This is a genomic window from Paenibacillus tepidiphilus (assembly GCF_008635795.1).
In the GTDB taxonomy this organism is placed as follows: domain Bacteria; phylum Bacillota; class Bacilli; order Paenibacillales; family Paenibacillaceae; genus Paenibacillus_AQ; species Paenibacillus_AQ tepidiphilus.
This window is the reverse complement of record NZ_VWRQ01000008.1, coordinates 115,343-173,013: the sequence shown is the minus strand read 5'-3', so window position 1 is coordinate 173,013 and position 57,671 is coordinate 115,343. Positions and strand designations below refer to the sequence as shown.

The window sequence follows — 57,671 nt, the reverse complement described above, 5'->3', positions numbered from 1 at the left end:
CCCTTCCGGATGCATCAATCGTTAGTTCTTGCTATAATCAAGAGCAATTATTGAAGACCTGAGGTCAGGGAAGTGGGATTGGACAATGATCAGAGCGGAGCAATTATCCTTATCCCACCGGGATGGCCAGCGCAGACTGCCGGTGTATGAGGATATATCCATACATATGAAACAGGGAGAATGGATGGCGCTTACGGGTCCTAACGGCTGCGGCAAAACGTCTTTGGTCCGCACCTTCAACGGTCTGAACCTGCCGGACAGCGGCAGCCTTAGCGTCGCGGGACTGGATATGCGTTCTCCGGATAACCGCAATAGGGTCAAGCGCCGCATCCAGCTGGTGTTCCAGAATCCCGAGGCGCAGACGGTTGGCGCAACGCCTTACGAAGACGTCGCCTTCGGGCTGGAGAACCGTGGAGTAGAACACGGGGAGATGAAGCAGCGGATTGAAGCGGTGCTGGGGCAGGTGGGACTGGCCCATAAATCCGGTGCCGCCGTAGCCTCTCTCTCCGGCGGAGAGCGCCAGCGGCTGGCCATAGCCTGCTGTCTGGCGCTGGAGCCGGAAATGATCATCTTCGACGAGGCGACTTCGATGCTGGACCCGGCGGGACGGAATGATATTCTGCGGCTCGCACGCCAGTTGTGGCTTGGCGGGATGGGTGTACTGTGGGTGACGCAGCGGATGGAGGAGCTGGCGGAGAGCCCGCGGATCGGCGTGATGCAGAGCGGCAGGCTGCTCTATGACGGCGATCCGCGGACCCTCTTCTACAGCTCGAGTCTGCCGGAGCAGCTGGGCTGGGAGCCTCCGACCGCCGTGCGGATCGGCAGATTGCTGCAGGCGCAGGGCTGGCCTGTACACCTGCTGCCGCTCAGCGAGCGGGATCTGGAGGAGATTCTATGAGTCTGCGGACCGATCATCTAGACTTCGGGTACGAGGCAGGCTATCCCGTTCTGCGCGATATCCAGCTGGAGATTAAGGACGGCACATTGACCGTTCTCTGCGGCGTGACCGGCAGCGGCAAATCGACCCTGCTCCGGCTGCTGGCCGGGCTGTATCCACCCGCCGGCGGTACCGTTGAACGTGGAACAGCTGCACCAGACATCCCCTCCCTTGTATTTCAGCAGCCGGAGACACAGCTCTTCACCGGCAGCGTGCACAAGGAGATCGAGTACGGCCTTGGCCGGCACGGTGTGCCCAAGGAACAGCGTAAGGACCTGATCTCCCGGGCCCTGGAGAGAGTGGGCCTGCCTTACGGTACGTTCGCCGAACGCTCCCCATTCCTGCTCAGCGGGGGCGAGCAGCGCCGGCTGTGCATCGCCTGCGCGCTGGCCGTCTCGCCGGGTCTCCTGCTGCTGGACGAACCGACGGCAGGCCTCGACCCGCAGGCGGCCCAGGCGCTGCTCCAGCTGGTGCAGGAACTGCGGAGCAGCGGAGTTACGATTGTTGTCTCCACTCATGACCTGGACAGCTTCCTGCATCTGGCGGATCAGGTCATCGTCATGAAGCAGGGAGCTGTCCACTACGACGGCCCGGCGGCACCGCTGCTGGCGGATGCCCGCATATTAAGCGCGGCCGGCCTGGAGCCGCCGGCCTGGGCGCGCATCGCGCAGCGGCTCGTACAGCGCGGACGGCTGGAGCGGATGCCGGCGGCTGTGGAAGAGCTGCTGGCCGACCTGGCCGGGCAGGCCCTCCCGGCACCTGTAGCTGAGGAGCTGCAGGTACCGGGTGCTGCGGGCGTAAAGGCCAGGGCGGCAGACCCTGGGGCTGCTGCGCTGAGCCCTAGTTCAGATACGGTACCGGAGCCCGCACACGCACCCGTACCTACCGGCTGGCGGAGCCTGGACCCGCGCGTCAAGTGGCTGGGAATGGCTCTCGGCTCCCTGACCCTGCTGGGAATGCGGACACTGCTGCCGCTGCTGCTGACAGCGGCGCTGATCGCCCTGCTTCTCCGCTCGGCAGGCATCCCGCGCAGGCGGGTGCTCCGCTTCTTCCGCCCGTTCGTGTTCATGTTTCTGTTCATCTGGATTGTATCCGGTATGGACTGGAGCACGCCGGATTATGCATGGGGCCCGCTCGGATTCAGTCTTGAGGCGCTGCAGCGCGGCGGCTTAAGCGTGCTGCGGTTCCTGCTGCTGCTCGCGCTGGGGTTCCTGTTCACCGAGACCACCACCGGAGCACCGCTGCGGGAAGGGCTGGAGTGGGCCATTGCTCCGCTGCGGAGGCTGGGCGTGCGTACCCGCAATTGGTCGCTAGCCGTAACCGTCACCCTGCAATTCGTCCCCTGGATTCTGGACAGACTGGGCCGGCTGCAGCTTGCGCTAAGCTCGCGCGGCCCGCGCACGGACGGCCGGGGTCACTGGAATCCGCGGCAAATAACCATGCTGATGGTCCCCATGCTCATCATGGCTATCGCTATGGGCGATGAGCTGTCCACGGCTGTTGAATCGCGCGGCTATGACCCGGACAAGCCGCGCAGTACGGCTGTCCAGTTGAATTGGCGCAGCCGGGATACGGCTGCACTGCTTATTGTTGTGCTGACAGCCGCCGGGCTATGGTGGTGCTCTCTGGCCAGCAGGGGATGGCTGGGTTGAGCAGGGATAGCTGCGATGTGCGGGGATGGCTGCAATGAGCAAAGAGGGCGCCCTCACGGCTGAGGCGCCCTCTTCGTTCGTCATGCCTTCACTACTGATAACGATTAAATCCGAATGTCGAACCTGCCAACGCTGTCCGTAGTCGCGGTTGCTATTTGTTGCGCACCAGCTACTGCGAGCGCCTGGCCGCCGGCTGGCTTATCCGGAGGCGCACCAGCGCTGCCGGCACCAGAAGGTCCAGAAGCACCCGAAGCGCCGCTCTGTTGTTTCTGGGCGATTTGCGCTTCAATCTGCTTGATCTGCTGCTGCAGCTGCTTGGTTTTGGTCTCTTTCGTCTTCTCGTCGTCCTTGCTGCTCTGGGCCTTTTCAAGCTCGGCCTGCAGCTTCGCCTTCTGTTTCTCAAGCGCAGCTGTGTCCGAGAGGCCGGAGGAGGATGTGTACGAAGCGGAAGATGCCGACGTTGCGGATGAAATATTCATGCAAGTCCCTCCTTTCCCTTCCCACTATAAGCCTTTCACCCTAAGCGAACGTTAAAACGCGCTGAAAGTTTGCTGAAAGAAAGCAGCAGGAGGCACACACACGAGTAATGTTTTAGTGGTACTTCAACGGTCATGGAGGATGGCAGTGGGTGCATGCAGAGAACGAAGCGAGAGAGTGCTGCAAGGTACAGAGAGTATTGGTGAACGTACACGAAGGGGACCCCGAGGTACTCGGGGGTTGCCCCAAGATACCCACCACAACAAAAAAGGCCCTCTCCCGCCGGGCATACCCGGCCGGGAAAGGGTCCTTGCCATTACGTCTTAAGCCCGGACAGCTGTCCGGCGGAGCCAGTCGCGGGCGGCTTCCGCCTCGGCCGCGCTCAGCCGGTGCCCCTGGTTGCCCCAGTGTGCTGTTACCCCTGCACCGGCGCTTTCCAGGAGCTCTTGCAGCTCCTGCGTCTCCTCCGTCTGGATCAGCGGATCGTTGGTGCCCGCTCCGATGAAGACGGAGACCTCATCGAGCCGCGGAAGGGACAGGCCGCGCAGCGGCACCATCGGATGCAGCAGCACCGCATAGCGGAAGATGCCGCCGTAGTGGAAGAGCAGGCTTCCTGCGATATTGGCTCCGTTCGAGTAGCCAACGGCGGCGAGATTGGCAGGGTCGAAGCCGTACTGCGCCGCCGCCTCATCCAGGAACTGCTTCAGCTCATGCGTACGGAAGATCAGATCCTCCTCGTCGAAGATGCCTTCGGCCAGCCGCCGGAAATAACGCGGCATGCCGTTCTCCCTCACATTCCCGCGGATGCCCAGCACCGATGAACCCGGGGACAGCAGCTCGGCCAGCGGCAGCAGATCATGCTCATTGCCTCCAGTACCATGAAACAGAACCAGCGTAGGCAGACTCAGGTCAGTACCCTGACGATATACGTGGATCATCCCTGCTTCACCCCGATCTCACGGATCTCAAACGGCTGCAGATTGGCTTCAATCGCTGCACGGTGCGGTTCATACCAGGCTGGCAGCATCAATTCTTCGCCCAGCGCATCCGGTGCTTCATCACGTGCGAAGCCTGGAGGATCGGTAGCAATCTCGAACAGAATGCCGCCCGTTTCCCGGAAGTAGATGGCGTTGAAGTATTGACGGTCCTGAACCGGAGTCGGCTGATAGCCATGGCTCTGGACCAGCCGGCCCCAATCGAGCTGCTCGGCATCGTCCTTGGCACGCCAGGCGATATGATGGACAGTACCCTTGCCGCCATTTCCTTCAGGAACCGGATCGGCCTTGAGGTCAATAATGTTGCCGAGATCGGCCGTGGAACGGTAGCGGATATAGCCGTCACCTTCAGCGATCTGCACCAGCCCGAGTGTACGGCTAAGCGTATCTGCGGTATGCGCCGGGTTGGTGCTGTACAGCACCGCGCCGCCGAAGCCTTTGATGGCATTCTCTGCAGTCACTCCGCCGAAGGACCAGGCGCTCTGAGGACCCTCAGCGCGTTCCACCAGCTCAATCCGCAAGCCGTCATAGTCGGCAAAGGACAGATAGTCTTCCCCGATCCGGGTAACCTTGGTCACGGGAATGTCATAGGCAGCCAGACGCTGCTCCCAGAAGCCAAAGGAGCCGACAGGCACCACGTATGTGGTGATTCCGACCTGGCCTCCGCCGATCCGGCCCTTGCGTCCCATCGAGAATGGAAAGAATGTAATGATCGTACCCGGCGCACCGGCTTCATTGCCGAAATAAAGATGGTAGACTTCGGGTGCGTCGAAGTTGATCGTCTTTTTTACGAGCCGCAGCCCCAGAATTCCGGCATAAAAATCAGCATTGCGCTGCACGTCTCCCACAAAAGCGGTAATATGGTGAATTCCTGCGGTTTGCATTGTCATTGTAATAACCTCCCGATAATTTGTATGGATTAGCGGAGACCATTCTCCGGCGTGAATTGCACGAACTTGTTCAAGAATCAAACCTGCATAACTCAGGACAGCCTTGCTTGTAACATCAGTTAAACAACACAGCATCCAGTGAAATTGCGCCGGGGCCGGTCAATGCCACACCTACAGCGACAACGAGCAGCGTTAGCGGAAACTCAATACCGTTGGCGGTAGACCAGAATCCGTTCGGCGCATGTACTTTGACAATGGCCCCAACCATTGCCCCCGCAATCAGCAGCGCGGCAATTGGTGTAAGCAGCCCCAGAGTGAACAGCGCCCCGCCGACTAGCTCCAGTAAGCCCGCAGCCACCGCCATTGCTACGCCGGGTTTAATGCCGATGGATTCCATCCAGCCGCCCGTTCCCTTCGGGCCATAGCCTCCGAACCACCCGAACAGCTTTTGCGCCCCATGACCGATAAAAGCAAGGCCGATGACGAGCCTCATCAATAATAATCCTACACTAACCATTTCCTGCACACTCCATTCCCTTTGATTTAATTATCTTAACCTTAAGATATATGGCGTAAAAATTTACGTTCCTCTTCTAACCTCATACCGGCAGGTGCACCGGGTTCTGTCCTTCTTCAGAACTCACCCGGCGCTATACTCCTTTGCCAAGCTTCTTTAACAGTTCGGTTACCTGCTGCTTCTCCTCACCGTTCAATCCGCCCATCATGCTGTGAATGGTAGCGACATGTTTGGGAAAAATATCATCGAACAGCTCGCGCCCGGCATCCGTAATCTCCGCATAGGTTACACGCCGGTCGTCATCGCATGGCACACGCTTGAGCAGCCCTCTCTTCTCCAGCTTGTCGATGTTATAAGTAATGCTTCCGCTGGTAACCAGAATCTTCTCACCGATCTGCTGCAGCGGAATCCGGGTGCGGTGGTAGAGCACCTCAAGCACCATAAATTCGGCTGAGCCCAGTCCATGGCTCTTCATATCCTTTACCGCCTGATCCATCAGGCTCTTGTAGGCTTTGGACAAAACCACGAACAGCTTAAGCGATGCCGCCTGCTCATCTGCTGCTCCGCCGGTCTGGCTGAGCAGCTCACTGTAGTTACTACTCACGACAACCCCTCCATCCTCTAAACTTATCTTTAAGTTAAATATCTTTAAGTTAAGATAAATATAACCTGCTCTCTTTCTTTTGTCAACCGTTTGTTCAAAATTTAAACTCCCAAGTTTGACCTAAGCCGCAAAAGGGCGTATTCTTTTGGATACAACTGCACAACCAGACCTCTGTAACAGCGGTTTCCTTACCGCCCTCCTCAGCTCTTCATGCTATCGGAGGACAGACTTCTGCCCGTTATACCGATTTATGTGAGCGTTTTCGGGATGCAAGCTGATTTACATAGGTTTATCTGCTATTTGCCGGAAGCTAGCCGGGCTGCATGCATATGAATAGTCTGGCGGCATCCTCCCGAAGCGTTGTCCTGTATGAAGGAGGCTCCATATTAATGAACTCATTCTCTCATCCGGGCTTGGCCACCGGCCATGCCCCTCCGCCTGAAGCATCCGCCAGGCCGCGGGTGCTGATTGTGACCGCCGTCCAGGCAGAGCAGGACGCTGTACGGCGCGGCCTGGGCGAAGACGGCCGCTTCGAGGTGATTGCGGCGGGCGCCGGCACCGCCGCAGCTGCGGCGGCCACTGCCGCCGCGCTCGCAGCCGGAGCCTACGGCTGCGTCGTCAGCGCCGGGATCGGCGGCGGATTCGCCGGCCGGGCGCCCGTGGGCTCGCTGGCCGTCGCCAGCGAGCTGATTGCCGCCGATCTCGGGGCCGAGACGGCGGAGGGCTTCCGCAGCGCTGCCGAGCTGGGCTTCGGCAGCGTGTCCGAGCCCGCCGGGCCTGCGGCGGGCACCCTTACGGCCGCGCTGGCAGCGGCCGGCCTGAATGTCAGCACGGGGCCCGTGCTGACGGTAGCGACGGCGACCGGCACCGCCGGGACGGCCGCCGCACTTGCCGCCAGGCACCCCGGTGCCGTGGCGGAGGCGATGGAAGGCCACGGGGTTGCCGTGGCCGCCCGCCATTTCGGGATCGCGGCGCTGGAGCTGCGCGCGATTTCGAACCCGGTCGGCCCGCGCGACCGGGACGCGTGGAAGATCAATGAAGCGCTGGACGCCCTCACGGCTGCAGCTGCTATATTACAGGAGGTGCTCTGAATGACTGCCGAGCTGAACATTGCTTTCTCCCCATGTCCTAATGATACATTTATCTTTCATGCCTGGGTGCACGGCCTGGTGCCGGGCGCACCGAAGCTGAATGTAACCTATGCCGATATCGACATCACCAACGGCCTCGCCGCAAGCGGTACGGGACCGGAGGTGCTCAAGATTTCCTATGCCGCACTCCCGTGGGTGCTGGAAGAGTACAAGCTGCTGCCCTGCGGCGGCGCCCTGGGGCGCGGCTGCGGTCCGCTGGTGTTGACGCGCAAAGGCGAGGGCGCAATCAAACGCCCCGCCGGACTATCCGGCAAGCGGATTGCCGTGCCCAGCGAGCGCTCCACCGCCTATCTGCTCTTCCGGCTGTGGGCCGCCCAGCAGGTGCCTGAAGGCCCGGCGGAGATTGTGGTCATGCCGTTCGACGAGATTATGCCCGCCGTCCGCGACGGGCTGATCGATGCCGGGCTGGTCATCCACGAAGCCCGCTTCACCTACGCCAATTACAGCCTGCAGATGCTGGCCGACCTTGGCAGCTGGTGGGAGAGCGACACCGGGCTGCCGATCCCGCTGGGAGCCATCGTCGCCCGCCGCGATCTGGATCACGAGAAACTGTCCGGCTGGATCCGCAGCTCCCTGGAGCATGCCTGGGCGCATCCGAATGACTGCCGCGATTATGTACTGAGTCATGCCCAGGAGCTGGAGCCGGAGGTGGCCAAGTCGCATATCGACCTGTATGTGAACGAGTTCTCGCGGGATCTGGGTGAGGACGGCTACGCTGCCATCACTGCCCTGCTGAAGCGGGCTGCCGCCGAAGGCCTCGTGCCTCCGGTAGACCCCGCACTGCTGCGGTAGGCCGGAGTCGTCCACTACCAGGGCTATGGTTTAACTTTACATGCAGCGTGGCTGCATGCCGGTATTTAATGAACAGCTCTGCCGTTACCTCCTTCCGTGACGGCGGGGCTGTTTTCGGTTTACAATGAATCCTAGCAACCCTGTGCAAGGCCGCCACGTTCCAAATGGCTGCCGCCAATTCATTAGAGGAGGAGATCAAGTGATTCCTGCAGGCAACAGTAAAGCCAATATCGACCGTTTTCTCGGATACGCAGACGACTACGACCGCTTCCGCCCGGAAGCCCCCTTGCTCGTCACCGAGCTGCTGGGCAATTATTTGGGCCGTCGCCCTTCTTTCGTAGCCGATGTAGGCTGTGGAACAGGCTTGTCCACGCTGCTCTGGAAGGATGCTGCCGATACGGTAGTCGGCGTTGAGCCGAATCCGGATATGCGCAGCACAGCCCAAGCGAAGTTACAGCGGCTTACGCCTGCAGCCGGCAACGTGTCATTTGCGGAAGGCTTCTCCAATGAACTCCCCTTCCCTTCCTCCAGTGTAGATATCATCACCTGCTCGCAGTCCTTCCACTGGATGGAGCCGGTAAGCACCCTCCGCGAATTCGCACGTTGCCTGCGCTCCGGTGGCATCTTCGCCGCCTATGACTGTGATTGGCCGCTGGTGCTGGTTCCACATCTGGAAGCCGGCTACAACCGGCTGATTGAAGACGCCAACCGTATAATTGCCGAGCTGCAGCCCGAAACGGACCATGCCTTCAAATGGAATAAGGAGGGGCATTTGGCACGCATCCAAGAAAGCGGGGAGTTCGCTTTTGTCCGGGAAATTGTGTTTCACAATACGGAAATCTGCGATGCGGAGCGCTTCATTGGCCTGATGCTCAGCCAAGGCGGTATCCAGACTGTATTGAAGCTGGACCCGGCCAGACTTTCCCCGGTAATCGAGGCTTTCTCGGCCGAGGTGGAAGCCTATTTTGCCGGAAGGACGCTGCCGCTCATGGCCAGCTACCGTATGCGTGTCGGGGTGAAGGGGTAAGGAGCTAAGGAGCCCTCTCAGTTACAAGGAATAACGGCCCGGTGCTGGTTATCCTAATGGCTTTAGTCTATACTTAATGTATCGCGTGACGAAGAACGTCCCGGTTCCCCTTAAGGGGAGCCGGGGCGTTTTTTCATTTTTCGGGAGGGGATTACACTGGTATTTGAAGCTGCACATGAACAATTTATTTTGCGGCATATTGCCGCAAGAGCCGCCGGCGAGCGGAGGGACAGATTAATGCGGGGACAGCGGCATGCGGAGACACTGTTTCTGCGCAATGTCTGGTGGCCGCTCAGGGGACATTTTGATGAGCTTCACCCTGAATATGAGGTGGCCGATTGGCGGGGGCGATCCTATTTTGCCGACTTCGCCTGGCTCCCCGGCTACATCAGGCTGCTGATTGAGATAAAAGGATATGCCACACATGTACGCGATATGGACAGAAGGAAGTACAGCAATGAGCTGAACCGTGAAACCTTCCTGTACGCTATGGGGTATCATGTCGTTTCATTTGCCTACGATGATGTGGAACAGCAGCCGGACCAATGTATTCATCTGCTGCGCATGGTGATTAGCCGCTATGAGCCTTCGCGCGCACCGGTTTCGCAGGCTGTTCTGATGGAACAAGAGACGATCCGTCTGGCTATCCGGTTGGCACGGCCAATCCGCCCGATAGACGTTAAGCAGCATTTTTCCATGGACTATAAACCGGCGGTCCGCACCCTTCGCGACTTATGCGCAAAAGGCTGGCTCCGGCCTGCCCAGCGTGGCAGCGGCGAGCGTATTGTCAGTTACGAGCTGGTCCATGGGGTACTGCAGTATTTCAGCTAATATCTCTCTTTGCGTACGACTTCGTTGCAATTGCTAAGTGGATAATCTGCTGGGACTTGGCGGTTGGTTTCCTCGCGTGAGCTAAGTGGATGGGACTTGCCGGTTGGTATCTCCGCGTGTGCTAAGTGGATGGAACTTGGCGGTTGATATCTCCGCGTGTGCTAAGTGGATGGAACTTGGCGGTTGATATCTCCGCGTGTGCTAAGTGGATGGAACTTGGCGGTTGATGTCTCCGCGTGTGCTAAGTGGATAATCGCAAACTAATTTCAGCTTTATTGCGGATTTTCTGAGTCTAAGTGGAAATGAGCAAACTAATTTCGGGGTTTTGACCCCACAGTCTCAAAAAAGGCCGGATTAGTGTGCTGTTATCCACTTAGATTCTGTTTTGCCGTGTTTTTGTTGTATTTAGTTTGCGAAAATCCAATTAGGTCGGGCAACTTACGGTAGGAGGAGGGGATAAGAGGGAGCGAGTTGATGGGACGCTTGGATGGGGGATTTATTGTCGTTTGGTGGAACGTTATGGACGAGTAGATAGAGGTGATTTGACGGGTGGATTGGCACGGCGGTAGGATGAGGGATTTGGTGAGGTGAGGTGAGGTGAGGTGATGGAACGGTTCAATAGAAGTGATTTAATGATTAGTTAGTTATTTGAGTGGTTGGTGTGGGTGGGTGGGTGGGTGGGTCGGTTGGTGATTCGGTCGGTGGGTCGGTGGGTCGGTGGGTCGGTGGGTCGGTTGGTGGGTGGGTCGGTCGGTGGGTCGGTCCGTGGGTTGGTTGGGTTGGTGGGTTGTTAGTTGGGGTGGTCGGTGGGGCGGTTGGGTGGTTGGTGGGTTGTTAGTTGGGGTGGTCGGTGGGGCGGTTGGTGGGTTGTTAGTTGGGGTGGTCGGTGGGGCGGTTGGGTGGTTGGTTGAATGATTTAATGCTGGTGATTGGCTGGTTGGTTCGTAGTTGGCTGGTTGGCTAGTTCGTGGTTTGGTGGTTTGGTGGTTTGGTGGTTTGGTGGTTTGGTGGTTTGGTGGTTTGGTGGTTTGGTGGCTGGTTAGTTAATTGGGTGATTTGGTGGCTGGTTAGTTAATTGGGTGATTTGGTGGCTGGTTAGTTACTGGGGTGGTTTACCGGGGATGAATATTGACGGCTGGACGTGGCGCCTTGCGGGTGGGTTGAAGCGGGCTGACTAACGGGCGGTTGGATCACGGGACACGAGCCGTAAACAAGAGCAATAAGGTAGTAAGCCCACCCGTGCCCCATAACCCCGCGCCACAAAAAGGCGCCCATCCCCGACAGGGACAAGCGCCTCGCTCTCATACTATTTATTCATCTTAAACTTCAGGAATAGCTCGTTATAATGGGCGAGCATCCGCTTGCCGAGGTTGTCATAGACCTCCAGCCGGTCGGTGATCTCGGCGGGCGGGTAGAACCGCTCATCGCCGGAGATGTCCTCCGGCAGCAGCGCCAGTGCCGGAACGTTCGGCGTAGAGTAGCCGACGTATTCGGCGTTCTTGGCAGCGACGTCAGGGCGGAGCATGAAGTCGATGAATTTATGTGCGCCTTCCACATTGGCCGCCGTGCGCGGGATGACCATGTTGTCGAACCATTTGTTCGAGCCTTCCTCCGGCACGATATAATCCAGTTTGTCGTTCTCGTCCATAATCTCCGATGCGTCGCCGGACCAGACGATGCCGACGGCGGCCTCTTCATTGGCCAGCAGCATCTTGATCTCGTCCCCGACGATTGCCTTGATGTTCGGAGAGAGGCGGTTCAGCTTGGCCAGCGCTTCCTGCAGGTGGGCTTCGTCCGTATCGTTCACCGAATAGTGCAGGCTGTTCAGCGCCATGCCCATCACTTCGCGGGCACCGTCGACCAGCATGATATTGTTCTTCAGCCGGCTGTCCCACAGGGAATCCCAGCTGCTGAAATCCAGGTCTTCAGTCATCTCGGGGTTGAAGATAATGCCGACCGTCCCCCAGAAATACGGCACCGAATACTGGTTCCCGGGATCGAACGACAGGTCCATGAACCGGGAGTCGATATTGGCCAGATTCGGAATCTTGCTGTGGTCGAGCGGCAGAAGCAGATCCTCCTCCCGCATCTTGGCAATAGCATAATCGGAAGGCACTACGACATCAAAGGTTGTGCCGCCCTGCTCCACCTTCGTCAGCATGGCCTCATTGGAATCGAAGGTCTGGTAAATGACTGTAATGCCGGTCTCTTCCTCAAACTGCTCCAGCAGCTCAGGCTCGATATAATCGCCCCAGTTGTAGATGGTCAGCGTGTTACCGCCGGTATAGCCCTCGGCGGAATTCAGCCTGGAGCCCAGATACATCAGTCCGAAGGCGACGATTACAATCGCCGCAAATGCGTTGATCAGCTGCTTCATCTAGGCACCCCCATTTCGGCGGCGGGCTCGGCGGTCTCCGCAGCGCGGGACGGACGGCCCTTGCGCTGATTGATGAAATAGTACCCGACGACCAGCAGTATGGTGAAGAGGAAGATCAGTGTCGACAGCGCATTGATCGACAGCGACACCCCTTGCCGGGCCCGCGAGTAAATCTCAACCGACAGCGTGGAATACCCGTTGCCAGTGACGAAGAAGGTCACCGCGAAATCATCCAGCGAGTAAGTCAGCGCCATGAAGAAGCCGCTGAAGATGCCGGGCTTGATTATCGGCAGGATGACCTTGGTCAGCACATCGCGGCGGGTCGCGCCGAGATCGCGGGCGGCATCGGTCAATGTCGGGCTCATCTCCTGCAGATGCGGGAGAATCATCAGCACGGCAATCGGTACGCTGAACGCGACATGCGAGAGCAGCACCGAGACGAAGCCCAGCTTGATCCCGGCAATCGTGAACAGGATCAGGAAGGAGGCCCCGATTATGACATCCGGGCTGACGATCAGCACGTTGTTCAAGGAGAGCATCGTGTTCTTGGCCCGGCGGCTGCGGACCCGCTGGATGGCGAGCGCGCCGATGACGGCAATCACCGTGGCGATGGCCGACGACAGGAGCGCAATGACCAGCGTGTTAATGAAGATAATGATCAGACGCGTATCCTGCAGCACCTCACGGTAATAATCGAGCGTAAAGCCCTCGAATTCGTGCATCGTCCCGCCGCTGTTGAACGAGTAGTACATCAGGTAGAAGATCGGCGCGTACAGCACGGCAAAGACGATAACGAGATAGATGTTCGCGAATTTGTTCTTGCCTTTCACTTAACGCACCCCTTTCCGTGCGCCGCCGAAGAGCAGCATGAACAGTGCCATGATAGCGATCAGGAAGACCGCCACGGTCGAGCCCATACCCCAGTCCTGCGTGACGAGGAAATGCTGTTCGATCGCGGTTCCGAGCGTGATCACCCGGTTGCCTGCGATCAGGCGCGTAATCATAAACAGTGACAGCGCCGGAATGAATACCGCCATACAGCCGGAACGCACCCCCGAGATCGTCAGCGGAAAGATGACGCGGCGGAAGGTCGTCCACCCGGAGGCGCCCAAATCGCGCGCCGCATCCACCAGCGAGAGGTTCAAATCCTCCAGAGCGCTGAAGATCGGCAGAATCATAAACGGAATGAAGATATACACCGACACGAACACAAAGCTGAAGCCGGTGAACAGGATTTGCTGCTCCCCGATGCCCAGCAGGTCAAAGAAATTGTTGACCGGTCCGAAGGTGCCGAAGATGCCGATAAAGGCATAGGCCTTTAACAGCAGGTTAATCCAGGTCGGCAGAATGATCAGCAGCAGCCATAGCTGCTTGTGCTTGGTCCGGGTCAGCAGATAAGCGGCCGGATAAGCAACGAGCAGCGAGAACAGCGTAATCAGGAACGCGTACCAGAAGGAGCTGAGCGTCATCTGCAGATAGACCGGCGTAAAGAAGTTGATGTAGTTGTCCAGGGATAGATTCCCGTCGAGATCAAACAGCGAGTAGTAGATGACCAGCAGCACCGGCGCGATGACGAACAGCGCAATCCACAGGTAATAAGGGAGCATATAAAACGAACGGCCCTTATTCTGCATGGCTGTCCACCTCGGCATAAGCCTCCAGACGACGGTCGAATTCTTCCTCCGTTTCGCCGAAACGCATAACGTGAATCGCTTCCGGGTCAAAATAAAGCCCGATCTCTCCGCCTACCTCAGCCTTGCGCGTGGAGTGAACCAGCCACTCATGGCCCGATTCGTCATAGCAGCTGATCTCGTAATGCACGCCGCGGAACAGCTGGGAATCCACCCGTACACGCAGCTTGCCCTGCTCCAAGGGAACAATCTCCAGGTCCTCCGGACGGATGACGATCTCCACCGATTCATTCGGCCGCAGGCCCGCATCGGCGCATTCAAAGCGCTTGCCGTTGAACTCTACCAGATAATCCTCAATCATAACCGCAGGCACAATATTCGATTCCCCGATGAAATCGGCCACATAGCTGTTGATCGGCTCATCATAAATGTCGTTCGGCGTACCGCTCTGCTCGATTCTTCCTTTATTCATAACGAAGATCCAGTCCGACATGGCCAGCGCTTCCTCCTGGTCATGGGTGACGAAGATAAAGGTGATGCCCAGCCGCTGCTGCATTTCACGCAAAATATACTGCATTTCCGTGCGCAGCTTCAGGTCCAGAGCGGAGAGCGGCTCGTCCAGCAGCAGCACCTGGGGCTCATTGACGATGGCGCGGGCGATCGCCACGCGCTGGCGCTGTCCGCCGGACATCTCATGGATGTCCCGCTGCTCATATCCGGCCAGGTTAACGAAGCCGAGCGCCTCTTGCACCTTTTGCCGGATGACGTCCTTCTTCAACTTTTTGACGCGCAGGCCAAAAGCCACATTCTCGAACACGTTCAGATGCGGGAACAGGGCATAATCCTGAAATACCGTGTTGACCTGACGCTCGTTGGCGGGAATATGGTTGATAACTTTGCCGTTAAGCGATATCGTACCCGCGCTCGGCTCAATGAAGCCGGCAATCAGGCGCAGAATAGTGGTCTTGCCGCAGCCGGAGGGGCCCAGCAGTGTATAGAACTTGCCGCGTTCCAGGTCGAAGCTGACCTCTTTGAGCACGGGTTCTTCATCGTCATATTGTTTGCTTACCTTTTCAAATGAAATAAAAGTACCTTCCGGAGTAGCTATAGCTAACAACCTCCCTTACCGTATGTAGTACAATCCTATTTTACCCGCTTCCTGCGGGAGACAATCGAAATGGGCATGCTTAGCGCTGGTGAAGCGACACTTCCTCCCTTCCTTCGACACACATTCAACATTATATAGCATATATGAAGTTTTCCTGATATGCGATAGATAACAATGTAAAATTACCGCCCTTGCGAAACTTAACAAGTTCGTAAAAACTGCAGCCAGCATGCCCATTTCCAGGTGTTATAATGAAACTTGCTGAAAATAACCATGAATTTCACAAACAGACGAAAGAAGATGACCAACATGAACGAGGGATGGCAGGACCGGCTCGAAAAGTTCGGAATATCCCTTTATATGATTCGCGTAACTATTGCAGCAACGCTCTCCTGGCTGGCGGTATACAGCCTGTACGGAGACCGGTATTTATACTTTGCGCCGCTTGCGGCGATCCTCATCACCCAGGGCAGCGTCAAGGCTTCACTTGAAAAAGGGGCTTACCGCCTGATCGGCATTGTGCTTGGCGGAATCGTCAGCCTGATCGTCGGACAGTTCCTTGATGTAGGGGTATGGTCCATCCTCCTCATCCTGCTCCTGGGCATCGGCGCCGCCACCGCTTGCCGGATTAATATTCAGGCCATCTCGCAGGTCGGAGTAACGTCTGTGCTCACACTGACGTTTTTTCACGACCATTATATTGAATGGCGGGTAGCCGAGACCTTCATCGGCGTGCTTATCGCTCTCTTGATCAATATGATTATCGTTCCGCCCAAGGGGTTCGTCAAGGTAAAAGACATGACACTTGCGGGCGGTCTGCTGCTGGGAGATGCGCTTGGAGGCCTGCACGCGCAGGGGCGTAATTCTGCTGCAGCGTTGGCAGCGCTGGGAGAGTCGTCAGAGCTGCTAAAGAAAAGCGAGGGCAGACAGAAGGAGCTTCTGTATACCCTCGCTCATTGCTCCTGCCGCCGGGAGCTGAGGCAGCTAAACCGCACAAACGGGCGGCTGAAGACGATTCATGCCTATGTCAAAGAAATCGGCGAGGAGCTCTCGCTGCTGCCCGGGCACTACGCCGCCAAAGACGAAATGCGCGAAGTGCTGACAGCGACTGCGGACTGCATTGAACTGTACGTAACGGGAAGTCTCTCGGCCCCGGCCTGCAGGGCCTTGCTGCCGGATGCCCTGCGGGGTGCCCGTGAACTTCAGCTCGCCTCATTCTCCGCTATGCAGTCCGAAGGCCCGATAGCGGCGATCCGCGATCTGGGCGCCGTCTTCTCTCACCTGAACCGGGTGCTGGACGAGATCGAGCGTGCCGAACACGCCGCCTTCGTGCCCGCTGCGCAGCGGGCGCCTTCCGGTATGGCACGCCCTGCGCGCACGGCCGGGAAGGCGCCGGCAGGCCTGCAATAACCGGCAGGCCCACGGACGGCCGGTTACAGCTTAAACCGGGCCAGCGACTTCTGCAATTCCTCCGAGGTGGCCGCCAGCTCCTGCGAGGCGGCGAACACCTGGCTCAGCGTTTCGGTCTGGACGCCGGCTTCTCCGGCCACCGCTCCGGCGCGGGTGCTGGTGCCTTGGGCAATGACCGAAACCTCATGCATCGCAGCCGTAATTTCCTCGGCCCCGGCGGACATTTGCTCCGCCGACGCCGCCATGTCCGCGACCCGCTCGGCCACCTCCGCACCCGCCCTTACAATTTCCGCAAACTGTTCATTTGTAGTACCGCTCAGCTCAATGCCCGAAGCCACTTCTGCAGAGATTTCCTGCATGGCCTGTCCGGAGATAAGCAAATCGTTCCGGATTTGCCCGATCAGGCCGCTAATCTGCGCCGAGGCCTGGGAGGAATGCTCCGCAAGCTTGCGGATTTCCGAGGCCACAACGGCGAAACCGCGTCCCGCCTCGCCCGCCCGCGCCGCCTCGATGGAGGCATTCAGCGCCAGGAGATGAGTTTGGCCGGAGACGCCTTCAATCAGCTCCAGAATGCCCGTTATCTCCTGCATTCTCCGCTCCAGATGCAGCATTTGCTCCTGGGTCTGCTCCACCGCCTGCCCGATGCCGGCCATCCAGCCGCTGAGCCGCTGCATATGGCTTGCCCCTTCCTCCGCACGCACTCTGGAATCCGCAGTAAGCTCATTGATGCCGGAGGCTGTTTCGGCCACGCGTGTAATGGCGATTGCCTCTTCCTCCATCGCCAGCAGGCTCTCCTTCAGGCTGACCTGCTGGATGCCCGCTTCGGCGGCGACTTCCTCCGACACCTGCGCCATACGCCCAGCCTGTTCCGTTGTCTGTCTGGCAACAGCCAGGAGCTCCTCGGTGGAGGCTGTGATTTTGTCCGAAGCCCTGATGCCTTCCTCCATCAATGCTTTCAGGTTGACTCTCATTTCGGCATAACCGGCCGCCAGCCGGCCCACTTCATCCCCGGAGGTATCGTGTACCTCTGCCGTGAAATCTCCCCGTCCCGCAGCTACAAGCGCTGTAGTGATACGCGACAGTCTTTTCTTGATGCGTCCGATATAATAGAGCAGGATCAGAATGCCGGCCACAGCGGCCAATCCGCTCAGCAAAATGAACCTCCGCATAAATTCGCCCGTCAGCGTCTGGATCAGATCCTGCGGGGCCCCGACATACAGAATGCCGACGATCTCGCCATCCGCTCCGCGCAGCGGTTCGTACGCGGTCTGATAGGTCCGGCCGACAACCACAGCTTCGCCAAAGTAGCTCTCTCCCTTGCCGATTACAGTCTCCTCCACGGCTGCGGACACTTCAGTTCCGACAGCGCGCGTCCCCTGCTCGTTCAGCACATTGGTGGCTACACGGGTGTTATGGAGGAAGAGTGTTACCGTTCCGCCCGTAGCTCCGCCGATCTCGTCAACAAGTGCATCGTTGCCGTTCATCAGCGTCTCCCCTTTATATAAGGACTCGCCTTCCGCACGCCAATCTCCCGGAAGACTATCCTCAAGCAGCAGCCTGCTCATGTTCAAATCACTTTTTGCTTTTTCTGTACCGAACCGTTCGATCGCCTGCTCCATGGAGCCAACCGCCACAACCGCGGACAACGCGGCGAAGATGACCAGAATTCCCATAACTACACTGCTGATTTTGGTGGCCATGCTTGCATTTTTCATCTTATTACCTCTCCCGTTGCCCATAATATTCAAGCCGGTGGAACCTGGCCAAAGCCGGTCGATTTGTCGGCCATGCTATATTTATCGAACCCTGGGCAGGCGATGATTAGCGATTTTTTGAACGGACGGCGGTTAGATGGGAAAATGAAGCCCGGAGAAAGACAAGAAAATAATTTGCGAAAGCAAAATTACCATTATATTATATTAATATATTTATATGTAATTATATGCAGATGTTTTTATTGATAATTTATTCCTGAAAGACTAGAATTAAGGTGTTTGCAGATGTAGGCTTACAATCATCCTGTTATGACTTCATTTTGTCGATTTTAGTCGATTGAGTTGCTTCCATGCTGAGTGTATATCATTGTTCTACTTTCTAAAGGCAAACTGCCCGAAAGGACAGGACGCAAAGCAATGGGCCTAAGAATGCGAAATTTCCACGCATTTACGGTTGCCAGGCTGCCAATTTAGACGCAAGCGTTCACAGCGGTACTTATAACTCCCGACCTGATCTTCCGCCCGCCTGCTCTTCTCTGTCATGAATGTCATTGATTATACGAAAAAGCGAGGTTACAGCAATGCCGCAGCGCACAGTAGAGCGTTCCAGCTATGAAACCGGCCGAACCGCGCCGTTTGGGACAAGTGAGCTCCCTCTTCCGGTCACGGAAGCTTTTCCTTCCGGCGGCAATACGGACAAGGACAAGAATGGCGTCATTATTGTACATAATAACCAGATCTGTATCACTCCGCCGCTGCCTGCGGGCAGGCCGGCCGTAATCTCGGCAATTCACCCTGTAATCCTGAAGCTGAAGGGCCAAACGGTAACCGCTCCCACTGAGATTACCTCTGCCGATGACCTTACCTGGGAAATTGTCGAGAAGCCGCTTTATCAGATTACAGTATCCGATGATAGAACGAGAGCTTATTTTACACTCTACCGTGTAGAGCAGTACGCCTGGAGGCTGACGGATTGCGGTGCGGCCAACGAAGTTACTGTACGCGCGGAGCCGGACCGCAGTGCGCTGCTGTCAACCTTGACGGTCAATCAGGTGGTTGCCGCACTGAAGGATAGCCCACTTCTGAGCCATTTGAACATTCCCGCTCTGTATTCGGAGCTGAATCAACCAACATATAAGCCGATCTGCATCGCTGAAGGTAAGCCGCCTCTTCAGGGCCGGAACGGGCGGCTGGAGCAGCTGTTTAGCGAAGAGATTATCCGGGCATTCCGGTGCAGCAGGGCAGAAGGCGGGTTTCCGCACAGCCCGCCAGTGGCCCGCTTGGGAGAGATCATTGCCCGCAAGCTGCCGCCGGCAGATGGGGTTCCCGGCTTTGACGTATACGGCCGGCTTCTGCCCGCGCCGCCCTCCCATGACTTCAAGCTCAGGTACAAGGATCAGGCGGCGCTGCTTCCCGGCGGCGAGCTGCTGGCCCTCCGGCAGGGGCGGCCGCGGTTTCTGGGCGGCGGCGATGAGATTGCCGTCGATTTCCCAAGGAGCTATGTCATCCCTGAAGACATGGGAGAGGGCGCAATAATGATGTTTGCCGGAGATGTGGTCTTCACCGGGGATACCCCGGAGCATACCACCATCGACGCTTTCGGGAATGTGTACATCTACGGCGATGTCCGCAGCTCCGCTATCGCCGCTACCGGCAGTATTTTTGTCCTGGGCAAGGTTACGGACAGCCAGCTTCATTCCGGCTGTTACGGAGTCACTTATAACCGACTATCCTTCTGCTCTGCGCTGCTGATTCAGGAAATCAGCCGCCTGAGAGAGGCGTGCGCTGAACTCGCCCGCAATGTCGAGTCCCGCCAGCAGACGGTTCAATACGGGTTCGTGGTCATGCTGCAGCTGGAAAGCAAATATGCCCATCTCCCCCGCCGGCTCCACGAGCTGCTGGGGATACTGGCCGGTATGGATGCCACTTTCCCCCGCAACACAGCTCCGCTGAAGAGCATGCTGGAGATTTTTCTGCACCCGGGCCAGTTCTCCAGACATATCACCGACGACCTGCTGCTCTCTTTTCTGAAGCAGCTCCAGGATGTCTATGACTCGGTCGCGAAGCTGGAGGAGAACCAGGTGATTATCGATATTGCCGAGGCCCGGGGAAGTACTCTTCTCTCGGGAGGCGATCTCGTCATTCACGGGGCAGGCGTCTGCAGCAGCAAGCTGGCGGCTTGCGGACATATCCGTTTCCGCCAGAATGAGGCTGTCTGCACAGGTTCGATTGCGGAAGCAGGCGGACAAATCGAGGCCCAAACGGTCGGCGGCAAGGACGCCAGAGGTTCTGTCCTTGTTGCGGGTGAGCGCATCAGCGTCCGCCGCATTCACCGCAGCGGCGTGGCCGTCGGTGAATACGGCGCCGCAATCGATCATCTGGATGAAGCCACCCTGTTTACAGTACACAATATGAAGGATTACATGTGATCGCCTTCTCAAACAAATAACAGCCTGTGAATACCGCCGGAGCGGATTCACAGGCTGTTCAGGTTTGTAGATACTTGAAGAAACTGAAGAAATGAGCCTGATTAGGCTATTCTTCATACAACGGCCGTTCCAGATCGAAGATCTCCCCGATCAGGGCATAGGACGAACCGGCAAGCCGGCTGACCGGCTTCAGCTTCTTCACATCGATCCGCCCGCCGTGAATCAGCTCGTCGGCGATGTGAAAGCCGACGACTTCGCCGATCAGCAGATCGGAGCTGCCCAGTTCAATGGATTGTACCAGACGGCATTCCATGGCCACCTTGCATTCCTGTACCCGCGGGACCTTGATCTGCTCGCTTGGCACCGCCGTAAGACCAGCCAGCTCCAGCTCGCTGATGCCGTCCGGAGCATTAATGGAGGTATGGTTGATGGCTGCAATATTGTCCTCATCCACTACATGCACTACGAACTCCCCGCTGCGGATGATATTGCGGGCAGTGTGCTTCGGCTCTCCATTGCCCTTGCGGATACAGGAGAACATCACCATCGGCGGTTCATCGCCGACGATATTAAAGAAACTGAACGGCGCAGCGTTGACGACGCCTTCTTCGTTCACCGTTGTGACAAAAGCAATCGGCCGGGGCAGGATACTGCCGATCAGCAGCTTGTAATTGTCGTGGGCCGTTTGTGCATCCGCACGGATATGCATCTTCTCCCTCTCCCTATTCGCTTATTGGGGCGCCTGCCGCCCTGACGCGGCCTTCTTGCGGCCGAAGTTCACATTCACCAGAATAATGCTGCAAACAATAAGCAGCATACCGATCACCAGATTCAACGTGATCTCTTCACCTAATAATACAACGCTTGCCGCGATGGATACCAGCGGGATCAGGAAGGTGAACGCCCCGACCTTTCCGGCTTCCCCTTCATTAATCAGCTTGAAGTATACGAGCCAGCCCAGTGCAATGACGAACAGGGAGATGAACAGCGTATTCGCGATAAATGCAGGACTCCAGGTGATGTCTGTCCAGCTCTCCGCCGCCGAGCCGGCCCCCAGCAGCAGGACACCGCCGATCAGCACCTGCATCGCCGTCAGCCACAGCATATCCACCCGCCGGGCGTTCCGCTTCGTGTAGACGGTGCCGAGCGCCCAACTGAGAGCGCTGGCCAGCCCAAGCAGCACGCCGGCCGGAGAGAGGCTGCCGGTAAGACCGCCGATGCTGAGAGCAGCCACGCCGGCGAAGCCCAGCAGCAGGCCGAACAGCTTCAGGCTGTGCATGCTCTCTCCGAGCCAGGCCCAGGCGAAGATGCCCAGCAGCACGGGCTGCAGGAAGACTATCGCGGAGAACAGCCCGGAGGGCAAGTAACGCAGGCCGACAGTCTGAAACCCGTAGTACAGCACAATGCTGAGAACCGCCGAGCTCAAATACAAGGGCCACAGCTTGGCGAACTGCAGCTTGCCGCGTCTGGGCAGCGCTATAGCCACCAGCAGTAGACCGCCGATCACTGTGCGGATACCGGCGAACAGAAGCGGCGGAGCATAGGATAAAGCTATCTTGGAGAGCGGCCAGTTTATTCCCCAGACCGCGATCAGGAATATGAGCAGCCATACCGTTTTGTTGCTTTGTTTCATGAAAGCACCTCTATTCTATTTTCATCTTTCACATGATACAATAAGCACAGTCATAATTGAAATGAATAATAATCATGAGGTGCATACCATAATTGACATGAACAACAATCAAATTCGCTTGTTCGTACACATTGCTGAGACCGGCAGCTTCACCAAAGCCGGTCTCGCCCTGAATATGACCCAGCCCGCCGTAAGCCGGGCCATTGCCGCTCTGGAGGAGGAATTGGGTGTGAAGCTGCTGCTGCGCGACCGGCGCAGCGGACTGATGCTGACAGATATCGGCAGAAGGGTGCTGGTCATTTTCCGGGAGATCCTCGGCGGCTTCGATAAGGTTGAGCAGGAAATCGCCGCCGAGAAGGGTTTGGAGAAGGGCCTGATCCGGATTGGCGCTTTTCCGGTCGCCGCCGCCCACTTCTTGCCGAAGATTATGTCGGCCATTGCCGCCAGGTATCCGGAGATTGAAATCCGCCTCTTTGAAGGCTCGGTTACCGAGATCAAGGAATGGCTGGAGGCGCGGGTCATCGATGTCGGTCTGGTCATTGCCCCGCTTCAGGACTTCATGACCGTGCCGCTGTTCCGGGAGAAAATGTATGCGGTGCTTCCCGAAGAACATCCGCTGGCCTGCCGGAAGATCATCGGGGTCTCCGATCTGGAGGATGAGCCCATGCTGATCTGCAGATCGGGCTATGAACCGCCGGTAGTCGACTGGTTCGCGCGGGGCGGCAGCCGTCTGAACGTTAAATATGAGGTGAGCGGCTATTTGACCGCCCTGAACTTGATCCGGGAGGGGCTGGGCATCGGGGTATTGTCCGAGCTGACGGTGCTGGCGGCCCCGCCAGGCGTGGTCATCCGGGATCTCACACCCGAAGCCCACCGTGATATCTATATCGCGCTCCCTTCCCTGGAGGAGGCTTCTATCGCCGTGAGACTGTTCCTGGATACCGCCAGTTCCCTGATTGGCCATCAAGCCGCCGTTCCCGCTCCACCAGCTAAGGGAAAGAAATCATGAATCCGAGGAGTGACTGTTCAATGCATTATAACCGTTTGGGAAACAGCGGACTGCAGGTGTCAGCTTTGGGACTGGGTACGAACGCCTTCGGCAAACGCGCCGATGAGGCCGTCTCCATTGCCATCGTGCATGCCGCGCTGGATGAAGGGATCAACTTCATAGACACGGCCAATATCTATGCCGGCACCGAGTCGGAGCGGATCATCGGACTGGCACTTGAAGGCCGCCGCAGCGAAGCTGTGCTGGCGACCAAGGCCGGGCTGCCCCGGCATCCGGGTCCGGGCGGCTGCGGTTCTTCGCGTCACCATTTGATGCTGGAGCTGGAGGGAAGCCTGCGCCGCCTGAAGACGGATTATGTCGATCTGTACCAGATCCATACCTTCGATCCATCTACACCGCTGGAGGAAACACTGCGCACTCTGGATGATATGGTCTCCTCCGGCAAGGTCCGCTATATCGGCGCCTCCAACTACGCCGCCTGGGAGCTGATGAAGGCGCTCGGCATCAGCGAAGCCCGCGGCTTCATGAAATACAGCTCGATCCAGTGCAGCTACTCACTGGCTGACCGGACGCCGGAGAACGAGCTGCTGCCGCTTTGTCTGGATCAGGGTCTTGGCATCATCCCTTATTTCCCGCTGGCCGGAGGCATCCTCACGGGCAAATATGCGGCCGCCGGGGAGGCGCCCGCCGGCTCCAGAGCCATGACGGACCCGAACTTCCAGCGCTTCCTGACACCAGAGCGGCTGGAGCTGGGCAAGACGGTCAGCGCCATCGCCGCTGACTGCGGCACCTCGCCCACTGCATTGTCGCTGGCCTGGCTGATGCAGCGTCCTGCCGTTTCCACGGTCATTGTCGGGGCAACACGGGTCGAGCAGCTGCAGCAGAACCTGCAGAGCGCCGCCCTGAGGCTGGACGCCGGCACACTGGAGCGGCTGGAGCAGGCCAGCCTCCCCTTCCGCCACGGCGAGCCGTTTGCCGTATACCGGCTCAGCTGACCGTTGGCAGACCTGCCGCCACAGGCGGACAGCAGCGCACAAAAAGGCGATCCTGCCCGGTGCAGTACCGGGCAGGATCGCCTTTTTACTGATGCTTTTGGTTTGTCGTTCCTTTTGGGCTTTTGGTTTGTAGCTTCTGCGGTGGACTGGACGCCTTTAGAGGCTTTCCATACCTTTATTAACGATGTACGGACCTGTGCCTAAAGTAGAATGCTGATGATCCGCCGGCGGCGCCAGGAACGGCTCGCCGCCTTGAGGCACCGGCTTCGCGACATACTCGAAGTGGCCCGTTCCATCCGGCAGCGGACCGCTGGCCCAGCTGCCCTGGCTGCTCTCTTCGCCTTCGGAGCAGTTCAGGAACTGGCGCGTTGCAGCTTCCACCGTCTGCTCGCGCGGGAAGGAGGCCGGCGCGATAACACCCTCCAGCTGCTCGATCTCCGCGATCGCCGCCTTCCACTGGTTCTGGTGCAAGATATCGCGGGAGATCATGAAGGAGAGCATATCGCGGATGCCAGGGTCGGTGGTCTGTTCATACAGGCGTACAACCTGTACCAGGCCCTGGGATTCCGCATTGAGATTGGCCCGGAAATCGGCCAGCAGGTTGCCGCTGGAAATAATATATTTACTGTTCCACGGATATCCGTTGCTGTCAGTCGGGGCAGCCCCCATACCGGATACAATCAGATGCTGCGGATTCATTCCGCCCATAACAGCCGCAAGCAGCGGGTCCTGGGCTGCAGCATCCAGCTCAGCGGCCGGAGCGCCGTCCAGCAGCTGGGCGATCATCGTACACAGCATCTCCACATGGCCGATTTCCTCGGTCCCGATATCCAGCAGCATATCCCGGTATTTTTGTTCGGCCCGGCAATTGAAGCCCTGAAACAGGTATTGCATCATGACGGACATTTCACCATATTGTCCACCCAGCACTTCTTGAAGTTTACGGGCATAGACCGGATCAGGTTTTTCAGGCTTGGCCCGATACTGCAGTTCCTTGACATGAAAAAACATAACAAGAGTCCTCCCTTATCCCTAAGATGTATGTGTGCTCCCGTTAAATTTACCCTCTTCGAAAGAATTCAATCGCGTCCCGCCGGCCGCTAACTTGCTGAATATATTTGATTATCCAAGCAAACAGGGCTGTTCCGGCGCGGTCGCATGACCGCTGCAGAACAGCCCTTAAATGTGATTAGCTACGCAATTATTCTGTTACACAACAGCCAGAAACTTCTCCAGATCCTCTTCCACGGTACCGATGCCGCCGATACCGAAATTGTCGACCAGCACCTTGGCTACATTCGGCGACAGGAAGGCCGGCAGCGTTGGGCCGAGGTGGATATTCTTCACGCCCAGATGCAGCAGTGCGAGCAGCACGATCACCGCTTTTTGCTCATACCAGGCAATATTGTAGGCAATCGGCAGATCGTTGATATCGTCCAGACCGAAGACTTCCTTCAGCTTGAGGGCAATCACTACGAGAGAATAGGAGTCATTGCATTGACCCGCATCCAGCACGCGCGGAATTCCGCCAATATCGCCTAGCGGCAGCTTGTTATATTTGTATTTCGCGCAGCCGGCGGTAAGAATGACGGTGTCTCCCGGCAGCTCCGAGGCAAAATCCGTGTAATAGTTACGGCTCTTCATCCGTCCGTCGCAGCCGGCCATGACGAAGAATTGCTTGATTGCGCCGGTCTTCACCGCATCCACAACCTGATCGGCTACGTTCATCACGGCTTCATGCGCGAAGCCGCCGACAATTTCACCCGTCTCAAGCTCTTCCGGCGGCGCACAAAGCTTAGCCTGCTCCACAATTGCCGAGAAATCCTTCACGCCGTCCGCGCCGGCTGGAATATGCTGCACACCCGGATATCCTGTGTTTCCGGTGGTGTATAACCGGTCTTTGTAGCTGTCCTTCGGCGGCACAATGCAGTTCGTCGTCATCAGAATCGGACCGTTGAAGCTGGCGAATTCTTCGTTCTGCTTCCACCAGGCATTGCCGTAGTTGCCGACGAAATGGCTGTATTTCTTAAACGCCGGATAGTAGTGGGCCGGCAGCATTTCGCTGTGCGTATAGACATCCACGCCTGTACCTTCTGTCTGCTTCAGCAGCTCTTCCATATCCTTCAGGTCATGGCCGCTGATCAGAATACCCGGGTTGGTGCCCACTCCGATATTTACTTTAGTGATTTCCGGATGTCCGTAAGTTGAAGTATTGGCGGAATCCAGCAGGGACATCACATCAACCCCGAATTTGCCGCATTCCAGCACCAGTGCGGTCAGCTCGTCGCCGCCCAGGCCGTCATCCAGCGTAGCCGCCAGCCCGAGTTCCATGAACGCATGCGCGCCTTCATCGCGGAAGCCCAGCACGGCCGCATGCTCCATATAGGCAGCCATACCCTTAAGCCCATAGGTCAGCAGCTCACGCAGCGAACGGATATCCTCATGCTCCGTGGCCAGTACGCCAACGGCTTCGGCCTTTGCCAGCAGATCCTCTTCCTTGTCTGCACTCCAGACCGCAGCATCGTGATCAGCGAGCGGAACCTGTATTCCGGCGATCTGCAGCCGCTCGCGCAAGCGGTCGCGGAGTGCCAGTCCTTCTTTGATTTTACCCGTAATGCTTTCAGGGTCGAAATTGGCATTCGTAATCGTTATGAACAAGCTCTCTATGATAAATTTGTCCGTTGCCGCATCTGTCATTCCCTGTTCCCGGCCGCCGCGCGCAAAGATGGCGATGCCCTTCAGCGTATAAATCAGCAAATCCTGCAGCCCTGCCACTTCACTGGTTTTGCCGCATACCCCCTGAATTGTACAGCCCGTTCCTTTAGCCGCTTCCTGACATTGAAAACAAAACATGGTGCTCATCTCTCGCTCACTCCTTGATTGGGATTATCCATGAAGGCCACGACCACTCGTCCTGCCTTTACAGTTACAGTTAATTGTAGTAGACTTTCGCCATATAATCGGTAACGGATGTTACCAAATATTCGCCGAGGGAGGAAAAAAATGCGACCAGATCCCGCTGTCCTGCTGTCCTGTCTGCTCTTCCGCGGCAAAACGGCCAAGGAAATGGAAGCGCTGCTGCAGCATATGAGCTATACCGTGCACAGCTATCCCAAAAATGCGCTTATCCTGGCCGAAGGCGACCGTGCCGACCGGCTCGGCATCGTGCTGGAGGGCCGTGTTGAGGTGCAGAAGAGCCATCCGACCGGCACCGGTGTCACCATCGCCCATCTTAGCGGAGGACAGACCATCGGCGAAGCCGTTCTGTTCCGGCGGGAGAATGTCGTTCCCGCTACCGTAACCGCCGCCAGTCCCTGCACGATCATGTTCATCAGCAAAGCGGAGCTGCTGCGCCTGTTCACCGCCGACACGGACATGCTGACCCGCTTTATCGAGAATTTGTCTGAACGGCTGGTGCTGGTGAACCGCAAAATCGAAATTCTCTCGGCCGGCTCGCTCCGCCGGCGTGTGCTCGGCTTTCTTCTGGAACAGGCGGCCCAGCAGAAAAGCGAAGACATCACACTGCCCTTCAGCCGGAAGGAATGGGCCGAGCATCTCAACACCGCACGCCCCTCGCTGTCCCGGGAGCTGGGCTATTTGCGCGGCATGGGCTGGATCGAGTTCAAGGGAACCGGTGTTACCTTGCTGAATCGCAAGGCGATGTCTGCATATATGCGAACAGAACATTAATCATGGATTCTCATTCATGGAACGGAGGAATAGCGGATGGAAAGCTTGACACCGCAGGCAGCGGAGGATTTACTGGCGGAGCACAAAAAGTGGTTTCATACGGGGGCGACACGGGAAGCTGATTTCCGGCTCCGGCAGCTCGGAAAGCTGAAGGAAGCGATCCGCAAGTATGAGCCGCGGATTATCGCCGCCCTGCAGCAGGATCTGCGCAAGAGTGAATTCGAAGCCTATGCGACGGAAATCGGCTTTACGCTGGACAGCATCGGCTACATGATGAAGCATTTGAAACGCTGGATGAAGCCGGTGAAGGTCCGGTCACCGCTGCACATCTTCCCGGCACGCAGCCGGATTTACAGTGAGCCTTACGGGACTGTGCTGATTATCGGCCCGTTTAACTATCCGTTCCAGCTGCTGATCGAGCCGCTGATCGGGGCGATGGCCGCCGGCAACTGCGCCGTGTTGAAGCCCTCGGAGAGCACACCCGCCGTAGCCGCTGTGGTGGAGGAGATGATCGGGGAGACCTTTGACCGCCGCTATATTTCGGTGGTGCAAGGAGAGAAGGAGACCACCGGGGCGCTGATTCACGCCCCGTTCGATTATATCTTCTTCACAGGAAGCGTTCCCGTCGGCAAAATCGTCATGGAAGCCGCAGCCAAGAACCTCACCCCTGTTACCCTTGAGCTGGGCGGAAAAAGTCCGGTGATCGTCGACCCGTCCGCCAATCTGGAGATTGCGGCCAAGCGCATTGTCTGGGGCAAGCTTATCAACGTCGGCCAGACCTGTATCGCCCCGGATTATCTGCTGGTCCATAAGGCTGTGGCCAAGAAGCTTATTGCTCTGATCCAGAGAAGCATTGCCGACTTCTACGGCCAGGACACCCAAGGCAATCCCGATTACGGACGGATCGTGAATGAACGGCAGCTGCAGCGGATCGCCGGTTTGATCGAGCAGGATAAGCATAAGCTGATCTTCGGGGGAACAGTGATTGCGGAAGACCGTTATATCGCACCGACCCTGCTGTTCCCGGCAGAATGGAGCGATGCCGCCATGCAGGAAGAGATCTTCGGCCCTGTACTGCCGATTATGGAATATGAGGATCTGAATGAGGCCATCGCGGCCATTAACAGCCGTCCGAAGCCGCTGGCGCTGTATCTGTTCACCGAGGACAAGCAGACCCGCCGTGAAGTGCTTGGCCGGATCTCGTTCGGGGGAGGCTGCGTCAATGATACCATCTCCCATGTAGCCAGCCCCCATCTGCCGTTCGGCGGCGTCGGGCACTCCGGCATCGGCGGGTATCACGGACAGCACAGCTTCGAGGTGTTCTCACACCGCAAGAGCGTTGTTGACCGGGGTACAAAGCCGGATCTGGGCGTCGTCTACCCGCCTTACGGCGACAAAATCAAGCTGGCCCGCAAGCTGCTGAAATAGCAGGCCACAGCGGTCTGGCCGGATTAGCTGAACGCCTGTTCATCCGACACAACCCGGATCAGCAGGCACAGCGGTCCGCCACCCATTCCGCCACCTCCTGCTGCGGAATCGGCCGGCTGATGTAATAACCCTGGATCTTGTCGCAGCGGGTACGTTCAAGGAATGCAAGCTGCTCGGGTGTCTCCACGCCTTCGGCGGTCACATTCAATCCCATATCATGGCCGATGGTGACGATGGAGCTTGCCAGCGACATATTATTCGGCGAATCAATGCTGTCGATGAACGATTTGTCGATCTTCAGGGTAGTAATCGGCAGCTGCTTCAGATAGCTGAGCGAGGAGTAGCCGGTACCGAAATCGTCGAGCGCAATGCCGATTCCCAGCGCCTTGAGCGTCTCCAGCTTCAAGCTGATCGCCTCGAACGATTCCATAAAGATCGACTCCGTAATCTCCAGCTCCAGGAATTCCGGCGCGAGCCCCGTATCCCGCAGCACATCCAGGACCATATCGGCAAAGTCGTCCAGCATCAGCTGAATGACGGAAATGTTGACCGAAATATGGTAATGAGGGTAGCCCAGATCCTGCAAGCCCTTAATGAAGCTGCAGGCGGTGCGCAGCACCCACTCACCGATCGGAACGATCAGCCGGCAATCCTCGGCTACGCGGATGAACGTCAGCGGTGATACCTGCCCGAGCTCCGGACTGTGCCAACGGATCAGCGCCTCGAAGCCCCACACCTCGCCCGAGCGGGTATCCACCAGCGGCTGGTAATGGAGGGACAGCTCATTGTTCGCGATTGCATTCCGCAGATGACTCTCTATAATCATCCGGTCATCGAAATGCTGCTGCATATCCTGTCCATAGATGACGTATACCCCTTTGCCCGCGTCCTTGGCTTTATACATGGCAATGTCGGCATTCTTGAGCAGCTCTTCGGCATTGTTGCCATTCTCCGGATATTGGGCGATCCCGATGCTGGCGGAAATATGCACGGTGCTGGTCTCCAGCTGGAATGGCTCCCTGAACCCCTGCACCAGTGACTCCGCATAGGCAATGACTTCAGAGAGTCCGCCGGTGTTCTGGAACAGGATGACAAATTCATCCCCGCCGAAGCGGAAATGCCGGCTGCTGTCGTTCGATAAGCCGAGCAGCCGCTCTCCGACCTGCACGAGCAGTTCATCACCGAAGCTGTGGCCCATCGTATCATTGATATATTTGAAATTATCAATGTCGAGGAAGAACAGCGCCGCCTGTCCGCCGGCATGCTGGCGGATGAAGCGCTGCAGCTCTTCCGTCAGCGACAGCCGGTTCGGCAGGCCGCTTAATGCGTCATTATAAGCAAGCAGCCTGTACTTCTCTTCGCTGATCCGCAGAAGCGACTCATTCTCTACAACCTTGTTATACTGCTCCAGCAGTTCGTCCTGAAGAGCCGTCAGCTCCTCATAGGTCTGCTCAAGCTCCTGATAGCTCATTTGCAGCTTGTTCTCCACGCCCTTGCGGTCGCTCACATCAACCATTGAGCCGGCGAAGCGGACATACCCGCCCTGCGGGCTGCGCAGCACCTTGCCCCGGGCTTGAAACCATTTGTATTCGCCCGATTTGCCCCGCAACCGGAACTCGGCGTAGTAATACGCGGTACGACCGTCCAAATGGAGCCTCTGCTGACGGTTCTCCTCCTCGGCATCCTGGGGATGAATCAGCTTTTTCCAGCCGCCGTGGCGCTCCCCGACTTCATCGCGCTCATAGCCAAGCAGCTCATACCAGCTGTCAGAGAAGTAATACTCCATCGTCTCCATATCCACATCCCAGATCACGGCATCCGCGCCGTAAGTGGCCAGATTGAAGCGTTCATTGCTTTGTTCAAGATTGCGCCGTATCTTCTTCACGAGCTGTACGTAGAACAAGAGAACGAGAATAAAGACCACCAGCACCGTAAACGCGGCAATAATGCCGAGCACCAGCCCCTTATAGGTTTCATAGAAGGAAAAAGGCTTGTTGATCACTTCGCTGCCTGCCGGCAGCCTGGTCACCGGTATACCGAAATGCTGCAGTTCATTGTAGTCAAACACCTGCCGAAGACTGCTGCCCGACACCAGGGGAATGTCGCCGGCTGCCTCTCCTGAGAGAACGCGCAGAGCCAGCTCTGCCGCTGTCTGTCCCTGAATCCGGCCGCTGATAAGACTGCCGCCGAAAGCCCCGTGATCCAGGCCAAAATCATAAATATGATATACAGGCACGCTGCTGCGCTCCGCCAGCTCGCTGGAGAAATGCTCGAACTCGGTAATTCTGCCGGTAGAGTCGCTATAATATGTAGTCATCAGTACGATGCTGTCCGAGGAAAGCCTGGAGACCTGATCCATAATTTCTTCATTGGAGAAGGTGTTCATCGGCACTACCTGCAGCTGCGGTTCCAGTGCGGATATCTGCTCCATGACCATTTGTCCTGTCGAGAGTCCGCTTTCGGAGTTATCGAACACGACATAGACTTTGCGGAGTTCCGGATTGATTTCCAGTGCGAGCTTCACCGTCTGCGCAGGTGCGATGGATTCAATGACGCCGGTCAGATTGCCCTTATCCTGCAAGCCCGCTGCCCCAAGCTCATTGATTCCGCTGAAAATAATCGGAGCATCGTTCAGTATGTCCCCGCGGTATTTCATAGCAAAGCTGAGCGCCGCGTCATCGGTCGTGATGATGGCATCAATGTGGACGTCCTGGTATTTGAACTTGACTATCTGATAGAAATGCTCCAGGCTTTCACTGCTGGGATAACGTTTCCAATCCATATACTCGCTGTAAATCACCGGTGCGTTTCCAGCCTCTTTGAGCTGCTCCTCAATGCCCGCACCCTGATCATCCGTCCAGGCGAAGCCCTTCTGGTAGGAATGCAGAATGAGCACATTTTGTAACGGGTGCGCCTCAGCGGCTGCACTCGCATATACAGAACCCGGCAATGCCGCCCCGGCGATAATCAAGAATAGTGCAAGCCAACCGGTCAACACCCTGAGCTGAAATCCCCTAACGCCCATTCGCACACTCCCATTCCTCTGTCGCAAAGTAAATAACGGGATTCTTCGAAAATTACGGATTCCTGCCGCCTTGGCCCCATCCTCCTTTTGCGCAGCCTGCTGCACCGCGTTCATTCGTCTTCAGGGTTTTCTATTTAATTTATTTATAAGCTTAATTAAGTTATTAGTAAATAAGATTCATTGTAAAATATATCCCTGAACCGCTAATGGCCTATCCCAATTATATGAGGAAACCTGAAAATATAAAACAGCCGTATATGTTAGAATAAGGAAACGTCTGGTGGTTATTTTTATTTTGTGAAATTAGAGGGGGAGAACAATGGAGGTCATTATCGGATATTTTGCTCTTTATTTCAGTTTTCCGCTTGCATTTCTGTTTATGCTGCTGCTCTTGCCGGAGCGCATGTCCGAGGGGAGAAGAATCCTTGCTTCGTTATGCTTTGCAGCTATGTTCTGGACGCTCACCGGTTCGATTGTCCTGATGGCCGGAGGATGATGGCCCAGAGACCGATTACCCGCGAGCAACAACAAATTGCGCGCTTAACAATGAAGCGTGTCGAATTTAGTCGTACATAATAAAACCACTTCATCTCCAACGAAGCGGGAACACCCCGCCCAGCTCCCTCGGGAAGCAAGGCGGGGTATTTCAGCCGCTCCGGCCGGAGCCACCGGCTCCGCCGTCAGCCCGCCTTAGGGCTGGGCAACCGTTACCGGTTCAGCAAGTTCAAGCCTCAGCAGGCGGTCCCGGTGATGCAGCTCCAGCTCCTCACCCTCCAGCAGTGTGTAGACAGCGGAACTGCGGTTAATTTCAACCTCCAGAAGCCGGCCGCGGAATGTAACCTTGAAACGGTAGCCTGCCCACTCTTCCGGAAGGGCCGGAGCAAAGCGGAGCTTGCCCCCGCTCTGCCGCATCCCTGCAAAGCCGTTGACGATGGACATCCATGAGCCGGCCATGGCGGCCATATGCAGCCCGTCCTTGGCATTGCGGTTGATGTCGTCGAGATCCATCCGCACCGTGTGCCCGAAATAGGCATAAGCGCCTCTGAGATCTCCGATCTCTGCGGAGACGATGCTGTGGATGCAGGGAGAGAGGGAGGAATCATGCGTCGTGAGCGGCTCATAGTACGCATAATTGCGCTTCTTGTCCTCGATACTGAATTGCTCGCCCAGCAGAAACAGCGCCATCACCAGATCGGCCTGCTTTAATACCTGGTGCCGGTAGATCACCAGCGGGTGGTAGTGCAGGAGCAGCGGGTATTTGTCCGCAGGTGTGCCTGCGAAATCCCATTTCTTTTTACTCAGAAAGGTGTCATCCTGTGCATAAATGCCCAGCTTCTCGTCAAAGGGAATGTACATGCGCTCAGCCGCTTCCCGCCAGGCCGATATTTCCTCTGCACCCAGAGCAATCTCCCGCTGCAGCCGCTCGTAGTCTCCCGGGTACTCCTGCTGCAGGAGCTCTGCGGTCTCCACAGCATAATACAGCTGGTTCTGCACCATCAGGTTAGTGTAGGCATTGTTATTGACGATGGCCGTGTACTCATCCGGTCCCGTAACGGCATCTATACAGAAGGCTCCGCCGCGTGCCGGATTATAGTAACCCAGATCGGCCCAGAAGCGAGTGGTCTCGAACAGCACTTCCGCCCCCTTGGCTGCCAGAAACCCCGTATCACCCGTTGCCTGCACATATTGCTTAAGCGCATACGCGATATCGGCATTGATATGCGCCTGCGCGGTTCCTGCCGGAAAGTAGGCAGAGTTCTCCTCGCCGCCGATGGTGCGCCACGGATACAGCGCCCCTTGCTGTGACATTACCGCTGCCCGTTCACGGGCTTTGCCAAGAGTGACATAACGGAACTCCAGCAAAGCCCGGGCAATTTCGGGCTTGTTGTAGATGAAAAAGGGGAGCATATACATTTCCGTATCCCAGAAATAATGCCCTTCATAGCCCTCGCCGGTCAGACCCTTCGCGGCGATATTGGTCCGCCCGTCCTTGCCTGTGGACTGCAGCAGCTGGAAGGCGTTGAAGCGCAGCCCCTGCTGCAGTGCAGGGTCACCGAATATCTCCACATCGGCACGGCCCCAGAAGAGGTCCAGATAGACCCTCTGCTCTGCGGCCAGCCGTGCGAACCCGCTGCAGGCCGCCTGCTCCAGCACCGCAGAACTGCGGGACGGCAGCGACTCCTCCGCCTCATCCTGGGAAGTGTGGTACGCGATGTACTTCGTCAGCGCCGCCGTTTCACCCTGCTCCAGCATTACGCTGAAGCTGGCGGTCAGTCTCTGTCCATTCCGCTCCCATCCCGCCGGCTGGCCGGAAGACGCGCGCAGCTCATGCCTCGCCGCCGTCAGCAGCGCGAAGCCGGTACGGCGCGTCCGCTGCTTCAGCCACAGCGTCCCTGTCTGCGGCGTGAAGCCAGCGTCCTCCGGCAGCAGGCTCGGCTCTCCCGAGCCTGAGCCCAGGCGGGGGTCAGCCCCGCCCGCTGTCTTCACAATCTCTCCGTCAATCCCCGAACGGAGAGTCAGGGCACCGCCGAAGTTCAAGGCTGTCACTTCGTAATCGATGACCGCCAGATGCTTGTGCCGCAGCGGGACCATCCGCCGGATGCGCAGCCGCACGCGGTGGCCGGCGGGCGACTCCCAGTCTACCTCGCGGTGAAGCATACCGCCCTGCATATCGAGCCATCGGCGGTAGCGGTGGATCGTCCCGTGCCCGAGATGAAATGTCTGGCCCGCGATATCCAGCTCAATGATCCGCGCATCGGCTACATTAAGCATCGCGTAGTTACGGTCCGGATAGCCGTAGGCGCCTTCCGGATAACGGACCGGCTCCCAGTCGTGGAAGCCGTTCAAATAATTGCCCGCAACCGAGGTGCCCAGTGTTCCATGGTAACCTTCCTCGAAATTCCCCCGCATGCCGATATAGCCGTTGCCCAGGGCAAATACGCTTTCGCTCCGCTGATTATGCTCGTCTTCATAAGCATCCTCGGACAGATTCCATTCCTCGTATGGATACAACGCCGGAGGATGTTCATATGGTTTCATTGTCATCTTGCGCAGTCCTCCCGTCCGCTTATGTTCTCATATCCTTATCCGCTTACCGTCAGCCCTTGACTGATCCGCCCATCAGCCCGCGCACGAAATACTTCTGCAGCAGGAAGAAGATCGCCAGCGGCATCAGCATCGAGATGAAGGCGGCGGAGGTGAGCAGATGCCAGTCATTGCCCCGCGAGCCGGCGAGATCGGCAATCTTCATGGACATCACCTGTACCGACGGCTGGTTGCCGATAAAGATCAGCGAGACCAGATAATCATTCCACACCCAGAGGAACTGGAAGATGCCAATCGAGGCCAATGCCGGTACAGACAGCGGCAGAATAAGCCGGCTGAATATAGTGAAATGGCTTGCTCCGTCAATGAATGCCGATTCAAACAGATCCTTCGGAAGCTGGCTGATAAAGTTATACATAAAGTAGGTCACCAGCGGCAGCCCAAAGGCGGTATGCGCCAGCCAGATGCCAAGGTAGCTGCCGTTCAGTCCCAGCGCCGTGTAATCCTTAAGCACCGGGATCAGCGCCACCTGCAGCGGAATCACCAGCATGGCGATGATCATGACAAACAGCATTTTACGGCCCGGGAAGCGCAGCCAGGCGAAGGCGTATGCGGCAAAAGAGGCGATCAGCACAGGGATCACTGTTGCCGGAACGGCAATCGTCAGCGTATTCCAGAATGCCTGTGACAGCCCCGTGCCCTTCTGCACCGTTTCGCTGCCGTCCGCTTCCTTCAGCTTGTATTCCTTCCCGGATAACACATTCTTATAGTTGTCGATCGTCAGGTCAGGCACGGTCTTCCAGCCCTGCTCCTGGACATTGACGGTACGGGCCCGGCGGTTCTCCCAGATCAGCTGCTTGCCGTCCGCTTCTACGCCGGCCTTCAGCTGTTCATCGGTGTAGGTCCTGCCGTTCACCTCAATCGGCCCGCGCAGATCCACCTCCTTGGAGAGCTGCAGTGTCTCGCCCGCCGTATATTCCTGATGGGGGAATACCTTCCACCAGCCGCTCTGCAGTATATCTGCCGCCGGTCGGAAGGAGGAGATGAACAGCCCGAGCGTCGGAACCAGCCAGATGAAGCAAATAATCCCTAATACCAGATTGACAACGAGCTTACCGCGCTTCCGTTTGCGCTTGACCATCAGAATCCCCCCTGCTTGCGGAACTGGCGCAGATTGATCAGAATTACCGGGGTTACCGCAATCAGCAGCACAATGGCCAGCGTCGAGCCGTAACCGAAGTTGCGGTACATAAAGAACTGCCGGTAGAACTGCGTGGCTACGACTTCCGTATCGTATTGACCGCCCGTCATCACCATGACGACGTCAAATATTTTCAGCGTAAAGACAATAATGGTGGTGGTCACTGTCAATATGGTGGTGGAGATATAAGGAATCATAATGCGGAAAAAGGTCTTGATCTCCCCCGCCCCGTCTACGCGCGCCGCCTCCAGAATATCCTCGGGCACCCCTTTGATGGCTGCGGAGAAGATGACCATCGCGAACCCGGTCTGCATCCAGATGAGAATAAGAATGAGGAAAAAGTTGTTCCACGGCTGCAGCATGCTGGTCCAGGCCTGCGGCTCCCCGCCGAAGGCGGTGACGATCGCATTGAGCAGGCCGATCTGCTCGGTGCCCGGCTGATAGTAGTATACGAATTTCCAGATGACGCCGGCGGCGACGAAGGAGATGGCCATCGGCATGAAGATAATGGATTTGGCGAGCTTCTCAAAGCTGCTGCGGTCGGCCAGAATGGCAATCAGCAGGCCGAGGGCGACGCAAGCCAGCGTTCCCACGAATACCCAGAGCAGGTTGTTGCGCAGGGCCGTGCCCATGAGCCGGTCGCTGAATATCGCCGCATAATTGGCCAGCCCGACGAATTTCTCCGAGGAAGCGTTGAAGAAGCTTAAGTACAGTGTCCGCAGCGCAGGCAGCACCAGCAGCCAGCCCAGCAGCAGCACCGCCGGCCCGACGAAGATAAAAGGCAGAATACGCCGCCGGAGGCGCTCCGGATACCGCTCGGCCGCCCAGTTAAGCGTATAGTAAATCAGGTAGATGCCGAGCACACCCCACAGCACAGCCAGCACTGCCGTTATCAGCGGATTCAGAGTGGAATCGCGGAAGAATACAAAGATCGCCCCGTTGACCGCAATGTTGCCAAGCAAGACCAGCAGGGAGAGCAGCACCGCTCCCGCGCTGATTCTCTGCCTTGTCTGCGGATCTCCGGTTCCCGGGCTACGCTTCAGTTGAGTCTCCATATCAGTACCTCCTAATTGAAACAGCTCGCGAGCATACAAGAAGAGGGACAGAACGATTCGTATGCCCGCTGTCCCTCTTCTTCCACTCTTGCTTTACCTGGCTAACCGTTAATTATTCCAGCCCTCCTGAATCTGTTTCAGTGCATCATCGAGCGTAGCCGTACCGCTGATATAGTCGGTCATGCCTCTCCAGAAGGTGCCGGCGCCCACACTGCCGGGCATCAGGTCAGAGCCGTCGAAGCGGAGCGTCGAAGCATCCTGCACGAGCTGCGCCATCCGTTTGTCGGATTCGGAGGTATACCAGTCCAGTGAAGCATCGTTCATCGGCGCGATGACTCCGCCGGATTGCACCCAGTTCTTGATCGATTCGCCGGTGGTGAAGAATTCCATCACGGCACGGACCTCCGGCCGGTCGTTGAACATCGCGTAAATATCGCCTGCAACCAATACCGGCTTACCGTACTGCTCATCAATCGGCGGCAGATAGAACCAGTCATAGTCTTCGTCGACCTTGGCCGTTTCCGGGAAGAAGCTGGTGATGAAGTTACCGAGCATATTGAACCAGGCCTTCGGCGGGTTATCGAACATCGGCTTCGGCGCATCGCCGAATGCGGTCGTCACAATGGATTTGGTGCCGCCGTATACATAGTCCTCGTTCAGCCAGATCTTCGACATAATCTCCACGGCATTCTTCACTTCAGGCGAAGTAAACGGCAGCTCGCCGCTGACCCACTTATCATAATTCTCAGGCGTTGTGGTCCGCAGCATGATGTTCTCCACCCAGTCGGTAGCCGGCCAGCCGGTGGCCGCTCCGCTCTCAATGCCGATGGTCCAGGCCGGGTCGCCGTCCTTGGCGATCTGCTCAGTCAGCGCCATCAGCTCATCCCAGGTCTGCGGTACGGTATATCCGGCTTCCTCAAACTGCTTCTTCGGATACCATACCAGGCTCTTCACATTGCTGCGGTTCCAGATCCCGGCCATAATCTTGCCGTCCTTGCCGTCCATCATGGACATATCCAGCCAGCTCTGATTATAGTTGGCCTTCAGCTTCTCCTGGTCCAGCACGCCGGTCAGATCAATGACCTTGCCGGTCTTGGCAATGGAAGCGAGCAGGCCGGGCTGCGGGAAGTCAGCGATATCCGGGGCATTGCCGCCGTCTACGCGGACGTTGATGGTGGCTTCGAACTCTTTGGAGCCTTCATATTGGATGTCGATGCCTGTCTTCTCTTCAAACTCCTTGATGCTGCTCTCGAACTTCACCTGGTCGGCGTCCACGAACGGGCCGAACATGGAGACTTTGGTGCCTTTATAATCGCCGTTCATCGCTGCCGCCAGCGGAGAGTCGGCGGTCTCGGTTCCACCGTTGTTTGTCGGTTCTGCGTTGTTACCTGAATTTTGGGTGTTGGTTGCTGCCGGAGGGTCGGTAGGAGCCGCGTTGTTGTTGCCATTGCCGTTGCCGCCGCAGGCACTAAGCAGCAGAGTAAAGGATAAGCCCAGCGTCATGGCCAGAGACAGCTTGCGTCCAGGAGCTTTTTTCATCTTTTCATACATCCCCTTTGAATGATTTAGAGATTGCTCTTCCGCTTGACCTCGGATGAATCCGAACTGGCAGTCGTCACCTCCTTGCAAAGCTTTTCAGAGAAAAGGATGGGTTGTATTCAAAAAACGAAGGCAGGAATTATGAGGTTGTATAGCGCTTACATTTCCATATTACCATAGTGTTCAAACGTTTCCAATACTCTTTAGCTGCAATTTTCAAATCTTTTTTGCTGCCTCTTTCAACCTGCCGGCTGCAGAGCTGACCTTGCATTTCACTGTGAAAAGCTTTTCAGAATAGTGGGGATTTCTCCGGATTTCCGCAGCCGCCCGGATGATTGTGCAGGCGAATTTATGCCCTCTCCCTTGAGGATTCTCTTACAATCAGCTTATGATCCAGCTTTTCTTTGGTTACAGCCACTGCGCCGGTGGTTAACAGCTCATGCAGCTTCTCCGCCGCCCGGTAGCCTAACTGGTAAATGGGCTGGGCAATCGTAGTCAGCTTGGGAATAAACATACCCGCCATCCGCAAATTATCGAAGCCGATTACCGATACTTGCCCCGGAACCATAATACCGCGGTCCTTCAAATACGAGATCGTGCCCATTGCGAATTCATCGGCCACACAGAATACGGCGGTAAGCTCCGGGTAGGCTCCGAACAGTTCATGCGCCGCTTGATAGGCATGCTCAAACCGGTGGTTGGCAAAGCGTGCCTTCGAAATATTGCGCACAAGTCCCGCTTCCGTCAGCGCTCGCACGAATCCCTCATACCGGGGCGGTCCCGCTACGGAGTTGTCATGGTTGAAGCCGATCATGCCAATCTCCCGGTGCCCGAGCTCGATCAGGAACTTGACCGCATCGTATGCAGCCTGCTCATCGTCCACCTCCACGGAGGGCACATCGAATTCATCGGAATGCGAAGATACCAGCACGAATGGAATCCGGCATCCGATCAACTTCTCATAGTACTCCGGGTACAGCACGTCGCTGGCAAATACAATACCGTCCACCTGCTTTTCGTGAAAAGCATCGATATATGACAGCAGGCGTTCCTTATCGCGGTCGGTATTGCAGATCATCAGACTGTAGCCCAGCTTAATGCAGGCATCCTGCATTCCCCGGATGACACCGGAGAAATACAGATTCTCAATATCGGGAATCAGCAGGCCCAGCGTGTAAGACTTCTTGTAAATCAGGCCTCTGGCGAAACCGTTGGGCTGATAGCGCAGCTGCGCAATAGCCTCCATAACACGGGCACGCTTATCCTCGACTACCGTATGCGGCGCATTCATGACTCTGGACACCGTGCTGATGGATACTCCTGCCAGCTTGGCGACATCTCTAATCGTAGGCTTCATTGCAGCAACTTCCTTTGAGAAAAGCTTTTCAAAGGGATTATAGCAAGGGGCCCAACGGTTGACAAGAGCTTTTTGGTACCGCTTACATTTTTTTTTTGATGTGCCTGTCCGCAGTTTATTTTCTGGTCTGTCCACTCGTTGTACGCCTCTCTCCGAAGTGATTACAACTTACTTAAAGTGTGTAAATAATATTATTTCATGTTATAATTACCGGGTAGTTTCAATCTCCATTGCAAATACTGCTAAGTATTGCATATTCCGAAGCAGGGAGGTAATTTTGGTGAAGCAATTGAAGGATATACCTATTTCCGTGCTGGACCTGTCACCCATCGTGGAGGGCGGCACAGCCGCGGATTCTTTAAATAACACACTGGACCTGGCCCGCCATGCCGAAGATTGGGGCTACCGCCGCTTCTGGCTGGCCGAGCATCATAATATGCCGGGCATCGCCAGCTCCGCTACATCGGTTGTCATCGGGCATGTCGCAGCCGGGACCCGCAGCATCCGCGTCGGTTCCGGCGGCATTATGCTGCCGAACCACGCTCCGCTGGTGATTGCCGAGCAATTCGGCACGCTGGAGTCACTGTATCCCGGCCGGATCGATCTGGGCCTCGGCCGGGCGCCCGGCTCGGACCAGGCTACGGCCAGAGCACTGCGGCGCGGGCTTGGCACCACCGGCAACGAATTCCCCGAGCAGCTCAGCGAGCTGCGCGCGTTCTTTGATCCTGACGGCGCGGGTTCGCGGCCGCTCGGCGTACGCGCTTTTCCCGGGGAGGGCCTGAACGTGCCGATCTGGCTGCTGGGCTCCAGCGGCTTCAGCGCCCAGCTGGCAGCCCAGCTCGGATTGCCGTTCGCTTTTGCCAGCCATTTCGCGCCGGACTATCTGCTGCCTGCACTGCATCTCTACCGCACCGGCTTCAAGCCCTCGGCTGTACTGGATAAGCCGCATGTCATGGTAGGGCTCGGTATTACCGCAGCTGATACCGCGGAACAAGCTCGCTATCTGGCCACTTCCCAGCAGCAGCAATTTCTGAATATCATCCGCGGCCGTACTGGTAAGCTGCAGCCTCCGGTAGACAGTATGGAAGGCATCTGGTCTCCACAGGAGAAGGCGCTCCTGCTGGATAAGCAGCAATATTCCATCGCAGGGGATTCATCCTCGCTCAAGGAGCGTCTGCTGCGGATTGCCGAGGAAACGGATGCTGACGAGTTTATTATCGCTTCGCAGATGTATGACCATTCCGCGCGACTGCGCTCATATGAGCTTGTGGCGGAGGTCTTCAGAACCAACTAACCGCAAAGAGCGGCAAGCAAGGGACAGTCTTGAGAGACGGTGTATACCGCTCTTGGCTGTCCCTTGCTTTTTTAACGTGATAGACAAGCATTCGTTCGTTATAAGAATCACCACAAACAAAGATATGTAAAGAAAAACGAAGCAGCAAGAAGTGAAAACGCGATAACATACTAATACTAAGGGTTAATGTGTTATTTCAAGCATAATTAGCATCACACAGCACTTCTCTTTATTTAGAATTTTGATTATACTGAACTTATTCGTTATAACGAACATACATATATTGTGCGCTCCAGCTTCTCTGCTCCGTCAACCCGGGCGCCGATTTAGTAGTCCTTCAAGATACCACCTATTTCGACGGCATCAGCAGAATTTGCCCGAATAGAGTGGAAAAGTGTCGCCGGATGCGGAGGCGCAGGTGCAGATGCCTCCAGACGAAAGGAGCGGAGAACGTGAGGATGAAATACCACTCGGTTTTTATCGGGGCCTATATTCTGATCATTCTAGCCGGTGTCGTGTGGCATGCCGGAGGGGTAAGCGCGGAAGATACGATTAAACTGAAGGTCAACTCGCATACGGCAAGCCAAGCGGTGATGGATAATATGCAGCCGGGTGATGAGATGACTTCGGAGTACACTGTCATTAATGATGGTAATGAGAAATTCACCTATTATGTAGACTTCAAATATCAGTCCGGAAGCTTGGATTTATTCAATATTCTGCAGATGACGCTTGAAAAAGAGGGAGTAATCCTCTACTCCGGCGCCATGAGCGACGCAGAGGGCCGGGTCGCGATCGGCAGCCTGCCCGGGGGCGGACAAGAAAAAATCCGCATGGACGTCATTTTCCCCAAGGAAGCGGGAAATGAGTATCAAGGGAAGGCGGCGAGCATCGTCTTCGACTTCTCCGCTTCTGCGGTGCCGGACCCGACCGCCGGGCCGTCAGCATCGCCGACCGCGACTGCTACGCCTGAGGTGAGTGCAACGCCGACCGCGACTGCTTCCAGTACACCTGAGGTGAGTGCTACACCGACGGCGACTGCTTCCAGTACACCTGAGGTGAGTGCTACGCCGACGGCGACTGCTTCCAGTACGCCTGAGGTGAGTGCTACGCCAACGGCATCGCCGACAACGGCACCGACAGCTACGGCGACCGCTCCTACCAGCCCGCCGGTAAGCACGCCGGGCCAGACAGCTTCACCGACACCGCCCGCAACTGCTTCACCAGCCGCCACAGAAGTAACCATTGGGGATGACCCTGTTCCACTGGGCGGCGGAGAGGAAGCTACACCTTCACCGGATACTTCCAATGACGGGGCCGTGAATACGGGTGCTACGCCTTCGCCTGATCCGGAGATTGCTCTGGAGGAGGATGAACTTCCGCTCGCCGGTCCGGAAGAGGACGGAGACCTGCCGGACACTGCCGGTCCATGGTATAACCTGATCGCCGTCAGCCTGATCGTCGCCGTACTCAGCATTGTCGCACTACGCAAACTAAAGACCAAGAAATAACGGATTAACCGTCTGGAGGAGAGAGTATGCAGAAGAAGCATTCCGGCCTGGCCCTTGCCGTGAAGCTGATTCTCATACTCTCTTTGTCTGTGCTGGTGTACTCGGCCATTCAGGTCTTCAAGGCGCCGGCAGAGGCCCTGCAGGCACTGAATGAATGGGCAAAAAAGAGGGAGGAAGCCGCAGCCGTACCTGTGCACGCCGAAGAAGAAATTCCACTGACAGCCGAAATGGCCGATTCAGCAGAAGTAGCAGATCCGGCCGGCCCGGAAGCTTCACCTGCCGCAATCAGCGGCCAAGCAGAATATGCAGAGGGTGAGGTGATCGGGGAGATTTATTTTCCAAAGCTGGGTAAAAGGGTAGCTATTCTGGCGGGTACGGGAAAAACACAGCTCAAAAAGGGCGCCGGACACTATGAAGGCAGCGCGGCAATCGGCGCAAGCGGCAACAGTGTGCTGGCCGGACACCGCGACACCGTCTTCCGTGGTCTTGGCGAGCTTGTGGTCGGGGACCGGATTGAGGCCGAAACCGCCGATGGCAAATTCATTTATGAGGTAACCGGCAGCATCATTGTGGATGATAAGGCACGCGGAGCCATTAAGCACAGCGATGAGCCGATCCTTACACTGATCACCTGCTATCCCTTTGGTTATGTCGGCCCCGCCCCCGACCGTTATCTGTTATCGGCGTCCCTCGTCCGTGCGGAGCCGCTGGCTGTACGTTAATGAGCAGATTTCTTGCAGCACGGGCAGGATGAGTCCCGGTGCAGAAAGTGATAATATAAAGTGATAGTATATAGTGAGAACATCTGATTTGAACAAAGGAGCTGACCGGATTTGAAGGACGAGCTGATCGGGCGTTTTATTTCATACGCCACTATGGATACCCAATCGAATGAGGACAGCGACACCTGCCCATCCACCCCGGGACAGTTGGAGCTGGCCCATAAACTGGTGCAAGAACTGCAGGAGCTGGGTCTGACGGAAGTTACGGTGGACGAGCATGCTTATGTCATGGCGACCCTGCCTGCCAATACTGACAAGGAGGTTCCGACCATCGGCTTCCTGGCGCATCTGGACACTGCCACCGATTTCACGGGCAAGGATGTGAAGCCGCGGGTGATCGAGAACTATGATGGCAAGGATATTGTACTGAATGAGGCGCTGAATGTGGTTCTGACACCGGCAAGCTTCCCGGAACTGAGCCATTACCAGGGGCATACGCTGATTACCACAGACGGCACCACGCTGCTCGGTGCGGACAACAAAGCGGGCATCGCCGAAATTATGACGGCTATGGCCTATTTGCTGGCCCATCCGGAAATCAAGCATGGCAAGATACGTGTCGCCTTTACGCCGGACGAAGAAATCGGCCGGGGACCGCATAAATTTGACGTCGCCAAGTTTGGCGCCTCCTATGCATATACCGTAGACGGCGGTCCGCTTGGAGAGCTGGAGTACGAGAGCTTCAACGCCGCCGCCGCCAAAATCACCTTCAAAGGCGTCAACGTCCATCCCGGCACGGCCAAAGGCAAAATGATCAATTCGGCCAAAATCGCCATGGCCTTTCATCTGCGTCTGCCCGCCGGCGAAGCACCGGAATTTACGGAGGGCTACGAAGGCTTCTTCCATCTCGCCTCCATGCAGGGCTCAGCCGAGCTCAGCACCTTGCAGTATATTATCCGTGACTTTGACCGGACACAATTCGAGAACCGCAAGGCCCTGATCGCCACCATCGCTGACGAGTTCAAATCGACTTACGGCGAAGACAGGATCGTGCTTGAGCTGCGGGACCAGTATTACAATATGCGCGAAAAAATCGAGCCGGTGCGCCATATCGTCGACATCGCCCATGAAGCGATGGAGAATCTGGGCATCGCCCCGGTAATCCGCCCGATTCGCGGGGGGACAGACGGCTCACAGCTGTCGTATATGGGCATGCCTACGCCGAATATTTTTACCGGCGGCGAGAATTTCCACGGTAAATTCGAATACGCCTCTGTCGATGTAATGCTGCAGGCGGTGCAGGTAATCGTTGAAATTGCCAAGCTGTTCGAGCAGAAAGCCTAGTACCTTGACCGCATCAATATTGTAGCTATGCACCATCTATTTGCGAGTAAGTCTGGGGAAGTCCGCATCTAGATCCCTATCCCGTGTACAGGCCGACCAACAGCACAGTCCGGCTAATCAATCCTATTGTAGGCGAAAAATTGACCATAATCCACAAACCCAGCTCACCTAACGAACAGCAGGACAGTACCTTAAGCTTCCTCTGGGTCCGCAAGCGGCCCAGATTTGGCACCGAGGCAGCAGTTGGCACCGAGACAGCAGTTAGCAACAAGGCAGCAACCTGCACCGAGCATCAAAAAGACCGCAGCACCCAAATAGGATCGCTGCGGTCTTTTTTTTCCTGAACAAGCCGTTTATTTATCGGCCAGTGATTTCTGCAGTGCTCCGGCATCGAAATCCGGCTGCGCTTCGATTGTCGTGTCGCCTGCGGCCTTCGCCTTCTCCAGCGCCGCATTATAGCGGGCGTTCAAATCCTCCAGCTCCTTGTCCAGATCGCCGCCGCCAAAGATGTATCGGTTGAAGACGTCGACCTTCTTCATGCCCTCCAGACGGCCCTCGGTGATGACGATCGGCGTTGCCGGGTAGATGCCGTCATAGGAAGTCGGCAGGAAATGCTCGATGCCCGGGATATCCGGCGCCTTCGCCACCGCTGCTACCGACGGGATTACCGAGACGCCGTAGCCGCCCTCCTGATAAGCTACCTGCACCTCATCGCTGTACAGCCATTCAATGAACTTCCAGGCCTCTTCCTTGTGCTCGGAGTCCTTGCTCATCGCCAGGTAGCTGCCGGCGATAACCTGGCTGGCCCCGTTCTGCGTGCCGTCGATGGTCGGCGGCAGCGCGGCTGCCCAGCGGACTTCCGTCGGGAACTGGGTTTTATAGACGCTCGGTTCCACCGAGTGGTTGAAATACATGCCGATCTTGCCCTGGGCGAACTGCGCACGCAACGGATCGATATCCAGCGATTCCGAACCCGGCAGCATGCTGCCGTCCTGTTCGATCTGGCGCAGCGCTTCCGCTACTTCCTTATACATGCCGAAGTCGAATTGGCCGGTCTGGAAATCGAACCCTTCTGTACCTGTGTTCTTGCTCAGTGTAGTGATCGGATAAGCGATCCGCTCAAAGCCGCTGGAGCTCTTGAAGTTGCCGGCGAAGCCGTAGGCGCCGCTGCTCTTGCCGGCTTCTGTAATTTTCTTCGCGTCCTCCACCATCTCTGCCAGAGTGGTCGGCGGCTCGGTAATACCGGCCTGCTCGAACAGATCGACGTTGTAGATCAGCCGCCAGAATTGCCCGATATTCGGCAGGGTATAGACTTTGCCCTCCACCGTGTTCTTTTCATTGATCAGCACATTCTCGAACCGGCTCTTCATTTCCTCCGACATATAACTATCGAATGATTCCAGATAGCCCTTCTTCACCCAGGTAGGCACATTTCCCGTGTCCACCCGGAGGATATCCGGCGCCTGCTTGCTGGAGAATGCGATATCCACCGACTGCGCGTAATTCTCGGCCATCACCTTCAGCTCAATATCGATTTCAGGGTGAAGACCTTCATATTCACTGATCTTCTGCTCGATGAAATCCGAGTCATGGCGGTCAATGCTCCAGTATACCAGCTTGGTCTGCCCGGATGCGGCAGCCGTTTCTCCGTTTGCTTCCGTATTCTCGTCCGCCGATGAACAGGCGGCCAGGGAACCGGCCAGCAGTAATGAGGTTCCAGCCAGCAGCCATTGCTTCTTAATCATGATGATGCCTCCCTTTGATGTTTGTAATCGCATTCATTTCTTATGGAAATTATAATTTCCTGCGGCGGACCGGAGTGAAGGAGAAAACAACTATTGAGGGGAGGGGAAATCACTGTTTACCCTCTCCAGGGCTGAAGCATACTTGGCGCGGAAATCGGTCGGCGTCATGCCGGTGGTTCTTTTGAACAATTCAGTAAAATAGGGACGGTCCTCATAACCCAGAGAAGTCGCGATATCCTGGACCTGCATGCCTTCCAGCACCAGCTCCTTGGCCTTGTCCATTCTTCTCCCGATGATGTACTGGGTCAGCGTCATGCCCGTCTCTTTCTTGAACAGATTGGAGAAATAGCTGGGACTGAGATGCACATGGCGCGCACAATCGGCCACCGAGAGATTCTCGTGCAGACGGGTGTTGATATAGGCAATCGCCTGCTCAACCAGTACACGCGTCTCACTGGACTGGCGGGCCTGCACATAGCGGCAGCCCTCACGGCAGAACTCGCGGATCTGGCGGCGCAGCTCCCCGAAGGAGGCCGCCTGGTTCATTCCCGCCAGCTTCTGCTCCAGCGCCTTGACCTCGGCATCCGGGGCCTTCTCCGTAAATACCCGGTGTACCGAATGCGCCAGCTCCAGGCACAGCGTCTTGATGATGGCCGGATCGGGCAGGAACGGAGGGGTCATCCACTCGTTCCAGATCCCCTCCAGCTGCTCCTCCGCCTTGGCCAGATTAGCCGAACGGAGGCAGTAGAGCAGTTCCTTCTCCCTGTCATAGGAGTAGCGCGGCATAGCCTCCTGGGCGCTCCGTTCCTCCGCATGGCGGTACACGCTATTGCCACCGCTCAGGAAGGTGCGGGCAAGCGCCGACAACGCCTGCGCATAGGAGACGGCAAGCTGCCCGGTCTCCTCTACTTCGCCGCCGAGACCGATGGATACCGTCTGATACGAGTGCCGGGAGACGTTCTCCCGGCACCGCTCCGCCAGCTGCTCCGCATCCAGCTCCGCCGGCGGATTCATGACAATGACGAACTGGCTCACGTTCTCGCGGAATACAATGCCCTGGGTGAAGGCGAACACCGTCTCCTCCAGAATATTTTGCACCGCAAAGCGGATCAGTTCCACTTCATGGACAGTCAGGGCTGCGGTGCGCTCGGCAAAGAAATCAATCTCCGCCACCATAACGCAGAAATGGCGGCTTTCCATACGGATGCCGTAGAAATCCCATTGCTGCGCCTGACGCTGCTGCCGGGTCCCGTAACGGATCAGCAGACGCATATATTCCTGGCGCAGATAGGGCAGGCTCTCCCGCAGCTTCTGCTCCATCCCCCGCATCTGCTCGGCCTGGCTGCGCTCACGCTCCAGCATCTCCTTGGCCTTCAGCACGGTCTCCAGCACCTGGCATTTGGTGAACGGCTTGACGATCAGGTCAAAGGCACCCAGCTTGATCGCCTCCTGGGCATAGGCGAAATCAGAATACCCGGTAAGAAAGATCAGCTTGATGCCCGGGATCTCCGCCTGTATGGTCCGCATCATTTCGAGCCCGTCCATGAACGGCATCCGGATATCGGTCAGCACGATGTCGGGGCGGTGCCTGCGGATTTGGGCCAGGCCCTCCTTGCCGTCCGCTGCCGTGGCGGCTACGGTGATCCCGTGCTCCTCCCAGGCAATCCGGGTGCTTAAACCCCGGACCACCGCCGGAATATCATCAACGATGCATATCTTGATGGATGGATTCATGCTGCATTCCGCCTTCCATAGGAATTGATAGCGTTGCTTCAGTTTCAACAAACGGCTCGCTGCGGAAGGACAAGCTGGCCTCCCGGCCATAATACAGCTGCAGCCGGCTGCAGATATTGGACAATGCATACCCGCCGCTGCCGCCCGATTCCTTCAACCGCGCATTCAGCCGGTCCGCATCCACACCGGCTCCGTTGTCGCTGACACGGATGAGCAGCTTTCCCTCCTCTTCCAGAGCGGCAATGCGGATCAAGCCGCCCCTGCGCTTCTCTTTCAGACCGTGAAGGATGGAGTTCTCGACCAGCGGCTGCAGCAGAATCTTAAGAACAGGGAGTGTCTGCAGCTCCGGCGGGGAGGTGATGGTATAGTCGAACAAGCCCTCATAGCACTGCTGCTGCAGATTCAGATACTGGCGCACATGCTCCAGCTCCTGGCCCAGCGTCGTAATCTCCCGCCCGTTGTTCAGGCCCAGCCGGAACAGGGCCGACAGCGAGATCACCATCTCCTTGGCGTCCTCATACTCGTCCATTTCGCATTTCCAGAAGATTGTATTCAAGGTGTTATATAAAAAATGCGGATCAATCTGCGCCTGCAGCGCCTTGATCTCCGCCTTCCGTTTCTCGTTCTCCGTCTCTTTGACTTCCACAATCAGCTCGCCGATCCGGTCCAGCATCTGGTTGAATTTACGCCCCGCCTCGCCGATTTCGTCCTGGAACGGACTTTGGAAGCGGGCCGACAGGTCCTCCTGCTCCACTCTGGCCATCGTCTTATGCAGCTTGAGCAACGGGCCCAGCAGCAGGTTGGACAAATACTTCGCGACCAGCAGCGCCATGCCGATGCATACGGCCATGATGGCGAGCACCAGCCACTGGATGCTGCGGACAGGCTGCAGCAGCTCCTTCTTCGACTGGTAGCTGACCAGCAGCCAGTCGCCGGCAAACCGCGATTCGGCATAGCTGATCAGCATTGGCCCCGCTCCGGCGGCGCTGTATTCGAAATTGCCGCCAGCTTCCTCGCGCAGCTTGTCCAGAAAATCCGGCGAACGGCTCCACGCCGGGCGATTCTCATCGCCGAAGACGCTGGCTCCCGCCTTATTGATCAGCAGAAACTGCGCGGAGCCGAGACTCGCTCCGCCGCTGACCGCGTCCTCCAGAATGTCTTCATTGACGTTGACCGCAAGGAAGACATCCGGCACATAGTTCTCGGTAAGCGGCTGCAGCAGCAGGGAGATGACCTGACGCCCGCCGGCAAACAGTTCATCCGGGTGGCTCTCCACCCAGTTGGATTCCGGGTTGTTTCGAATCCGCTCATAGAGCGAGGTTTCCAGAAAGGACACTCCGGTCCGGCGCAGGCCCCCGGTCGGGTAGAAATCGCCGTCCGGTGTCGTAATCAGCATCGAGTCGATGGAATTCTCCGTCAGCTGGGCCTGGGTGAACGGCCCCTGCATCAGCGAGAAATTGGCGAAGAACCGCTCGGTATTATGTGCCGAGATATCGCGCATCGCCTGCTTGTAGGTTTCGCTGAGCATCATGGTGGATGAAGCGACGATAATCTGCTTCAGCTTCTGGTCGAGCACATTGACCGACTGGACGAGTACACTGCGGTTCAGGTTGGTGGAATTGCGCTCCATCGCCCGTGCCGCAATGCCGTATGCGCAGAGGCCGGTGACCGCGATACAGAGAACGGTAAGCGCAGCGAACGAGACCCAGATTCTCTGCTTCAGGGAGGTCCGGTAAATCCAGGCCTTCAACATGGTGTAACACCTCCGGAGTGATAGCCGCCGGGAAGCCCGCCTCTCCTGCCTTTAGCCCTTCACGGAACCGGCCGTCATCTGCATGAAGGACTTGTTGGCGAAGATGTAGACAACAATCATCGGCAGCATGGACAGACAGGCACCGGCCAGCATCAGCTGCGGCTGCGCCGCATCGCCGATGCCGTATTTGAGACCGGCCAGGCCAACGGTCAGCGTCTGCAGCGCAGGCTGCGTCATCGTGAAGACCAGCGGCAGGATATATTCGTTCCAGGCGCCGCGGAAGGTCCAGAGGGCGGTAACCCCGAGAGCGGGCGTCAGCAGCGGCAAGATAACACGAAAGTATACGCTATAGAAGTTACAGCCGTCAATAAATGCAGCCTCGTCCAGCTCGCGCGGAACCGCGCGGACGAAACCGATCAGCATGAAGAACGCGGTAGCATGGGCGCTGATCAGGATGATGATGACGCCCCAGAGCGATTTTTGCAGACCCAGACCGACCATAAGATCGAATTGCGGCCGCAGCACCACCGCACCGATGGAGATGAACAAGGTACAGGACTGGATCGTGACATACAGCTTCTTGCCGATGAAATTGACCCGGGCGACCGCATAAGCCGCCATGGTGCCTATTAGCAGGGTGCCAACCGTCGTGAAGACGCTGATGAATACGCTATTCCAGGTAAAGCGGGCGAAGTTTGCCGTATTCCAGGCCTGAAGATAGTTACTGAACTTCCATTCCTTCGGAAGCATCGTGGTGCCGGTGGTCAGCTCCAGATTGGTCTTCAGCGACCCGAAGAAGGCCAGGATAATCGGAAACAGGGCGAAGGCGGCCACCAGCAGCAGGAACAGCCACAGCAGCGTCCGGGACAGCAGCTTTTTGCTTTTGACAGAACGGGCAGTCTGCTCTGCAGTCTGGGGTGCCGCCGCATGCAAGGTACTCATTGGTCATTCTCCTCTCTTTTAGTAAATATCATTCAGTTTCTTGGAAACATAGAAGTAAATGAGGGTAATCAGACCGACAATCACTGCTGTGGCAAAGCCAACCGCACTGCCGTAGCCGAACTGCTGGATGCTCGTACCGCCGCTGGATACCGGGAAGAACAGCTTATAGAGGTAGAGATACATGACTTCCGTCTTGCCGTAAGGTCCGCCTTCGGTCAGCACCATGATGCTCTCGTAGCCCTTCAGCGACACCGTGATAGCCAGCATAATAATCATCTGCAGCACGGGGCCCAGCATCGGCACGGTAATGCTCCACATCTTGCGCAGCGGACCGGCGCCGTCCAGAGAAGCCGCTTCGTACAGATCCTCGGGGATATTCTGCAGACCTGCGATGAAGAGCAGCATGTAGTTACCCACCGCGCCCCAAATCGCGATAATAATCGCCGTCAGAAGTGCGTATTTCGGCCCCAGCCAGTCAATGGGAGCGGATACAATTCCCGAGCCGACAAGCAGCTGGTTGACCATCCCGTTGTAGGAATTAAAAATAACGTAGAACACAATCGCCATGACCGATGCGCTGATCACGGTAGGCAAGAAGTAGATTGCCCGCAGCAGCTGGCGGCCCTTCAGGGCACGGTTCAGAATTACGGCCAGAATGAAGGAGAGGGGCAGCGTAATCAGCAGCTTGCCTCCGGCATAGATGAAGGTATTGACCACGGAGTGCCAGAACTCCTTATCCCGGAACAGACGCTCGAAATTGTCGAGGCCGATGTACAGCGGCTCACCAAAGCCCTGGTAATCGTAGAACATGTACTTTAAAGCCCAAAAGATTGGGTACACCCCGAAGATCAGGGTCAGGATCAGACTGGGAGCGACGAAGGTCCAGGCATTGATCTGCCGTTTCGCTTGATTCATGTGTTGTTCCTCCTGTCATTGTTCTCTAGCTCTATACTTCAATGATAGTTCGCTGCGGACGAAGCGGTTAGGGGGAAAGCGACTGTGGTTGGGGGGAGAAATTCACTTTTTCGTTCATCATTTCAGTCGCTTTGTCCCCTCCGTTGCCTGTGATTATCCATCCCGCCTCCGGTTCCAGCAGGCCTATACTAATGGAAGAAAGCATACGAAGGCATTCTTATCATGAGGGGGCTTGGACAGCCGATGAACACAGCACACGGCAGCGGAACCGTATCTCGTCCGTTCGGCTGCTGCACACAGGAGCAGCTTGCTGCATTACAGACACGAATTGCCGATACTCCTTTGATCACAAAAGAGCTCGAACGCCAGCGGCAATTGTCGGCGCAATTCGCCGCCAGAGAGGCCGCCGCCGGGCTAGACCAGCTCGGAGCTTACCGGGTCGAGCCGTTTGTCTTCCGTACGCCGCCGGAGGCCGCCATTGTCCGGCTGGCCGTGCTGGTGCAGGGCAGCGGCGAGGCCCGGATTGGCGGACTCACCTTCCACCACTCCCAGCTCGGACTGCCGGTGAAGCTGGAGAACGGCAGCTTCACCGCCGGCCTTGAGGGCTGGCACACCGAGCCGGGTGCAGGCAGCCGGGTCTGCCTCGAAGCGATGGCACCGGGGCAGGAGGCGCTTGTTGCCTCTGGCGTCAATACTGCTGCGGACGCCCGCGGGGCCTCTGATCCCCGCTGCATCTTCGTCCTGAACCCCGGACCGCTGTGTTCGACCGTCCTCCGTTATAATGAGGCGGTCCCGGTTCGCCCAGGCGAGCATTACAGCGTACAGACGGCGCTGAGTCTTGGGGCCCCCCTGTCCGGCGGCGTCTGCGCGGAAGTCATCTTCCTGGATGCTGCGGAGCAGGTGCTGGGGCAGGCTCTGCAGAGCAAGCCCTTCAACCGGCCGACGCTGACCAACTGGTCGTATCTGCTGGAGGCGGCGGGGGCCGACGCCAACCTGTTCATGGTAGAGCAGGAGCCGGAGTATGCCGCCAGGGCCGCCCGGAAGCTGATCTACATGCTGAAGGACATGCTGCAGGGCATGGAGATCTTCCGCAGGGACGGCTGGCATGACGACGACACGTACGGTGCGGTGCATATCGGGCGGGGGCTGGCCGTCACCTCGGTCATTTATGACCAGATTGCCAGCTCCGGCGTCTTCTCTTCCGCAGAGCAGGAAGAGCTGCACGAACACTTCCGGCGCATCGCCGGAATCATGATGGACACGCGGTATTACCGGTTCGATGCGGACATCTGGCCGGACGAGAAAGGCGGCAAGCGCAGCAACTGGAACGCGGACCGGGCTACCGGTCTCGGGGTATATGCGCTGCTCTTCCCGCAAGAGGTCCGGTCCGGGGAGTTGCTCGAACACGCGCTGTCCGCCTTGAACTGGCAGCTGCGGGAGGTCGTGGATGCGGACGGCGCCTGGCCGGAGAACCTGCGGTATCACGGCGCGGTGCTCCACCGCTACTTCCTCTTCTTCGTCCTGTTGAACCGTCTCAAGGGCATCGACTATTTCGCGCATGACAAGGTGAAGGCCATGTACCGCTTCCTGATCGGTACCTCCACCGTTCCGGATGTCCTGCAGCGCAGCCCGGACGGCGCACCTCGGCTGCTCACGCCGGCGGTGGGCGACGCCAATGTCCAGGAGCAATGGTTCCGGCTGCTTGGCTATGCCGCCCCCTTCTACGCGGAGGAAGATCCGCAGCTCGCCGGAGAAATGAGCTGGGCCTGGAGACGCGCCGGGTCACCGGTGAGGGACAACGGAGCTTACCCGTTCCCGCTGGCGGCGCTGCTGTATCCGCAGCCGGAGCTTCAAGAGGTTCAGCCGGACCGGGGCTCTGTGCATTATCCCGGCATCGGGTATGTCATCTTCCGCGAAGCGGCAGCGCCGGAGCAGGGACATTACGCAATTTATGAGGCGTCGCCGCTGACCTATCATGCCCATCATGATGAAGGGCATTTCTCCATCTGGGCAGAAGGTGTACCTGTCACCCTGGACGCCGGAACGGGCGGCTATTATAACGGGGACCGGCACTGGTATGTATCCGGCGGCGCTCACAATGTAGTGCAGTTCGCCGGTGCAGAGGGCGGGTTCCGCGACGGACCGCTGCAGAGCGACTGCCGGGGGGTCTTCTTCTCGGAGCAAGCCGACTATGTATGCAGCCGGATCCCCGATGCAGGGGCGCAGGAGTATGAACGGCATTTCCTCTTCGTCAGGGCGGGCTTTGACGTCTACCTGATCTGGGACCGGATTCGCGGCGGGGCGGACAGCGTATGGAACCTGCATACGCTCAGTACGGGGGCCGTTATCGACGGCCGGAAGATCGAAGCCGCTTGTCTTGGCGGAATGCGGCTCGGTGTTCAGATCGCCGAACCGGCGGCGCCCGTCGTTACTGCCGGAGAAGGCGCGGTGGCCGGAGGCTATCCGCTGGGCGTGCAGCAGCACTTTGGCATCCACGCTCCGGCCGGGAGTGATTATGTCGTGCTGCTTCAGCCCCGCCGCGACGGCCATCAGCCGTTATCCATGGAGGCGGCCGATTGCGGTCCGCTGCCGGAAGGAGTACGTTTATATGAAGTGACCCGCCATGACGGGGCGAGGCTGACATTCGCGCTCAATAGCAGCGGCCTGGCCGCCCGGATTCGGGTTCCCGGCGGCGGAATGCCTGGACCGCTTATCGGCGGTAACGGAATGGCCCCGGCTGGAGGGGAATATCTCCTCCCGGCAGGCGCAATGCAGGTCTTCATGGCAATCTAAAATTCAGTACTGGAGGAATTACAATGAGCAATCTGGGAGTATGGGAACCGGCGGAGCCGGGTGTGAAGCGCTGCATTCTGAATGCCGCAGACAGTCTGATGATGATGGAGGTTCATTTCGAGAAGGGCGCCGAGGGCTATGAGCACAGCCATCCGCATGAGCAGATGAGCTACTGCCTGCGCGGCAGCTTCACCTTCCGCATTGACGGCAAGGCGTATGCGCTGGAAGCCGGCGGCAGCATTGCCATCCCGCGCAATGCCAAGCATGGCGTGACTGCGCTGGAAGAGAACTCGGCGCTGTTGGATGTATTTACGCCGATCCGCGAGGATTTGCTGAAGCGGTAGGACCAGACTGCCGGATTGTAACCAGTCAGAAATTATTTCATTATTTTCGCGAAAATACTGCATTTTCATGAAAGCTGTGCTACCATACTCTTGGTTTGAAATTAACGCTGCAGAGCGATCACGTTAAGAGGGTGCACGATGGAACAAACGAAACAACAATTTAGCCTGATTAAGCTGACCTGGCCGATCTTCCTCGAGCTGTTTCTGTTTATGCTTATGGGCAGTGTCGATACATTCATGATCAGCTCGGTATCGGATGATGCCGTGTCGGGAGTAGGGGCGGCGAACCAGATTGTCGCCATGGCCATTCTGGTGCTCAGTGTAATCGGGAATGGCGCAGCGATCGTCGTCTCGCAGTATCTGGGCTCGAAGAAACCACAGGAAGCCGCACAGGTCACCGGCAACGCCGTGACGCTGAATCTGGCGGTAGGCGTCGTGCTCAGCATCGTGCTGCTGCTCTTCGGCGGCCATCTGCTGTCCGCGCTGAATGTCAAAGGCGACATTCTTGAACATGCCAAAGTCTATATTCAGATTGTCGGCGGGGGGATATTTCTGCAGGCACTGATAAATGCCCTGGCGACAACGATCCGCACGTACGGCTTCACCAAGCAGACGATGCTGGTCTCCCTGCTGATGAACATCATCCATGTCATCGGCAATTATCTGCTGATTTACGGACACTTCGGAATTCCAGCGCTGGGTGTGCAGGGCGCTGCCATTTCCACCGTCGCCAGCCGGTTCATCTGTCTCATTCTGTTCTTCCTGCTGCTGTACCGGATTATGGACGTCAAGGTCAAATGGAGCTACTACACCAACCTGTCCAAGATATATGTGCGGCAAATTTTTAAAATCGGCATCCCGTCCGCCTTCGAGTCTATTACGTATCAATCCTGCCAGCTCGTATTTACGATGTACATTACGTACCTGGGCGCCGAAGCAATGGCTACCCGCCAATACGCTGTGAATATCTCCAACTACATCTATCTGTTCAGCGTGGCCGTATCCATGGGCACCTCGATCATCGTCGGCCATCTGGTCGGAGCGCGCCGGACGGAAGAGGCTTACCGCCGTGTATTTGCCAGTGCCAAGTGGGCGCTGCTGGTCACAGTGGTGATCGATATCGTCATCATTCTTGTCCGCGAGCCCCTGTTCGGTCTCTTCACGGATAATACACAGATTATTGCCATGGGGGCCTCGGTCCTGCTGCTGAGCTTCTTCCTGGAGACCGGCCGTACCTGCAACCTGGTCATCATCAACTCGCTCCGCGCTTCGGGCGATGCCAAGTTCCCGGTATACATGGGCCTCATCTCCATGGTGTGCATGAGCCTGCCGCTGGGCTATCTGCTCGTGTTCAAGCTCGATCTCGGCCTGGCCGGCGTGTGGCTGGCCACCGCTGCGGACGAGTGGGTCCGGGCGATTATCATGTACTTCCGCTGGAAGAGCCGGGCCTGGGAGAAGCACGGTCTGATCCAGCACGAGGCACCGCAGCCGGCCCCGGCTGCCGCTGCAGCGGCGCATTGATTCTGTATAAACAAGCGTCCCGTCAAGGTCTTATCGACCAGACGGGACGCTTGTCTTTATATATAATAGTACCGGTTAAGGATATCTTAGCCAAATCCATTGGATAAGGAATGATGAAGCTTATGTCCGATCACCGGCCTGCCAAAGAAGCCGATCTGGACCGCTTTGCCGCCCTCGCTCCGGTATGGAGCAGCGGTGGCGAAGCCTTGTCCCAGGCCCGGCGCACACTGTCAGTCCTCGGCTTTCAGCAGGGGCAGAGCCTGCTGGATGTTGCTGCCGGAACGGGCGTCATCCTGGCAGCGCTGCACAGCCTCGGGCTGACTCCGGGCCGCTATCTGGCCGTCGATATTTCCGCACCGATGCTGGAGGAGCTTCGGCGAAGCTTTCCGGAGGCCGAGACGCTGTGTGCCGATTTCGAGCTGCCCTTCTCGGCGCCTGCCGGTTATGATCATATCCTGATCTATAACAGCATTCCGCATTTCACCGACCTTGAGATGCTGTTCGCCAACGCCGGGCGGAATCTGCTGCCGGGC

Annotated in this window: 46 protein-coding genes and 1 riboswitch (1 of these 47 cut by a window edge); of the genes, 21 read left to right on the top strand and 25 right to left on the bottom strand. The window is 57.1% G+C overall.

Going from position 1 to position 57,671, the window contains the following annotated elements:
* Window positions 1–85: 85 nt before the first annotated feature.
* Entirely contained in the window at window positions 86–898 is an 813-nt protein-coding gene (locus F1379_RS12700) for an ATP-binding cassette domain-containing protein (protein WP_150270102.1), read from the top strand.
* Entirely contained in the window at window positions 895–2,589 is a 1,695-nt protein-coding gene (locus F1379_RS12695) for an ATP-binding cassette domain-containing protein (RefSeq protein WP_150270100.1), read from the top strand. Before F1379_RS12700 ends, F1379_RS12695 begins: the two co-directional genes overlap by 4 nt.
* 104 nt (window positions 2,590–2,693) lie before the next feature.
* On the opposite strand, the gene F1379_RS12690 is transcribed toward F1379_RS12695, so the two are convergent.
* The 5 genes from F1379_RS12690 to F1379_RS12670 all read right to left on the bottom strand — a co-directional run bounded on the left by F1379_RS12690 (window position 2,694) and on the right by F1379_RS12670 (window position 6,072).
* Window positions 2,694–3,068 (bottom strand): FlxA-like family protein, encoded by a 375-nt coding sequence (locus F1379_RS12690; protein ID WP_150270098.1) that lies wholly within the window; start codon window positions 3,066–3,068, stop codon window positions 2,694–2,696.
* Window positions 3,069–3,389: 321 nt separating this feature from the next.
* Window positions 3,390–4,004, bottom strand: coding sequence for an alpha/beta hydrolase (locus F1379_RS12685; protein ID WP_150270095.1), 615 nt, complete (start codon window positions 4,002–4,004; stop codon window positions 3,390–3,392).
* Complete coding sequence (locus tag F1379_RS12680) at window positions 4,001–4,951, bottom strand: ring-cleaving dioxygenase (protein ID WP_150270093.1); 951 nt, start codon at window positions 4,949–4,951, stop codon at window positions 4,001–4,003. Before F1379_RS12680 ends, F1379_RS12685 begins: the two co-directional genes overlap by 4 nt.
* 115 nt (window positions 4,952–5,066) lie before the next feature.
* Window positions 5,067–5,468 (bottom strand): DoxX family protein, encoded by a 402-nt coding sequence (locus F1379_RS12675; protein WP_150270090.1) that lies wholly within the window; start codon window positions 5,466–5,468, stop codon window positions 5,067–5,069.
* Window positions 5,469–5,601: 133 nt separating this feature from the next.
* Window positions 5,602–6,072, bottom strand: coding sequence for a MarR family winged helix-turn-helix transcriptional regulator (locus F1379_RS12670; protein ID WP_275262372.1), 471 nt, complete (start codon window positions 6,070–6,072; stop codon window positions 5,602–5,604).
* Between the two features lie 329 nt (window positions 6,073–6,401).
* On the opposite strand from F1379_RS12670, the gene F1379_RS12665 reads away from it, so the two are divergent.
* From F1379_RS12665 to F1379_RS12650, 4 genes are all read left to right on the top strand, one after another.
* Window positions 6,402–7,163 (top strand): futalosine hydrolase, encoded by a 762-nt coding sequence (locus tag F1379_RS12665; protein WP_420850496.1) that lies wholly within the window; start codon window positions 6,402–6,404, stop codon window positions 7,161–7,163.
* Between the two features lie 12 nt (window positions 7,164–7,175).
* Window positions 7,176–8,015, top strand: coding sequence for a 1,4-dihydroxy-6-naphtoate synthase (locus tag F1379_RS12660; protein ID WP_150270305.1), 840 nt, complete (start codon window positions 7,176–7,178; stop codon window positions 8,013–8,015).
* Between the two features lie 199 nt (window positions 8,016–8,214).
* Window positions 8,215–9,042, top strand: a complete 828-nt coding sequence (locus tag F1379_RS12655) for a class I SAM-dependent methyltransferase (RefSeq protein WP_150270088.1) — start codon at window positions 8,215–8,217, stop codon at window positions 9,040–9,042.
* Window positions 9,043–9,279: 237 nt separating this feature from the next.
* Window positions 9,280–9,873, top strand: coding sequence for a DUF559 domain-containing protein (locus F1379_RS12650; protein WP_338046211.1), 594 nt, complete (start codon window positions 9,280–9,282; stop codon window positions 9,871–9,873).
* Window positions 9,874–11,179: 1,306 nt separating this feature from the next.
* On the opposite strand, the gene F1379_RS12635 is transcribed toward F1379_RS12650, so the two are convergent.
* From F1379_RS12635 to F1379_RS12620, 4 genes are read right to left on the bottom strand one after another with little or no spacing between them, the layout of a single operon-like run.
* A complete protein-coding gene (locus tag F1379_RS12635; RefSeq protein WP_150270084.1) occupies window positions 11,180–12,250 on the bottom strand; it encodes an ABC transporter substrate-binding protein in 1,071 nt (356 codons plus the stop codon).
* The gene (locus F1379_RS12630) at window positions 12,247–13,080 is read right to left on the bottom strand and encodes an ABC transporter permease (protein ID WP_150270081.1); all 834 of its coding nucleotides are present in this window, start codon (window positions 13,078–13,080) and stop codon (window positions 12,247–12,249) included. Before F1379_RS12630 ends, F1379_RS12635 begins: the two co-directional genes overlap by 4 nt.
* Entirely contained in the window at window positions 13,081–13,884 is an 804-nt protein-coding gene (locus F1379_RS12625; RefSeq protein ID WP_150270079.1) for an ABC transporter permease, read from the bottom strand.
* The gene (locus F1379_RS12620) at window positions 13,874–14,998 is read right to left on the bottom strand and encodes an ABC transporter ATP-binding protein (protein WP_203457089.1); all 1,125 of its coding nucleotides are present in this window, start codon (window positions 14,996–14,998) and stop codon (window positions 13,874–13,876) included. The genes F1379_RS12625 and F1379_RS12620 overlap by 11 nt, the downstream gene beginning before the upstream one ends.
* A gap of 300 nt (window positions 14,999–15,298) precedes the next feature.
* On the opposite strand from F1379_RS12620, the gene F1379_RS12615 reads away from it, so the two are divergent.
* Window positions 15,299–16,399, top strand: a complete 1,101-nt coding sequence (locus tag F1379_RS12615) for an FUSC family protein (protein ID WP_162551149.1) — start codon at window positions 15,299–15,301, stop codon at window positions 16,397–16,399.
* Window positions 16,400–16,422: 23 nt separating this feature from the next.
* Here the strand turns inward: F1379_RS12615 and F1379_RS12610 are convergent, their stop codons facing one another.
* Entirely contained in the window at window positions 16,423–18,114 is a 1,692-nt protein-coding gene (locus tag F1379_RS12610; protein ID WP_162551148.1) for a methyl-accepting chemotaxis protein, read from the bottom strand.
* A gap of 374 nt (window positions 18,115–18,488) precedes the next feature.
* Window positions 18,489–18,584, top strand: a riboswitch (cyclic di-GMP riboswitch).
* A gap of 111 nt (window positions 18,585–18,695) precedes the next feature.
* Here F1379_RS12610 and F1379_RS12605 point away from each other — a divergent pair.
* Window positions 18,696–20,543, top strand: coding sequence for a flagellar assembly protein A (locus F1379_RS12605; protein WP_162551147.1), 1,848 nt, complete (start codon window positions 18,696–18,698; stop codon window positions 20,541–20,543).
* Window positions 20,544–20,649: 106 nt separating this feature from the next.
* Here F1379_RS12605 and F1379_RS12600 read toward each other — a convergent pair whose 3' ends face one another.
* Window positions 20,650–21,252 (bottom strand): flavin reductase family protein, encoded by a 603-nt coding sequence (locus tag F1379_RS12600; RefSeq protein WP_150270071.1) that lies wholly within the window; start codon window positions 21,250–21,252, stop codon window positions 20,650–20,652.
* 21 nt (window positions 21,253–21,273) lie between these two features.
* Window positions 21,274–22,176, bottom strand: coding sequence for a DMT family transporter (locus F1379_RS12595; RefSeq protein ID WP_150270069.1), 903 nt, complete (start codon window positions 22,174–22,176; stop codon window positions 21,274–21,276).
* A gap of 97 nt (window positions 22,177–22,273) precedes the next feature.
* Here F1379_RS12595 and F1379_RS12590 point away from each other — a divergent pair, with 97 nt between their 5' ends.
* Together F1379_RS12590 and F1379_RS12585 are read left to right on the top strand one after the other, a co-directional pair.
* Window positions 22,274–23,185: a LysR family transcriptional regulator gene (locus tag F1379_RS12590; RefSeq protein WP_150270066.1), complete on the top strand. Its 912-nt coding sequence runs from the start codon at window positions 22,274–22,276 to the stop codon at window positions 23,183–23,185.
* A 20-nt stretch (window positions 23,186–23,205) separates the two neighbouring features.
* Window positions 23,206–24,180, top strand: a complete 975-nt coding sequence (locus F1379_RS12585) for an aldo/keto reductase (RefSeq protein ID WP_150270064.1) — start codon at window positions 23,206–23,208, stop codon at window positions 24,178–24,180.
* Window positions 24,181–24,336: 156 nt separating this feature from the next.
* On the opposite strand, the gene F1379_RS12580 is transcribed toward F1379_RS12585, so the two are convergent.
* Both F1379_RS12580 and hcp read right to left on the bottom strand, forming a co-directional pair.
* A complete protein-coding gene (locus F1379_RS12580) occupies window positions 24,337–25,191 on the bottom strand; it encodes a manganese catalase (RefSeq protein WP_150270062.1) in 855 nt (284 codons plus the stop codon).
* A gap of 198 nt (window positions 25,192–25,389) precedes the next feature.
* Window positions 25,390–27,042, bottom strand: a complete 1,653-nt coding sequence (gene hcp, locus F1379_RS12575; RefSeq protein ID WP_150270060.1) for a hydroxylamine reductase — start codon at window positions 27,040–27,042, stop codon at window positions 25,390–25,392.
* Window positions 27,043–27,183: 141 nt separating this feature from the next.
* On the opposite strand from hcp, the gene F1379_RS12570 reads away from it, so the two are divergent.
* Together F1379_RS12570 and F1379_RS12565 are read left to right on the top strand one after the other, a co-directional pair.
* On the top strand, window positions 27,184–27,870 hold the full coding sequence (locus F1379_RS12570; RefSeq protein ID WP_162551146.1) for a Crp/Fnr family transcriptional regulator: 687 nt from the start codon (window positions 27,184–27,186) through the stop codon (window positions 27,868–27,870).
* Between the two features lie 36 nt (window positions 27,871–27,906).
* Window positions 27,907–29,298, top strand: coding sequence for an aldehyde dehydrogenase (locus F1379_RS12565; protein ID WP_150270056.1), 1,392 nt, complete (start codon window positions 27,907–27,909; stop codon window positions 29,296–29,298).
* Between the two features lie 58 nt (window positions 29,299–29,356).
* On the opposite strand, the gene F1379_RS12560 is transcribed toward F1379_RS12565, so the two are convergent.
* On the bottom strand, window positions 29,357–32,323 hold the full coding sequence (locus F1379_RS12560; protein WP_162551145.1) for an ABC transporter substrate binding protein: 2,967 nt from the start codon (window positions 32,321–32,323) through the stop codon (window positions 29,357–29,359).
* 319 nt (window positions 32,324–32,642) lie between these two features.
* On the opposite strand from F1379_RS12560, the gene F1379_RS29755 reads away from it, so the two are divergent.
* Window positions 32,643–32,819, top strand: a complete 177-nt coding sequence (locus tag F1379_RS29755) for a hypothetical protein (RefSeq protein ID WP_162551144.1) — start codon at window positions 32,643–32,645, stop codon at window positions 32,817–32,819.
* 194 nt (window positions 32,820–33,013) lie between these two features.
* On the opposite strand, the gene F1379_RS12555 is transcribed toward F1379_RS29755, so the two are convergent.
* The 5 genes from F1379_RS12555 to F1379_RS12535 all read right to left on the bottom strand — a co-directional run bounded on the left by F1379_RS12555 (window position 33,014) and on the right by F1379_RS12535 (window position 40,520).
* Window positions 33,014–35,368, bottom strand: a complete 2,355-nt coding sequence (locus F1379_RS12555) for a glycoside hydrolase family 65 protein (RefSeq protein WP_150270051.1) — start codon at window positions 35,366–35,368, stop codon at window positions 33,014–33,016.
* Between the two features lie 52 nt (window positions 35,369–35,420).
* Window positions 35,421–36,509 carry a carbohydrate ABC transporter permease gene (locus tag F1379_RS12550; protein ID WP_150270049.1) on the bottom strand — a complete coding sequence of 363 codons (1,089 nt, stop codon included), beginning with the start codon at window positions 36,507–36,509 and terminating at the stop codon, window positions 35,421–35,423.
* The gene (locus F1379_RS12545) at window positions 36,509–37,624 is read right to left on the bottom strand and encodes a carbohydrate ABC transporter permease (protein ID WP_150270047.1); all 1,116 of its coding nucleotides are present in this window, start codon (window positions 37,622–37,624) and stop codon (window positions 36,509–36,511) included. The genes F1379_RS12550 and F1379_RS12545 overlap by 1 nt, the downstream gene beginning before the upstream one ends.
* A gap of 108 nt (window positions 37,625–37,732) precedes the next feature.
* Window positions 37,733–39,163 carry an ABC transporter substrate-binding protein gene (locus F1379_RS12540; RefSeq protein ID WP_150270045.1) on the bottom strand — a complete coding sequence of 477 codons (1,431 nt, stop codon included), beginning with the start codon at window positions 39,161–39,163 and terminating at the stop codon, window positions 37,733–37,735.
* 349 nt (window positions 39,164–39,512) lie between these two features.
* On the bottom strand, window positions 39,513–40,520 hold the full coding sequence (locus F1379_RS12535) for a LacI family DNA-binding transcriptional regulator (RefSeq protein WP_150270043.1): 1,008 nt from the start codon (window positions 40,518–40,520) through the stop codon (window positions 39,513–39,515).
* Window positions 40,521–40,800: 280 nt separating this feature from the next.
* Here F1379_RS12535 and F1379_RS12530 point away from each other — a divergent pair, with 280 nt between their 5' ends.
* The 4 genes from F1379_RS12530 (at window position 40,801) to pepT (ending at window position 45,391) form a co-directional block, all read left to right on the top strand.
* Complete coding sequence (locus F1379_RS12530; RefSeq protein WP_150270041.1) at window positions 40,801–41,814, top strand: LLM class flavin-dependent oxidoreductase; 1,014 nt, start codon at window positions 40,801–40,803, stop codon at window positions 41,812–41,814.
* A gap of 458 nt (window positions 41,815–42,272) precedes the next feature.
* Complete coding sequence (locus F1379_RS12525) at window positions 42,273–43,325, top strand: hypothetical protein (RefSeq protein ID WP_150270039.1); 1,053 nt, start codon at window positions 42,273–42,275, stop codon at window positions 43,323–43,325.
* 26 nt (window positions 43,326–43,351) lie between these two features.
* On the top strand, window positions 43,352–44,047 hold the full coding sequence (locus tag F1379_RS12520) for a class D sortase (protein ID WP_150270037.1): 696 nt from the start codon (window positions 43,352–43,354) through the stop codon (window positions 44,045–44,047).
* Window positions 44,048–44,158: 111 nt separating this feature from the next.
* Window positions 44,159–45,391: a peptidase T gene (pepT, locus tag F1379_RS12515; protein WP_150270035.1), complete on the top strand. Its 1,233-nt coding sequence runs from the start codon at window positions 44,159–44,161 to the stop codon at window positions 45,389–45,391.
* 353 nt (window positions 45,392–45,744) lie between these two features.
* On the opposite strand, the gene F1379_RS12510 is transcribed toward pepT, so the two are convergent.
* The 5 genes from F1379_RS12510 to F1379_RS12490 form a co-directional block, all read right to left on the bottom strand.
* Window positions 45,745–47,136, bottom strand: coding sequence for an ABC transporter substrate-binding protein (locus F1379_RS12510; protein ID WP_150270033.1), 1,392 nt, complete (start codon window positions 47,134–47,136; stop codon window positions 45,745–45,747).
* Between the two features lie 90 nt (window positions 47,137–47,226).
* Window positions 47,227–48,870 carry a response regulator gene (locus tag F1379_RS12505; RefSeq protein ID WP_162551143.1) on the bottom strand — a complete coding sequence of 548 codons (1,644 nt, stop codon included), beginning with the start codon at window positions 48,868–48,870 and terminating at the stop codon, window positions 47,227–47,229.
* Entirely contained in the window at window positions 48,839–50,623 is a 1,785-nt protein-coding gene (locus tag F1379_RS12500; RefSeq protein WP_150270029.1) for a sensor histidine kinase, read from the bottom strand. The genes F1379_RS12505 and F1379_RS12500 overlap by 32 nt, the downstream gene beginning before the upstream one ends.
* A gap of 51 nt (window positions 50,624–50,674) precedes the next feature.
* Window positions 50,675–51,565 (bottom strand): carbohydrate ABC transporter permease, encoded by an 891-nt coding sequence (locus F1379_RS12495; protein WP_239004651.1) that lies wholly within the window; start codon window positions 51,563–51,565, stop codon window positions 50,675–50,677.
* An 18-nt stretch (window positions 51,566–51,583) separates the two neighbouring features.
* A complete protein-coding gene (locus F1379_RS12490) occupies window positions 51,584–52,480 on the bottom strand; it encodes a carbohydrate ABC transporter permease (protein ID WP_150270026.1) in 897 nt (298 codons plus the stop codon).
* 243 nt (window positions 52,481–52,723) lie between these two features.
* Between F1379_RS12490 and F1379_RS12485 the strand changes: the two genes are divergently transcribed.
* The 4 genes from F1379_RS12485 to F1379_RS12470 form a co-directional block, all read left to right on the top strand.
* Window positions 52,724–55,273 carry a heparinase II/III domain-containing protein gene (locus F1379_RS12485; RefSeq protein WP_162551142.1) on the top strand — a complete coding sequence of 850 codons (2,550 nt, stop codon included), beginning with the start codon at window positions 52,724–52,726 and terminating at the stop codon, window positions 55,271–55,273.
* A 23-nt stretch (window positions 55,274–55,296) separates the two neighbouring features.
* Window positions 55,297–55,617, top strand: a complete 321-nt coding sequence (locus tag F1379_RS12480; protein WP_150270022.1) for a cupin domain-containing protein — start codon at window positions 55,297–55,299, stop codon at window positions 55,615–55,617.
* Window positions 55,618–55,755: 138 nt separating this feature from the next.
* On the top strand, window positions 55,756–57,138 hold the full coding sequence (locus F1379_RS12475) for an MATE family efflux transporter (protein ID WP_150270019.1): 1,383 nt from the start codon (window positions 55,756–55,758) through the stop codon (window positions 57,136–57,138).
* A gap of 122 nt (window positions 57,139–57,260) precedes the next feature.
* Window positions 57,261–57,671, top strand: partial view of a class I SAM-dependent methyltransferase gene (locus F1379_RS12470; protein WP_162551141.1) — the 5' portion only. The gene runs 192 nt beyond the window's last position; the window shows 411 of its 603 coding nt (coding positions 1–411); its start codon is at window positions 57,261–57,263; its stop codon lies off the right edge, out of view.

What these genes read in the sequence shown, in the direction of transcription:
- F1379_RS12475 (WP_150270019.1), top strand. Translation starts at nt 55,756, where the DNA reads ATGGAACAAACGAAACAACAATTTAGCCTGATTAAGCTGACCTGGCCG.
- F1379_RS12525 (WP_150270039.1), top strand. Translation starts at nt 42,273, where the DNA reads ATGAAATACCACTCGGTTTTTATCGGGGCCTATATTCTGATCATTCTA.
- F1379_RS12500 (WP_150270029.1), bottom strand. Translation starts at nt 50,623, where the DNA reads ATGTTGAAGGCCTGGATTTACCGGACCTCCCTGAAGCAGAGAATCTGG.
- F1379_RS12510 (WP_150270033.1), bottom strand. Translation starts at nt 47,136, where the DNA reads ATGATTAAGAAGCAATGGCTGCTGGCTGGAACCTCATTACTGCTGGCC.
- F1379_RS12650 (WP_338046211.1), top strand. Translation starts at nt 9,280, where the DNA reads ATGCGGGGACAGCGGCATGCGGAGACACTGTTTCTGCGCAATGTCTGG.
- F1379_RS12610 (WP_162551148.1), bottom strand. Translation starts at nt 18,114, where the DNA reads ATGAAAAATGCAAGCATGGCCACCAAAATCAGCAGTGTAGTTATGGGA.
- F1379_RS12585 (WP_150270064.1), top strand. Translation starts at nt 23,206, where the DNA reads ATGCATTATAACCGTTTGGGAAACAGCGGACTGCAGGTGTCAGCTTTG.
- F1379_RS12560 (WP_162551145.1), bottom strand. Translation starts at nt 32,323, where the DNA reads ATGGGCGTTAGGGGATTTCAGCTCAGGGTGTTGACCGGTTGGCTTGCA.
- F1379_RS12550 (WP_150270049.1), bottom strand. Translation starts at nt 36,509, where the DNA reads ATGGTCAAGCGCAAACGGAAGCGCGGTAAGCTCGTTGTCAATCTGGTA.
- F1379_RS12565 (WP_150270056.1), top strand. Translation starts at nt 27,907, where the DNA reads ATGGAAAGCTTGACACCGCAGGCAGCGGAGGATTTACTGGCGGAGCAC.
- F1379_RS12665 (WP_420850496.1), top strand. Translation starts at nt 6,402, where the DNA reads ATGAATAGTCTGGCGGCATCCTCCCGAAGCGTTGTCCTGTATGAAGGA.
- F1379_RS12505 (WP_162551143.1), bottom strand. Translation starts at nt 48,870, where the DNA reads ATGAATCCATCCATCAAGATATGCATCGTTGATGATATTCCGGCGGTG.
- F1379_RS12535 (WP_150270043.1), bottom strand. Translation starts at nt 40,520, where the DNA reads ATGAAGCCTACGATTAGAGATGTCGCCAAGCTGGCAGGAGTATCCATC.
- F1379_RS12690 (WP_150270098.1), bottom strand. Translation starts at nt 3,068, where the DNA reads ATGAATATTTCATCCGCAACGTCGGCATCTTCCGCTTCGTACACATCC.
- F1379_RS12480 (WP_150270022.1), top strand. Translation starts at nt 55,297, where the DNA reads ATGAGCAATCTGGGAGTATGGGAACCGGCGGAGCCGGGTGTGAAGCGC.
- F1379_RS12675 (WP_150270090.1), bottom strand. Translation starts at nt 5,468, where the DNA reads ATGGTTAGTGTAGGATTATTATTGATGAGGCTCGTCATCGGCCTTGCT.
- F1379_RS29755 (WP_162551144.1), top strand. Translation starts at nt 32,643, where the DNA reads ATGGAGGTCATTATCGGATATTTTGCTCTTTATTTCAGTTTTCCGCTT.
- F1379_RS12595 (WP_150270069.1), bottom strand. Translation starts at nt 22,176, where the DNA reads ATGAAACAAAGCAACAAAACGGTATGGCTGCTCATATTCCTGATCGCG.
- F1379_RS12625 (WP_150270079.1), bottom strand. Translation starts at nt 13,884, where the DNA reads ATGCAGAATAAGGGCCGTTCGTTTTATATGCTCCCTTATTACCTGTGG.
- F1379_RS12590 (WP_150270066.1), top strand. Translation starts at nt 22,274, where the DNA reads ATGAACAACAATCAAATTCGCTTGTTCGTACACATTGCTGAGACCGGC.
- F1379_RS12545 (WP_150270047.1), bottom strand. Translation starts at nt 37,624, where the DNA reads ATGGAGACTCAACTGAAGCGTAGCCCGGGAACCGGAGATCCGCAGACA.
- F1379_RS12495 (WP_239004651.1), bottom strand. Translation starts at nt 51,565, where the DNA reads ATGAGTACCTTGCATGCGGCGGCACCCCAGACTGCAGAGCAGACTGCC.
- F1379_RS12680 (WP_150270093.1), bottom strand. Translation starts at nt 4,951, where the DNA reads ATGACAATGCAAACCGCAGGAATTCACCATATTACCGCTTTTGTGGGA.
- F1379_RS12615 (WP_162551149.1), top strand. Translation starts at nt 15,299, where the DNA reads ATGAACGAGGGATGGCAGGACCGGCTCGAAAAGTTCGGAATATCCCTT.
- F1379_RS12540 (WP_150270045.1), bottom strand. Translation starts at nt 39,163, where the DNA reads ATGAAAAAAGCTCCTGGACGCAAGCTGTCTCTGGCCATGACGCTGGGC.
- F1379_RS12580 (WP_150270062.1), bottom strand. Translation starts at nt 25,191, where the DNA reads ATGTTTTTTCATGTCAAGGAACTGCAGTATCGGGCCAAGCCTGAAAAA.
- F1379_RS12635 (WP_150270084.1), bottom strand. Translation starts at nt 12,250, where the DNA reads ATGAAGCAGCTGATCAACGCATTTGCGGCGATTGTAATCGTCGCCTTC.
- F1379_RS12490 (WP_150270026.1), bottom strand. Translation starts at nt 52,480, where the DNA reads ATGAATCAAGCGAAACGGCAGATCAATGCCTGGACCTTCGTCGCTCCC.
- F1379_RS12700 (WP_150270102.1), top strand. Translation starts at nt 86, where the DNA reads ATGATCAGAGCGGAGCAATTATCCTTATCCCACCGGGATGGCCAGCGC.
- F1379_RS12685 (WP_150270095.1), bottom strand. Translation starts at nt 4,004, where the DNA reads ATGATCCACGTATATCGTCAGGGTACTGACCTGAGTCTGCCTACGCTG.
- F1379_RS12555 (WP_150270051.1), bottom strand. Translation starts at nt 35,368, where the DNA reads ATGACAATGAAACCATATGAACATCCTCCGGCGTTGTATCCATACGAG.
- F1379_RS12605 (WP_162551147.1), top strand. Translation starts at nt 18,696, where the DNA reads ATGCCGCAGCGCACAGTAGAGCGTTCCAGCTATGAAACCGGCCGAACC.
- F1379_RS12695 (WP_150270100.1), top strand. Translation starts at nt 895, where the DNA reads ATGAGTCTGCGGACCGATCATCTAGACTTCGGGTACGAGGCAGGCTAT.
- F1379_RS12520 (WP_150270037.1), top strand. Translation starts at nt 43,352, where the DNA reads ATGCAGAAGAAGCATTCCGGCCTGGCCCTTGCCGTGAAGCTGATTCTC.
- hcp (WP_150270060.1), bottom strand. Translation starts at nt 27,042, where the DNA reads ATGAGCACCATGTTTTGTTTTCAATGTCAGGAAGCGGCTAAAGGAACG.
- F1379_RS12600 (WP_150270071.1), bottom strand. Translation starts at nt 21,252, where the DNA reads ATGCATATCCGTGCGGATGCACAAACGGCCCACGACAATTACAAGCTG.
- F1379_RS12570 (WP_162551146.1), top strand. Translation starts at nt 27,184, where the DNA reads ATGCGACCAGATCCCGCTGTCCTGCTGTCCTGTCTGCTCTTCCGCGGC.
- F1379_RS12485 (WP_162551142.1), top strand. Translation starts at nt 52,724, where the DNA reads ATGAACACAGCACACGGCAGCGGAACCGTATCTCGTCCGTTCGGCTGC.